We start from the raw sequence: 57671 nt of genomic DNA, 5'->3' as shown, positions 1-57671 counted from the left end.
CACTGGTCGCGCAGCTTTACCACCACCTGCTCGGCAACCATGCTACCCGCAACAGCCAGCTTATGCCCCTTGGTGTCGTAGGTGCCAATGCCCACATTCTTGGTGGTGGGGTTTATGGTGATGCCCTCGCGCGATATTACATCGGTAATGCTCGAACGCCATCCCGTAGGATCAACAGGAGTAAGCTGCGGCAGCGCTAAGTACACCTCGATATTTTGACCAGAAAAGCCCATGGAGAAGACTAATCCATCAAGCGAAGTTGTGCTGGAGAATGTTGTTGTTTTATCTATAAAATACCAACCGTCGGCAGCGGCATCTGTTTGTGCTTTGGTTACGCTAAAATTTCCTTGACATTTATATTGCCCATAGTTATACCCAGCATCGGTACCAAAACCAACCCAATCGGCATTCACTATCTTGATCCAGGCCCTAAACCTATAGGTCTTAGGGAAAACATTTCGTTCAAATGGAAATGTTACATAGCAGTTATTTGAGTTGCTGTTACCCGTAATCTTTAGTATATGCCCATCTGGACATCCACCCCATCCATCAGCTAAGCCACCGCGCGATATTCTGCCTCCCTTATTGTAGACGCCAAACCAGTAGGGAGTACTCGCGGTAGCAGCATCTACGCTTGCAGCGGCACCCGCAGGTGCAGTTGGACAATAGGGACCCTCGAATCCCTTAGTAAAAGGATGTACTGCTTCTATGGTAATATTTCCATCGACATTATACCCTGCAGGCTTGCTGCCATCGAGCAGGTAGATGTAGGAGTTGTTAATCAAATTTGGTCCCATATCCGAATTCTGGGACTTTCCCTTTTCGGCCATGCATAGCAGCAGAAGCACCGCCATGCCGCTCACAATTCTATTCATATACAGCTTTATTTAGTAAATATATTCTCAGAGTATGGGCCCTACGGATGCCCTATACGTTAGCGTATGCCATTGGGCTACCTTTTGCCCCTTGGTCGCTTGTTCTTACGCTCCAGCTCGGCAACCCGCTTGTTTAGCTGAATGGTGTACAGCGTCAGCTCCTCCACCTTCTGCAGCAGCCTGGCGTTCATTTCGCCAATGCTAACACCGTTTGCTTGCATTTCGGAGGCAGGAGCAACATCGGGCAGGTGCTTGTTGGCCTTAACAAAGGACTCCACCTCGGTAAGCGGGCGGAGGTTGTAGCCGTTCTCAAAAACAAAGTCGGCGCCATTTAAATCAACCTTAATTTCCCGTGCCCTAATGGTTCCTATAACATCAAGCTTAAATTTAGGAGAATTAGTTCCTACACCGACATTCCCATTTTGATCAATTAATAACATTAATTTACCACTTCCTGGAATGCCCTTATATACAGAAAAGTTTGTTTGGTAATGGGGCGCATAGTTTCCTGTTGAGTATAAGTCTACACCAGCAGAATGAGGGTTGATTGAATAGGTATTACCTTTGTCGCCAACTGAAAATTTGTAGGTCAAATTCATAAGCCCAACTCCCATATTTCCATTTTGGTCAATCATCAGTTTTAGTTCTCCACTTCCTGGAATCCCCTTATATATCGAAAAATTTGTTTGGTAATGAGGTGCATAATTTCCTGTTGAATATAAATTGACGCCGGCAGAATGAGGGTTGATTGAATAGATATTACCTTTGTCGCCAACTGAAAATTTGTAACTCAAATTCTGCAATCCTACACCTACATTTCCCTGATTGTAGTAGATATCACCAGGCGTTGTTCCGCTCCAATTTTGTGCATCTACTTTCAATATAGAACACAACATTATCATACAAAATAGAAGTTGTCTTTTCATTGTTCTTACTTTTTTACGATTAACAATAGAAGTGAATTGTCATTTTACAATAGTAGATTGTCGAAATTACTTATCCTTTAAAATATAGATTCCTTAAACTATGCTCAAACAGAGGAATGCGAATGAAAAGGGTAGTAACAAAAGTGATGCCCTATCTTTGTACATCCACCTGAGTTCTTGCTTTTTTCCCCTACTTAGGAACAGCCTCAAGCTTTTTAATCCTTTTATTTTGCACCTTCACAACCTGTTTTAGTTCTGTTATTGCTTTATTCTGCTCTATTACATGAAGCGTTAGCTCCTCCACCTTTTTCAGAAGGGTGGCATTCATCTTCACCAGGTCTACCCCCTGCTCCTGCAGCTCCTTTTCCGAGGGTACGTCAGGTAGATGCCCATTTTGCTTTACGTAGGTCTCCACCTTGCTGAGCGGCATAGCCGAGTAGGTGGGGTCGAAAACGTAGTCGGGCCACTGGTCGCGCAGCTTTACCACCACCTGCTCGGCAACCATGCTACCCGCAACGGCCAGCTTATGCCCCTTGGTGTCGTAGGTGCCAATGCCCACATTCTTGGTGGTAGGGTTTATGGTGATGCCCTCGCGCGAGATTACATCGGTGATGCTCGAACGCCATCCCGTAGGATCAACAGGGGTAAGCTGCGGTAGCGCTAGGTAAACCTCTATGTTTTGACCGGAAACGCCCAAAGAGAAGGCAAAGTTATCGAGCGAGGTGGTGCTGCATATTGTAAAGGTTTTATCAATAAAATACCAGCCGTCCTGTGCGGCATCCGTTACACTTTTGGTAACTGAAAAATTTCCAGTGTTCTTTTGACCATAATAATACCCAGCGTCATTCCCAAAACCGACCCAGTCGGCATTTACTATCTTAATCCAAGCCCTAAATCGTACCGTTTGGGAGAAGATATTAGTCTCAAATGGGAATATGACCATATTATTTTCATTTTTACTTCCATCCCCTGTTATTTTTAGGATATGCCCATCTGAATACGAATGCCAACCATCAGCTAAGCCCCCACGCCAAATTCGGCTTCCCTTGTTGTAGACGCCAAACCAATATGGGCTTGCTGCAGTTGCAGCATCTACGCTTGCAGCAGCACCTGCAGGGGCAGTTGGGCAGTAGGGCCCCTCAAATCCTTTTGTATAGGGATGTACCGCTTCAATTATTATGCTTCCTTCTGTTCTAAAACCAGTGGGCTTATTCCCATCTAGCATATACATGTAGGAGTTGTTAATCAGATTTGGTCCCATATCCGAATTCTGGGACTTTCCCTTTTCGGCCATGCATAGCAGCAGAAGCACCGCCATGCCGCTCACAATTCTATTCATATACATCTTTATTTAGTAAATATATTCTCAGAGTATGGGCTCCTACGGATGCCTGATACGTTAGCGTACGCCATTGGGCTACCTTTTGCCCCTTGGTCGCTTGTTCTTACGCTCCAATTCGGCAACCCGCTTGTTTAGCTGAATGGTGTATAGCGTCAGCTCCTCCACCTTCTGCAGCAGCTTGGCATTCATGGTTGCCAAATCCATGCCCTCCTTTTTAAATTCGGCTTCCGAAGGGATTCCGGGGAGGTGCCTGTTCTCCTTGGTGAAGTCCTCCACCTCCTTTAGATCCATAAGCTGGTAGGAAGGGTCGAACACGTAGTCGGGAATGGTACCCAAATCAGTAACCTTAATCTCCGAGGCCACCACCTTCCCCTTTACCGATAGGGCGGCATCGCTGCCAGCAGGGTTTGCACCAATACCAATACGCCCGTTTACCCTAAAGTCGCCATCGTAGGTGGTGCCGTTGGTGTTTACGTACGAGTCGACAATCGTTTTGTAGCTATGCAGCGGTCCATTCTGCTCCTGGTAAGCTACGCGTCCATCCGTTCCATCGTACACGACTGGTGCTGTGATAGACAAGTTTGAACTCGAATAATGGTAGGTAATTCCACCTCCCTTCATCCATACAATTAGATATCGACGACCTTGCAATGATGCATCCCTCCATCCTGCAATAAAGTTTGCAAAACTTTGCCTCATAGACACATCTACATAATTAGCTCGATGACCATTATTAGACATATGAAATTCGAACCGCGCAATCAAAGCACCCAACCAATTGCTATTTTCATGCACATTACTTCTCCCTATATTAAGTATGGTCGGTTCATTATTTTCCCAATTATCATCTAGCCATATAACGGGGTAAAACTTATCATAATCGCCACCTACGGTAAATGAGGCGCTCGGCGTTTGGGCTAATAGGGCAGGTGCAAATAGCAGATGCAACAGCAGTAGCTTAATTACTTTCATAGGTTGTATTATTTTAATTTAGACTATAGCTACTTTCTTGAGGTTGCCATAGCGGCCTTAAGGCATTCTATATCTTGGTTAATCTTATCGAGTTTCCCCTCTAAAGAGGTTATCTTTTTGTCCTTTTCAATTAAGTATAGCGTCAGCTCCTCCACCTTCTGCAGCAGCTTGGCATTCATGGTGGCCAAATCCATTCCCTCCTTTTTAAATTCGGCCTCCGAAGGAATTCCGGGGAGGTGCCTGTTCTCCTTGGTGAAGTCCTCCACCTCCTTTAGATCCATAAGCTGGTAGGAGGGGTCGAACACGTAGTCGGGAATGGTACCCAAATCCGTAACCTTAATCTCCGAGGCCACCACCTTCCCCTTTACCGATAGGGCGGCATCGCTGCCAGCAGGGTTTGCGCCAATGCCAATACGCCCGTTTACCCTAAAGTCGCCATCGTAGGTGGTGCCATTGGTGTTTACGTACGAATCGACAATTGTTTTGTAGCTATGCAGCGGTCCATTCTGCTCCTGGTAGGCTACGCGTCCATCCGTTCCATCGTAAACAACCGGAGCAGGGATTGTTGCATTAGGGCTTTGGTAGTGGTAGGTGGTTCCGCCTCCTCGTAGCCAAATAATAATTCCTCCAGAACCTTGTGTTGTTAAATCCCTCCAACCTGCAACTAAATTCTGTTGTAATGAACCGTTTCTAGTATTTCTAACATCTGCCGAAATATAGTTTGCACCATGTCCCCAACTTGTTACATGATACTCAACCCGACACATAAGAGCACCTCTCCAACTACTATTGTCATGAACATTACTTCGTCCAATTTCCAATATAGTAGCTTTATAATTGCCCCAATTCGCATCCTGCCAAACCACGGGGTAAAACTTATCGAAATCGCCACCTACGGTTAATGAGGTGCTTGGTGTTTGGGCAAATAGCGCTGGAGTAAGTAGCAGCTGTAGCAGCAGGAGCCTAATTGTTTTCATAGTATATTTATTTTCAGGTTACTTTATTGAGGTAGCCATAGCGGCCTTAAGACCTTCTATTTGCGCCTCAAGTGTATCTATCTTGCCCACCTTGATTTTTAGATCTTTTATTTCGTTGTCTTTTTGAATTAAGTACAGCGTCAGCTCCTCCACCTTCTGCAGCAGCTTGGTGTTCATGGTAGCCAAATCCATACCCTCCTTCTTAAATTCGGCCTCCGAAGGGATTCCGGGGAGGTGCCTGTTCTCCTTGGTGAAGTCCTCCACCTCCTTTAGATCCATAAGCTGGTAGGAAGGGTCGAACACGTAGTCGGGAATGGTACCCAAATCAGTAACCTTAATCTCCGAGGCCACCACCTTCCCCTTTACCGATAGGGCGGCATCGCTGCCAGCAGGGTTTGCGCCAATGCCAATACGCCCATTTACCCTAAAGTCGCCATCGTAGGTGGTGCCATTGGTGTTTACGTACGAATCGACAGCAATTTTATAGGTGTGTAATGGGCCATTAATTTCTTGGTAGGCCACGCGCCCATCTGCTCCATCATATACTACTGGCGCTGGAATTGTTGCATTTGGACTGGAGTAGTGGTAGGTGGTACCGCCGCCTCGTAACCAGATAATTACATCTCTACTACAATTCAGACCTGTTGCATCTATCCACCCAGCAACAAATTCTTGTTGACTTCTTCTTATGTTTGCGGTAATATAATTAGACAAATGCCCCCAGCGAGTTGTATGAAATTCGAACTTGCTTATTAGAGATCCTCGCCAAGTACTATTTTCATGAACATCACTCCGACCTATTTCAAGAATGGTTGGCTTATGGCTTTCCCAATTCACATCTTGCCAAACCACGGGATAAAATTTATCGAAATCGCCACCTACGGTAAATGAGGAGCTAGTTGTTTGAGCAAATAGTGCAGTAGAAAATAGCAGCTGCAGCAGCAGTAGTCTTACTATTTTTTTCATACTATCTTCTTTTGTTTTGCTTTAAATGTTTAATCTCTATCTTCATTTCTTTAATCTCCTTATCCTTTTCAATCAGGTACAGCGTCAGCTCCTCCACCTTCTGCAGCAGCTTGGTGTTCATTTCGCCAATGCTCACTCCATTGTCTTGCATTTCGGCGGCAGGGGCAACATCGGGCAGGTGCTTGTTTTCCTTTACGTATGCCTCCACCTCGGTAAGCGGGCGAAGGTTGTAGCCGTTCTCAAAGACAAAGTCGGCGCCGCTGGTGTTTACCGTAATCTCGTCGGCTCGTACCTTACCGGCAACGTCGAGCTTATAGGTTGAGTTGGCTTGGGAGGGTTTGCCGATGAGAACGTTGCCATTTGATGATATACGCATCCTCTCGGTATTATCGGTTGTGTTAAAGGTTAGGAATCCACCCAGTTGATCTCCTCCCCTATAGAAGTTGATAGAACTATTGGTTTGCCCGTAAAATTTGTGTTCTAGTGAAAATGATTTAATTCCACCCTGCCAAGTTTCTCCATCAGCAAGTTGCGAATTGTATGACTTTACACCTAGAAAGGTACCATCACCAGAATCATCTCCTTCAGGTAATCTTGCAAGAACTGATTTTAGAGTATTCAACGAATAGTCGGCAACATCTAAAAATGCTCTGGGATTACTTGTTGCAATACCTGCATATTTTTTTGTAAGAAGGCTTCCGCTGATGCTAATATCCCCATTATTGAAAAAAATGGTTTGTTTATTCCAATCCCAAGTGTTATTAGTCCATGGAGCAATATATAGCATTGTCCTGCCATCATCAGGCGTATGAAATATCCATTTATTGGAACCATCGCTAATAATATCCTGAGAATGGCCTAAATTGGAAAGGCATAGCAATGCCACTATTGTACATGTAGAAATGATTGTTCTCATGGTGTATATTTTTTACTTGTTGCTTAATGCATTTTCAATCTTTTCGACTCTTGCTTTTAAGCTATCGTAATCGCTGCATCTGCCCTCGAGTTCCTTAATTTTCTTATCCTTATCTATTAGGTACAGCGTCAGCTCCTCCACCTTCTGTAGCAGCTTGGTGTTCATCTCGCCAATGCTAACGCCGTTGTTTTGCATTTCGGCGGCAGGGGCAACATCGGGCAGGTGCTTGTTTTCCTTTACGTATGCCTCCACCTCGGTAAGCGGGCGGAGGTTGTAGCCGTTCTCAAAGACAAAGTCGGCGCCGCTGGTATTTACCGTAATCTCGTCGGCACGCACCTTGCCGGCAACGTTGAGCTTATAGGCTGGGTTGACTTGGGTGGGTTTGCCGATGAGGACGTTGCCTCCATTAATAGAAAAATTATATCCATTTTCAAGAGTTAAATTAAAAACAGATGGGTCCCATCCTAAATATGCCTGCCTTAGGCCTTGAGGGTTATTCCATTCGATATATGGCACATTACTCCATGTTGGCTTTGAACTAAGTGTAATAGCATGATTTCCGTATTCTAACTTAGCATTATCACTCTCGATAATTATTCCCTTGGTCGTATAATTAGGTGTTTTAATATGTAGCATTGAATTGGGAGAACTGGTTCCAATACCAACAAAGCCATTGGTTAAAATTGTCATTTTTACGTTGTAGTTGGTAAGAAAGAATAAGTTGTGATTACTTTCTGTTCCAACAAAACCACCACCACCATACCATGAGGTGTGATTAAAAATACCCATCTTTAAATCATTGGCAGAATTTGTAGTGAGTATTTTGGAGTGATCGCTCCCTCTTACATCCAATACCGTACCCCAACCTTGTATGTTAGATGGTGATGAAGTACCTATACCCACATCTTTAGCGGTATTCCCAATACCATTTGTCCCGTTAGGTATAAAAATCGTTTGGGCATTAATGCTGTAGGAGATACTAAATCCAAGCATTAGCAGGAATAATTTCTTCTTCATCGTAATAATTCATTTAAAGGATAATACACAATTGAGATTTTGACAACTTGATATTTCAACTCTACTTCAACTTTTTCATTACAATGTCTCGCAGCTCTTTCATCTCCTGCTCAAGTTTCGCATTTCTCTTTTCAAGTTCTATACTGTACAGCGTCAGCTCCTCCACCTTTTGCAGTAGCTTGGCGTTCATCTCGCCAACGCTCACTCCATTGTTCTGCATTTCGGCGGCAGGGGTAACATCAGGCAGGTGCTTGTTCGCTTTTACAAAGGATTCCACCTCGGTAAGCGGGCGGAGGTTGTAGCCGTTCTCAAAGACAAAGTCGGCACCGCTGGTATTTACGGTAATCTCGTCGGCGCGTACCTTACCGGCAACGTCGAGCTTATAGGTTGAGTTGGCTTGGGTGGTTTTGCCGATAAGGACGTTATTGTTTACTTCATTTATCGAACAGAACGAGTTAAGCAACCCCTCGTAAGGGGCAGTTGCTTCTGGATGTATAAAAAACAACTCGGATAGGCCAAATCTCCCTCCATCGCCAGTACCCTCGTAAAAGGTAAATCGCAATTTTGTAAAAATTCCATATAAAGACGCATAAAAGTCATAATTACCATAATCTGTATTAGAATAGTCAGCAATGGTAACCCACGCATTATTGTTGTACATCTGATATCCTTCAATTTTAAATCTTCGCGCAGGCCAGTATCTTGTTGTCCATCCTACCCATGCCCCTGCTTGTGTATGATAACCTGGCAAATTCTCAATGGTAATAACTGTAGGATTTGAAGCACTAATCCCAGTTGAAGAATAGGATGGGACAAATCGACCATCAAATAAGGTATTCAAATCAACTAAACCTGTACCACTCTGAGTTACAGAATATCGTTTGGTTGAGTTGAAAAGTAGGTTGTTTTCCAAACCTACAGGATTCCTATTGGTGCTAATAACCTGCGAATGGCAGTTGATTGCCATTACGAGCAAGACAATACTTACCAGTACGGATGTTTTATTTGTAGATAGTTTCATACCCCGATTATTTATCTTTTAAGGTTTGTATTTCAGTATTCATTTTTGTAATCTGCTGTTGCTGTTTCTCAATTATCTTCTTCTGTTCGATCAAATACAGCGTCAGCTCCTCCACCTTCTGCAGCAGTTTGGCGTTCATTTCGCCAATGCTCACGCCATTTTGCGCTACCTCTTTTTCTGTTGGTATTTCGGGCAGATGGCCGTTGGTGCTAATAAACTGCTCTACCTCCGATAAGGGCTTTAGTTGGTAGTCGGGCTTAAAGACGAAGTCGGCCCAGCCGCTCTCCACCTTTACCTCCTTGGCGCGGATGGTGCCGTTGACATCGAGTTTATTGGTTGGTGTCATTGTGTTTACACCTATGTTTCCTTGTGGCGAAACAAATAAATGGTTAGCACCAATTATTGTTCCACCAGAAAAATCATCAAGAAAGTTAAGGTGCAGCGTATTATTGGTATAATGAACAAGAGCCCTCGCAGAACCAGGATTTCCTCGATCTGCACTTGGAGCACTTAGTTTTAAATCAGAGCCAAGAAAATGTGCTACACCTCCAACTACTAAACTATATTGAGGGTTGGATACTCCTATTCCAACATTTCCTGTTTGTAGATTCACCATTAAGTAATTACTACCAAGAGACGGATTGCCAATAATCACCTTTCTCGTAGAGAGACTGCTATTCGTTTTGTTATATCCTGCAATATAAATAGCAGTAGTATCCCAGCCTCTATAGGTTCCGATTAGGTCATAGCCACGATTTAGATCTACACTTCGCAATACATTATCCCAGCCATCCTTAATGGTTATTCTCGACCCAACTAATTCCTGAGAATAAGTAGCTATAGATATAATGCATAGAGATATGGTTACGATACAAGTTTTTCTCATTTCTTATTGCTTTTATTTCTTTTTAGGTTGTTCTCTTTTTTCAGCTTGTCGACTTCCTTTTTTAAGTCAATCACATACAGCGTCAGCTCCTCCACCTTTTGCAGCAGCTTGGCGTTCATTTCGCCAAGGCTCACGCCATTCTGCTCCACCTCTTTCGTGGTGGGGATTTCTGGTAGATGGCCGTTGGTGCTAATAAACTGCTCTACCTCGGCAAGAGGCCTAAGCTGGTAGTCGGGCTTAAAGACGAAATCGGCCCAGCCGCTCTCCACCTTCACTTCCTTGGCACGGATGGTGCCGTTAACGTCAAGCTTATTGGTCGGGTTTTCGGTGCCAATACCTACATTACCATTGCTGTTCATGAAAAAATTCATATTCCCCCCAGTAAATAGTTTTATTCCACCATAGCCGGATAGTGCAAATAGGGGTGATCCAGGTAGTTTGGTATCCCAATACCATTTATAGCCATAATGAGGCATATCTTTACCATCGTAAGTAAAATGATCAGATAAGCTGCATCCAAAAGAGTTCCCAAATCCAAAGTGAACACTTCCTGTCAAAACAACTAAGTCACCGTTAGAATCCTGAACAACTACTTTGCGCCAAGCCTCCCATGGGGTATTGTACGAGGGGGCTGTTCTGTAGTATATCCCTCCATCGTTAAAGTTAAGCTGATGGAACTTGTTTCCAGAATTGTCGGGAATCCAAGGTGCAATGGTAAGCAACCCAGAATACCCTCCCTCCCCAGGAACGCCTACGGCTGCTCTTGCCTTAAATTCGAATCTTGCCTCCTGCGAGTATCCCGATGGAAGCGTGTTGGCAACTCGAGTGTCGGCGATGCTAAGCTTTGCGGCCACCTGCGCTTGTGCATAGTGCGCGATAAGTAGTATTGCCAGTAATGGAATAGTTCTTTTCATTTATTTCTGATTTTATGCTGATTTATTTTTATTACCCGGTTTCTACCGCTTGACTTTTGATGAAATTGCCTGATCAACCTTTCGCTTAAGAGCTCTGTTCTCCTTCGAGAGCTGGTCTATTTTCTTACTCTGATCAATCAGGTACAGCGTCAGCTCCTCCACCTTTTGCAGCAGCTTGGCGTTCATTTCTCCAAGGTTAACGCCATTCTGTTCCACCTCTTTCGTTGTAGGAATTTCTGGTAAATGGCCGTTGGTGGTTATAAACTGCTCTACCTCTGCTAGGGGCTTTAGCTGGTAGTCGGGCTTAAAGACGAAGTCGGCCCAGCCGCTCTCCACCTTTACCTCCTTGGCACGGATGGTGCCGTTAACGTCGAGAAGATTCTGAGGGTTAGAGGTGCCAATGCCAACGTTGCCATTATCCTTTATTCTTAACCTCTCGATAGAGTTATCTGCGTTTGAATTGGTAATTAATGAAACGGTATAGAAGGCCAAATCGCTGCCCTGAGCCAGCCAACCACAACAGTGGTTTGTTCTTTCTGCAACTATTTTGGCAGCTATTGCATTAGGAGCAACATCGCGATAGCCATAGAATTTTATGCTATAGTTTCCTCCATCGAGCCCCATTGGGTCGTTGGGTCGTCCAATAAGCAATCCTCCACCTTCTCCCGCTCCTACATTTAAGCTCCCATTTGCATCTTCGATGGCTAGCTTGCACCAAGCCTCCCATGGGGTATTGTACGAGGGGGCTGTTCTATAGTATATTCCCCCATCGTTAAAGTTTAGCTGATGAAACTTGTTTCCAGAATTGTCGGGGGTCCAAGGTGCAATGGTTAGCATCCCAGAATAGTAACCTTCTCCTGGAACTCCAACGACATTTCTTGCCTTAAACTCGAATCTTGCCTCCTGTGAGTATCCCGATGGAAGCGTGTTGGCATCTCGTGTGTCGGCGATGCTAAGCTTTGCTGCCACCTGCGCTTGTGCGCAATGCGCGATAAGTAGTATTGCCAGTATTGGAATCGCTCTTTTCATTTATTTCTGATTTTATGCTGATTTATTATTATTACCCAATTACTACCGCTTGATTCTTGATGAAATTGCCTTATCAACCTTTTGCTTAAGAGTTCTGTTCTCCTTCGAAAGCTGGTCTATTTTCTTACTCTGATCGATCAGGTACAGCGTTAGCTCCTCCACCTTCTGCAGCAGCTTGGCGTTCATGTCGGCAACATTTAGCCCCTTATCCTTTACCTCCTGCTCCGATGGCATATCGGGTAGGTGGCTATTATCGGTAATAAAGGTTTCCACCTCCGACAGCGGCTTGAGCCTATAGGCAGGCTGAAAAACGTAGTCGGGCCACGAGGTTACGTTATCCACCGTTACCTTATCGGTACGGATACCTCCGTTTACAAATAGCTTATGGGTTTTATCGCTAACCGCATTTGAGGTGTTAGACCCTATAAAAGTTCGACCACCACCTAGACCAATTCTTATATCGCCACTGGATTCAAGATTTAGGTAAAGGGTATTGTTAACGCCTGTAGGGTAGGAGTCTACAACTAGGTAGCCATGTCCAGAACCGCCTCGCAGCCTTCCTGATTGCTGACCTCCTATATACACCCATTCGTTGTAGGCATTTCCTAGTATTGCGGATGCAAGAGTTCCATCATCCAGCAGCTTGCTATCGCTTACATGCAGCGGAACTCTGGGATCGGCAGGTCCAATACCAATATTCCCGGTAAAGCGGTTAGTGCCCCGCGTAGCCAGCTCGTACCATTGCGAGCCATAGCTGGCATCTAAATTACCGGTTGCTATCTTTCTAAAGAAAAGCCTGTCGTTTTCGCTGTAGCTGGAGGCAATTTGCAGCTGGTGGTTGTTCGTACTTTCCGAATGCCTTAGCACAAGAAGGTGATTCCATTGGTGCGTGTTATCGGAAACTTTACCCAAGAATTGCCCCTGTTGCTGATACATTCCGGAAGGAATTGGCCCATTAAAACCTGTAACGTATTGCTCTACTCCATTCCCTAATTGTTGGGCATTTAGCGCTGTTGCAGAAATACAGCAAAGGAAAAGCACAAGTATCGACTTCTTTTTCATCATAATTTTTTATTGTAATTATCCTTCAAAAGTAGCATTTATATATTTCAAAAAAGCCCGAAGCAGAAGATAGCCATGCGGGATAAAGCACAGGCAAAGCGGCGGAATACTTTCGCTGAGGCGTACTAGCATAGGCCTAGCGCTACTTCATTGGGCCTTCCTTTCGCAACAATCAGGAATCCCTGCCTATTCCTTTAGCTGCAGCTCCTAGTTTATGCCGATACCAACATCCATTTTCTCACTCTATACTACTTTCCCGTAGCTTAAAATGATAAAAAAGTAGTCTGGAACATAAAAAAAGCAGCTCCATTCCTTTAGAAAGGAGCTTCAGACATCAAAAAAGTAGTTTCAAACATCAAAAGCAATGCTGGTAGTATGCCGGCGAGGGTACAAACAACCTTTTTATTGTACCAGCAACAAAAAGGTTGTTCTAAAGTACTTTTTTGTACTCTGGAGTGACAGTTTTATTGTGGGTACAACTTTTTTTATGTTTCAACCTGCGGTTTTGTAGCTGCAACCCTCGGTTTTATTGTTTGTACCTGCACTTTTAATGTTTTTACCTGCTATGCCGAGGTTTGGGGCTTCGATAAGGTTGTTGAATACTTCGGCAATATCGCTACAAACAACGATCAGAATATTTTTTGGTTCATTGAGAAGAAAAAGTTCAAGAACTTCTTCTCGAATGACATTTCCCCCTATAAGTAATCAGCCGCTTGGTTTACACCAAACGGCTGATTTTCGTTTTATGCGGTCTGAGATCACTTCTTTTGTTAGACGGCATTGCAAATGCCGCCTGGCCTTACACGATGATGAGACTTTGCTCAGCAGGGGATAGTTTTATTCAAAATCACTAATTAACATTTCCAAAAAGCCGATTTCGGATTCCTTTTCTGGGATACCTCCCAAACACCATCGAAATCCATTTCTAATCCATTCTCGGAAATATAATACAATCCCTTCTTATAGCAGTGTAAAATAGTATCAAGCATTGAGTCAAGACTATCGTAAATGCTGACATATGTATCAAAATCTGGATTCCAGGGTTGAATACAATAAATTTTTTTTGTGCCAAATTCATACGCAAGATGATCTCCGTCCCCAGAAGAGCATAATGGGAACATTTTATTTTCTATAAACTGAAACAAATTATGTTCGTATAAAAAATTGACATCTTCTATACTATTTAAATAAAAACTAGAAAAGAAATAGAAATATTTAATAGATGTTTCATCATTTACGCTTGTGCCATCATGCCATTTATACAATGAAACAATTTCATCATCTACCTTTTCAATATTTAGATGATCTTTAACTACCTTCTCCAACTTGATGATATCAATCCCTGCATTAAAGTATCCCAAAACTGGGGCTTTCATTTTTTTTAGCCCCTCTTCAATTTGTGTTAATTTCTTCTCAATCATGACTATTACAATAAAAGTAAAAGTTCTAAAAATTCCATTGCTGGTGCTACAAATATAGGGAATACATGAGGTTCTGAAACAGGGGCCATTTTTAGATGTTTTGTTAAATCCGGTATAAGTACGACATGAAATATATCACCTGCTTTCATCCCCCTATAAAAAGAACTTAATGCCCCCCCTTGTATTCTTTGCTCCTCTACTCTTACACAATTTACAAAAGCTCCATATCCCCCTTCCTTTGTAGAGGCGTAAGGAAACTCGTCTCTCGAATATAATTTAGAACTACACATTTTCTTTCCTGTTGCTCTATAACGGTTTCTTTGAGTTTCTTTACCACCACCATTATATGTCAAAATACTCCATTCAGGATGAACACTTAAGGCTAATTCTGTATTCTTGTAAATTTCTGGAGTAATGGACTCATGAACAAAATATGTTGGTATTTGTCCTTCTAGATTTCCTCCCTGCAATGAAGCAGTCCATCCTGAAATATCTGAATTTGTTACATTACCCTGCCTAGGAACAAATTCATAATGTCCAGGAGTATACCCGGTTGTAATATACTGATGGCAAGTCCAATTGTCCTGTCTTATCCATGCATGGGTGTAACTACCTTCAACCCATACTATATCAACACCATTCGGACAACTAATGGTCGATCCTCCACCTGTTTCAGTTACTTCTCCAGCGGCACCCCCTCCATCTCCTCCAAAATCATAAAAATTGCATACTTCGTCCCAAGTGTACTCCTTCCCATTTTGATCATCTATATACCTACAGCCATCTCCATATTCTCCGTTCCAAACTGGCTTTAATCCATTTAAATCAAAAAATCCAATAGGATTACCCAGTGTCATGCAATATGGCGAAGCACCATAGGATTCCTCCGCCAACGGATCCATGCTGTGCCACCTCCCCAGCTCGTAGTCGTAGTAGCGGGCTCCGTAGTCCATCAGGTTCAGCGGCTGGGCGCCTACGTACGGGTTTTGCAGCTCCTTGCCCGTGTAAAGGTAGGGGTTTTTGTCGGCATTCATCACGCCGTGCGGCATGCCGTAGGGGTAGTAGTCGGTACTCTGCACCACCTGCACCTGCCCGGCTACGTTGGTGTAGGCCACGCGGGTGTTGCCCTGGTTGTCCTTCAGCAGGTACTGGTAGGTGCCGTTGGCTGTCACCATCCCCTCGTTGTGCAGCGCGTACTTCAGCGCCACAGCACCCGAGGCAGGCTTGGCGTATACCATGCTGCCGTGGTAGTAGGTGGTTGAGCCATCGGGATTAACGGTGGCCAGCCTTGTTCCGGTGGCATCGTAGAGGTTTCGCAGCACCGATGCCCCACTAGCTACCGTGCTTATCATGTTCAGCGTGTTGTAGGTAAAGTTCATCCCCTTGCGGCCATCTGTTATCATGTTGCCGTTGTCGTCGTAGGTGTAGCTGCCCGATTTGCTGCTGGTAACCGTGGCTAGCTGGTTGCCATTGTAGCTATAGCTGTAGCGGGTAGCGGCACCTGCGGCATCGGTGCGGTTAAGGGTAAGAATGTTACCGTTAAGATCGTAGGTGATATCCTTTTCCTCCAGCGAGGTGCCGCTGCTACCTCCCACAAAGTCGGAGGCGGTAAGGCGGTTCAGCGCGTCGTAGGTGTAGCCGTAGGTTTTCTTGGGCGCGGCTGTAGTGGCGCTGGTGCGGCTCTGCCAGGTGGCGCTGCTGATGTTGCCCGCGTACTGGGCGGCAGCGGTGGCTCCTGCTTCAGGCGTCTCGTAGGCCAACTTTAAGGCGAAGAGATCGCTACCTGCAGCGCTGTTGGGATCGTTAATCTGCGCTAGCCATCCCCTGATGTTGTAGGCATAGCGCTGGCTCTGGCTGGCATTGCCAATCAGCTTCTCCCTTACGTGCCCCAAATCGTCGTAGGTGTAGCTGGCTAGCGTGGTGGTGGCACCTCCGTTGTAGCTGGCGGCAAGGCTCTTCAGCACCCCGTTATCGTAGTAGCTGTAGGTGCGGAGCATCGTGGTGGTAATGGTTCCAAAGGTTTGAGTCTCCGTCACCTCCTGTAGCTGCCCGCGCCAGCCCAGTTTGCTCGATACAGTCATCTTAGCGGAGTTTCCAAGTATGGAGCCATCGCTTACTCCCTGTATTGCCTGCCCATCGGCATCGTAGTATATGGCCTTGGTGCTCCACGATGCTGTTTGGTATGGTATGTCATCAATGGTGCGCACCTTCACCTGCGTTATCCGGCCTAGCACCCTAGAGCTGCTGTCGGCGTAGGCCTTTGTCCTATCGAAGGTGGGTGCACCCGTAGGGTAATAGTCGTACCAAATGTAGCAGAGAGGTGTTAGCGTACCATCCGTGGTTGGCTTGGGATAGCTGGTGGTGGTATAGGCTACCCCACTCTCCTTATCGAACCATGCGTATCCTCCCGATTTGTAGGCTGCATCGATGCGCGCCTGCATGCTAGCCTGATCCGTCACGCTGTTGGCAAGCAAGCCAGATTCAATGTTGCGGTTGAGCTCGTCGTAACGGTAGTAGAGCCATTGCCCCTGCTTGCGCTGGTTACCATCCTGCACCGCTACCAGCCTATCACGGCCATCGTAAGCATAGTATATAGGAGCCATGCCAGGTGCCTTCTTTTTGATTAGTCGCCCATCATTGTCGTACTCGTAGTAGAAGGCAATGGCATCTAAAGTTGTTTGCGTATAGCCAATAGTGCTAGCCGAAAAACCTTCCACACCAACAAAATCAGGCTTTAAAGACAAACTACCAGCACCCATCACTACGTATGAGTTGCTATTTACACCTGTTAGATCGGTAGCACTGGTAACTTTTATGGCAGCGTCAGACATGCTGGCACTGTTACTTTCTGCATTAAACTTTGGAGGCAAAACCCATCTGAGCATACCGTAGTCGTCGTATACATACTGCGTAGTAGCATTTATTCCATTCGGATCTGCAATCGTACAAATGGTTCTACCCTGCAAATCCACATAGTGCCGAGACTTTCGTCCATCAGCATCGGTATTCTCACTCAAATAAAGCGTAGCCTCAGGGTAGTATCCCTTAGGAATAAGCGCTCCATCATCGTCCACCTTCCACATTCGAATTTGATTTGCGCTGTTGGCTCCAACTACATACTTAGCATAATCCTTAACAGTAGGATCAGGGGCAGCGGCCTGCCCGTTAGGATTACCCAGCCTTGTCTGTGAAACGGGTCGGCTTAACGGCGAACCATCGAACGTGATTTCGCTATAAGGTGTCTGCCCTGGATATAAAGATTGATAGAAGGAAGCCTGCTCAGTAAGGACTCCGCTGCGATAGCCACCTATTGCAGCATCCATGCTGGTGCTGTAGGGGAGGTATTGACGGTACTCCCTTCCCTGTGCATCGTATACATGGGGTTGCACCATATTTCGATACCCTCTGGGGGTGGCAATAGCCCCTATGCCTATTGTCTGTTCCAACTGGCCTAAACCGTTGAGATACTCAATAGTAGCACCCTGCTTCTGGGCAGGAAGATTCTGCAACTCCTGCAGCGTTTTTACCGAGTCAAGAGGAGCCTGGCTAATACGATAGTTCTTCCCGGATGTTGGTGATATAACCTGCTGAGCATATACATTCCCGCTAAAGAGAATGATCGCTATTGTAGAAATGAATATATTTTTCATTTATTTCTATTTTATTCAAGGATTAGATCTCCTGGATCAGTTTCAATATCAGTAACCTGTGTTACTTTTATAGTTGATAATTTATCGTGGTACCGAACATAAATATATCCCACCCTTGTTAGAGGAGTGTTTGTTGGAGTGCTGTATTGGGATATGTTAAATAGAAGCATTCCATTTTCTTTCCGAATATTTCTAAACCACGAATCACTTGAGTAAAGTGACCAACCTTCATAACTCGACAAGTCAAGAGAACATGCTTGCATTTTCCCATCAAAGAACAATTCAGCTGGTGGAATTGTACCACAATCCTGAGTGATTTCAAATGTCTTTATATCGCTGCCAGAAGATACAGTTACTTGTCCTTTAAGAGCCAATCCTTTATTTGCTAAACATGTAATAATGATACCATTATTCATTTTTTTTACTATAGCCCAATTGACGTTTGTGCTAGCATTCCATGACTCATTCCCTTTTATAATTGGAATGTATTGGGAGCCTCCTCCTTCTTTGAAGTGGAGAATACAACCTCTCACTTCGAATGCTGGTGCAAACAAGTTTGAAGTAGTTCCTGTTGATACCTGACCTGCTGAATGATTAAGTATTTGCCCTTTACTATTGGTAGTATATATGATATCCCCAGCATTGTTATATCTGTAATTAGTAACATCACCCAAATTGTCGGAAGTAGATTCTAATACCCCATTAATGTTCGAATTAAAGGTTCGGTAATTAACTCTTAATTTGTTGCTAGATACCATATCTCCAATCGACGATGTTATAATATCAGCCTTAGCATCATCACCACAATCATTAAAGTTGTAACTGCTATTTGATGCTAAATAATCAAGATAACCCGTATTAATATTTGTTGCCTGAATAATAGGCATCTTATATCTGTTCCAAATCATACTTGTTAGTAAACCATCTTTCCCTATTGACTCCTTCAAGGTTCCATCAGCATTATATGTATTCTTTGAAACAACCCTAAGTCTAGAATCAAATACTATCTTACAATTACAAGAATAGGTATCCTTTGAAATAGAAACAGAGATAGGCTTATAGTCTATTATCTTTTGTTTCGGTGTGAAAATTCTCACTTCATCGCTATAACCATTTGTTCCTCCATATCTTATCATTTTAAAATAATTTGTTGCAGATGTAAGTTTTTCAATGCCGTTAACGGTCACTCGATTAATAACCTCTACAGGAATACCTACCATATTTGCGCTATTCATATTCCTCATAGCACACAAGTATTCATCAAGATATAAATTGGTATAGTTTTGAATACACCTCCCTAATGATGGTTCATCTGTAATTTCAAAAGGATAAGTAAAAGAAGTACTAAGTAGATCACCATTGCTAGTCTTCTTTTCTATGCGCTTTGGCAAACATATGCTTATACTGTCATAATAATAATTGTAAGTTGTTGAATTAATTATTGGAATCGTACTTCCGTTATAATATTCAGTGGTAACTTTTTTTGATAGCACAAACGGATAGGTCAAGTATCTATAGGCAGATCCTGTATTGCTAACAGTATGGACTTGGAGTTTGCGGAGTAATGGATTATAACTGTCCTTCATCTCCCTAAAGAAGTACAAACATCGAACTCCGCTTGAATTTGGATTGCCTAAACGTTCCCACGTATTATCCTCACTGCATACTAAGTTTTTATTGATGTCATATTTAGAGATGTTCAATACATTTCCTCGTTCAAAGAAACGCGAGTTATAAGTCTTATACCTTAATAGTTGACTATTTAAAACATAGTCAGGGGGGATGTCGGCATATCCATTGTCATGGTTGGTATATCGTATTGTCGTATAAGTCGCCCCCCCATTTTCTGCTGTTTTTATAACAACTGCTGAATATCCAATGTATTCTTCGTTGTTATTCAGAGTTAGAGGAATCGCAGGCTCACACAATTTCTCAAAAGTATTCCCCCACAAAATTCCCGCTTTGCTTTCTTCTGGTAAATATCGAGGCAAAACGTTTAAGACACCAGAAGACGGGGCTCCATCTCCTGCTTGCATGTAATTTACCTTATAGGTATATTGTTTTTCTGAATTCGGATTGGTACTGCCTATATCAAATGTTTTGATTGACTTAATTCTTAATCCGCTAGCTTTCCCTGTAAGTGCAGACACCTGTGTTCTATCCTGTTCGTTAACAAACTTCGAGTAATCGTTAATTTCATACTCGTATTCTGTCTTTCCTCCTATTGGATAAGTTATTGCTTGTAGCATGCCAGTTTGCAGATATGCCTCATTCACTACTTTCCTTGCCTCCAAATCGTTGGCATATTGTCCGTATGCCATACCGTTATTATACCCCCAATGATCTCCAACTACCTCTAGGTATCTTGGAACTGAACTTCTGCTTTTATAGGAAAGAGAATACGTCCCCAACAGAGTTTCCGCACCATCCTTAATGCTTAGGTTATCTAAAAATAGCCGTTCGTTAGGGCTATTATTGTATGCAAAATCAAAATTCTTTATAACCCTATTATTTTCTTTTACACTTATTCGATCAAGTTTCAACCATAGTATGCGTTGATATACATCTGCAGGAAATGTTTTGCCGCTCCAGTAGGGTGCCGAACTACTATTTAGGAAAGTTGTATCAATCGCAGCCCCATCAATTTTACAAGCCCTGTATAAAGAAGTGGGGTAGGTATACTCATCGCTTTTCGATTTTGAGAAGACGATTTCATCTCTATTATTATATTTTATTGAGGATAAGTATTTAGGCCGCATAAACTGTACATCATTGCTCCAAACCAATTGATCAACGCCTCCAGAATAAGCATAATCTTGCTTGCTAATTTGAGCTACAAAAGGGCCTATTTCATAATTAAACGTAAACGAATCAAAATTATCCGCTGAGGTTACATTTTTTAGTGCCCAAGAAGTAGGAATATAGCTAGGTTCACTTGCATTCCCTGCTTTAATAGATTCATATTCTTCAAAATAAAAATGATTCCCCTTTTCGTCGTATATATCAAAAGATTGTAAATCAGAAGAAAATTTAATTTTAAAATTTTCTTCTGATTGTATTACTATTCCTCCATCATTTTCATTAATATAAAAATGGCCAGAATAGCCTAAAAAATTGAAAAAGAATTCGTCAGGCTCGTCAAAATTTTCTGCAACATACTTATAGTATTCATTGCGTTCATCTGCAGCTTTTCCCGTAAGTTCTAAGCCATAACTAGCCCAATCTGAGCGCCTCATTATCTCTTCTGATTTCCAAATATTGGGGGATGTGAAACTTCCTCTCCAAAATAAGACCTCATCTGGAAATTTGTGTACCATTCTTGTAATTATTCCTCCAGCATTTAGATTCCATCCCATACCAACCCATGATGGATGCTCATCTACCTTAACCCCATCGCTGCTGTAAACAAGACTTATGGGTACACTTATATTTTTCCCCTTAAGTACATGAATTGGAATTGATACTGGACTACGTCCAGTAAACAAACTACCACCTTCTGAATCCTGCCCATAGGAGGTTATCGTAATCAATAGATTCACTGCTAGGAGCAGTAACATTTTCACTTTTTTCATCCGAAAATAATTTGTTTTAGTAGATTGGATAGAACTCGCATGGCAACTTTCATCTAAATGTTTTGTTGTGAAAAATGCTAGTTTCATATCAGATAGTTGTTTCTTTAATTTACAAATAAAGTTTGTTGAGACTACGTATAGTGACTAAAATAGTCACTATACAGTGATTCAACCATTAAGATTTGCTTCCACAAGATGTATCAGCACTTAGTTGTGTGTGTACTTTTCTGATGGGTTGTTTGAGAATAGACACAATGTTTTATTTTTAATGTTGCTTTTTTAAAATATGCAGTGACAAAAATAGTATTTTGATATTTACATACAAGCAAGATTCAAGTTTGAAGTGCAATCGGAGATAAGCCTCAAATAAAGGGTGCTCCTTATTTAAGATTAAACTCAAAGATTAAGCATTTGTATTTCAATAAAAAAACGATCGATAATTTAACAAGAAGCAAAGATACTTGTTTGAAATACTACTGAAAGCAAACACAACACAAAAGGAGACTGCTCAGTTGCTAGGCGTATCCGAAAACACTGTATCTAAGGAGCAAAAGCGCATCTCTAATAGGAGAGACTGTTCTTACATAGAGCTCTTGTCCAGAGAAAAATCGAGGAACGTCAGCAGAAAAAGGAATGCCATCATGGCCTACACCTGCGGCACAGGTATTCGTAAATAAGCACTTAGACATGAATCTAAGTCCAGAACAAATCGAAGGAGTCGCCCTAAGGAGCATGCTTCCATTGTTTCCCACGAGCGAATATAATAGCATGTAAGGATGGACAAAAAGAGGAATGGACAGGAGTTTGCCCACCATCAGTTAATCGCAAAGGTGATAAACATTAATTTTTACATCGCAAGCCCCTGCCACTTGTGAGAAAGAGGGGCAAACGAAAACTTAAATCACCTAATTCAGCAGTGCTTTCCTAAGAAAACAGATTTTGGAGGCATCACCAATCAGGATGTAGAGTAAGTCCAGAATGCGCTAAACACCACACCTATAAAACGATTAAAGTTTGATGCACCGTTAACTATATTTGGAAGAGAATTAATGAAACCCCAAATTGAACTTTAAACGTGAATCTTTCATTTTACTTATTCTTCATTACAGGAATTGACAGTACAAAATATAGGGGGAATTGCTAGATTTACACAATTCCACAGACATCCTTTTAGAAACTGTCGCCTGCGAAACTCGGTGTAATCGGAGATAAATAATGGTAGCTTGATTTTTATCTTTACTGCCAATGTCTAATTGTAGATACCCTTAAAACCGAAATTCCCATCCAAATCCCCAGTTTCCTCAAGTTCCTCACTCATATTTATTTTTTGAATGCTCATTACACACCCGATTAACGTTACCTGAACCACTCTAACCAAAGGCAAATCAGAGGGAGAATGTACATGTTTCAAAAGATAGTCGATCGTCTCTATATCTTATTAAGTATATCTACAACAATGGCGTAACCTGATTTGAGAAAACAAATAGTTGCAATTTACGAGTAAAAAAGAAGCCCCTACAACCTAGTAAATCATTCATATTTCTGACCTTCAACTTTAAACAGAAACTGTGGAGTTTTTGATTATCCGAAAATACCAACAAAGAGGAAGTCTGACTAAACAGTTCAAATGGAAATTCTAACTAAAGTATTTCAATCGAAATATAGGAAATCATCCAGTTACAAATCTTGGTTACCGTAATCACCAAGTTCACACCATCATGTAGCCATATTGAGAGGGTTGTAACATCGCAACCTAACATACAAACCTTATAGATTAAATTGAACAGTAAGGTTCTCTTGTGAATCTAGAAAACGAGTAACCTATAACAACCCCAAAAGGAATAATAACACAGAATTTGCGAATTTAAAATGGAGGCTTGCAAAAAATATGAACCGTACGTCGGCAATCTATGCATTAGGGGATCGAAACAGAAATCTACTGGTTATCTCAGAGAATAACCCCCAATCACTAAAGTCAACTTTTTACAAATACAAGAAAAAAACAACCAATGAAAGAAGTTTTATTTTGTTGCGTTTTTGTTGCACTTAAAACAAAACGATCTTGCAAATATCTAATTTACAAGATCGTTTATTGAATCAAAAGTACCTGGAGCGGGAATCGAACCCGCACGGCCGCAATGGCCACAGGATTTTAAGTCCTGCGTGTCTACCTATTCCACCATCCAGGCAACTTGAGCGGAAAACGAGACTCGAACTCGCGACCCCAACCTTGGCAAGGTTGTGCTCTACCAACTGAGCTATTTCCGCAACTATATCAATGAACAAAACTGAAGCCAAAAGTAAAGATATTAGAATCTACGTATTGTCAACTTCCGAATTGCGAGTGCAAATTTAGCCTTTTTAGGCTAATCTCCAAAGCAATCGTACCATTTTATCTAAAGCCCCGCTATTTTCTTTATGTCGTTTAGCTTGTTAAGGGCGTCTATCGGCGTTAGGTTGTTCACATCTAGCCCTTTTATCTCATCCCTTATCTTCTTCAGCACAGGATCGTCTAGTTGAAAGAAGCTGAGCTGCAACCCCTCGCGATGCGACGCTAGCATATCTACGGGCTTGTCAAGCGAGCTGTTTCGGTGCGATTTTTCGAGTTCCTTAAGAATTTCGTTAGCCCGCTCAACAACGCTACGGGGCATCCCCGCCATCTGTGCCACATGAATACCGAAGCTGTGCTCGGTTCCCCCTTTTACCAGCTTGCGTAAGAAGTGAACCTTTCCGTCCACCTCTTTTACCGAAACGTTGTAGTTCTTTATCCTGTCGAACGAAGTCTCCATCTCGTTAAGTTCGTGGTAGTGCGTTGCAAAAAGAGTTTTTGCCCGAGCATGAGGGTGCTCATGTATATACTCCACCATCGACCACGCTATTGATATACCATCGTAGGTACTTGTTCCCCGTCCAATTTCATCGAGAAGGACAAGGCTGCGAGAAGAAAGATTGTTCAAGATACTCGCCGCCTCAAGCATCTCCACCATAAAGGTCGATTCGCCCTGCGAGATATTATCAGTTGCACCTACACGCGTAAATATCTTATCAACAATCCCTATTTTAGCAGAGGCAGCAGGCACATAGCATCCAATCTGAGCCATAAGAACAATTAGAGCGGTCTGTCGAAGCAACGCACTCTTACCTGCCATATTGGGACCAGTAATAATGATGATCTGCTGATTTTTTGAATCCAGATTAACGTCATTGGCTACATACTGCTGACCTGCACTAAGCTGCTTCTCAATAACAGGATGTCGTCCTGCTTTTATATCTAGCACATCCGAATCGACTAGCAGCGGACGACAGTAGCCATTGGCAATCGCCACTTTGGCAAAACCAATTAGGCAATCGAGCCGTGCAACTAACGAGGCATTCAGCTGAATTGGAGCGACGTATTCTGCAATTGCAGATACTAAGTCGTTAAAAATTCGCTGCTCAATAACCAGCACCTTCTCTTCTGCTCCCAAAATCTTTTCCTCGTAGTGCTTTAGCTCTTCGGTAATGTAGCGCTCGGCACTAACCAACGTCTGCTTACGAATCCAATCAGCAGGAACCTTATCTTTATGCGTATTGCGTACCTCTATGTAGTACCCAAAAACGTTGTTGTAGCTAATCTTTAGCGAAGTGATGCCGGTACGCTCGATTTCGCGCTGCTGAATTTGCTGTAGGAAATCCTTTCCATGGGTCATTATTCCACGCAGCTCATCCAATTCAGGATCTACCCCGTCAGCGATTACGCTTCCCTTTCCGAGCTGGCTTCCAGCCTCGGGTCTAACCTCTCGCTCTATGCGCTGACGAATGCTCTCGCATAATGCCAACTGATCTGCCAAATCTTTTAATGCACCATTCTCGGCAAAAAGACAACTCTCCTTAATGCTTTTTATCGCCACAAGGGCGCTTTTAAGCTGCACAACCTCACGGGGAGTTACACGACCAACTGCAACTTTTGAGATTATACGCTCCAGATCTCCAACCTCATAGATATGCTGCGACAAATCCTCTCGAAAATCTTCCTTATTAATAAGGTACTCTACTACATTAAGACGAGTATTAATCGATGCGATATCCTTCAATGGCAAAGCAACCCAACGCTTAATCAAACGCCCGCCCATGGGCGATATGGTTTGGTCGATAACATTGATAAGCGTCTTTGCATTTTCGTTTACCGATGAAAAAAGCTCAAGATTACGAATGGTAAACCTATCCAGCCAAACGTACCGATCCTCTTCTAACCTAGATATTGAGCGGATATGCCCTAATTGATGATGTTGGGTAAGATCTAAATAGTAAAGGATGGCACCTGCTGCTGCGATGGCATAGGATAGTTCTTCAATTCCAAATCCCTTAAGCGAAGACGTTTGAAAGTGGCGCAGCAATCGTTCGTAGCCTATCTCATTGCCGAAAGCCCATTCATCAACCTTATAGGTATAGTATTTTGATCCAAAATGCGATTCAAACTCATGCTCAAACCCTCGCTGGTAAAGAACTTCTTTAGGCGAAAAGTTTGATAGCAACTTATCTACATAGTCGAAGCTACCCTGCGCTGCATAAAACTCTCCAGTGGACACATCAAGGAATGAAACACCTGCCATCTTTTTATCAGCATACACGCAGGCGAGAAAGTTGTTCTCCTTATGCTCAAGAACGTTGTCATTATACGAAACACCAGGCGTTACCAGCTCGGTAATTCCACGCTTAACGATCTTCTTGGTCAGTTTAGGATCTTCGAGTTGCTCGCAAATGGCAACACGCTGACCTGCCCTAACCAGCTTTGGCAGATAGTTATCTATTGCATGATGAGGAAATCCTGCCAACTCAACAAACGAGGCAGAACCATTAGCCCTTCGGGTAAGCGTAATTCCCAATATCTCGCTTGCTTTAATTGCATCCTCACCAAATGTTTCGTAGAAATCCCCCACCCTAAAAAGTAAAATAGCATCTGGGTGCTTTGATTTTACCTCGTAGTACTGCTTCATCAACGGTGTTTCTACATACCTTTTTTCCTCTGCCAACGTCGTTCTTATTATATGGTTGAACCTAATGCAGCCTCAAAAGTAGCAAAACACAAGAAATTTTCACGAGGTATCCACAAATTAGGCAATGACGCAACCAAAGAGATCAACAACCATGCAAGAGCCACCTGCCGAAGCTACAAATCAAAACCAGCACAACAATTCTACTTAAATTTATCACAAAAAAAACAGCCTAATGACACTTTTTATCATCAACACACACTTAACTTGTTAAAGTTAACAACAAAATTCAAGTAAAAATAAATTGTAAAAAAAACCACAAGAAGAAAAATAAAGAAATCCCCACCAATATTGCCACCAACAAAAGAGGGCACCACATTAAAAACAAGCACAAAAAAAACCAACAACCCCCTGAAAACAACACACATCTACACCATACACTTACATAAAAGACGCGATGTAAGCCAATTTATTTTCATCTAACGAGTAGATTTTGCAAAATTATGTTATAACTTTGTAAATAGCCGGCAACGAAATTCAACCCTAGGTTGGAATAGTTCGCTAGTAAAACAAATTATCAATTTACGAACTGCTAAAAAAACTATTATGAGGCGATTTTTGACGTTACTTGTAACGATCGTTGTCTTTGGTGTTAGCCCAACGCTAGCTCAAACAAAGCAAATCTCCGGTAAGGTTGTTGGTTCAAACGACAACCTTCCCATACCAGGAGTAAGCGTACTTGTTAAAGAAGCACCAACAGTAGGAACAGCTACCGATATCAACGGTAGTTTTACCCTAAAGAACATTCCAGGTCATGCAAAAACTCTTGTTTTTCGTATTGTGGGGTATAAAACGGTAGAAATTCCAATAACAGGAACAACCATTAATGCTACTCTTCAACCTGAGTCCAAGCAAATTGACGAAGTAATGGTTGTTGCCTATGGCACTACTTCAAGAAAATCTTTCACAGGCTCTGCTGCAAAAGTTGATGCAGAACAACTACAAAGAAAGAATCCATCTGAAATTTCTAAAGCATTAGCAGGCGAAATTGCAGGCGTGCAAGTAATCAACTCAAATGGACAACCAGGAAGCAGTGCCTCTATTCGTATTCGAGGAATCGGTTCAGCATATTCAAGTAGAGCTCCTCTATACGTAATTGATGGTATTCCATACGAAGGATCTATTTCAGGTATTGATCCATCAGATATCGCCACCACCACCGTTTTAAAAGATGCTTCGGCGACCGCACTATACGGTACAAGAGCCGCAAATGGCGTTATCCTTTTAACTACTAAAAAAGGAGAAAAAGGAAAAACGAAGATTGAGGCAGACTTTAAATATGGTATGAATATAAGGTTGATTCCTCAATATAATATCATCAAGAATCCCGAGAACTTTACAGAACTCACATGGGAAGGTCTAAGAAACAAATACCAATATAATACAGAAGATCCATTATCAGCAACCGATGCTGCAACGGCAGCTTCTGGTGCTCTATTTGATGCTGATAACGGGATTTACCCCATCTACAATATGTGGAATGCCGATGGTAAAGATCTTATTGATCCTGCGACTGGTAAGTTCAAGAATGTTTCTCGTAAGTATACTCCCGAAAAATGGGATGACTACCTCTTCAGACCTGGTAAAAAGATGGAAGGAAGTGTCAAAATTTCTGCAGGTAACGATAACTCATCACATTATACATCTTTCGGGTATCTAAAAGATGAAGGATATTATATCGGATCTGACTTCCAGAGATTTACTGCAAGATCGAATATAGATCAAACCCTTACTTCATGGATGAAGTCTACGCTTAATATGTCTTATGCATATATGGAAAAGAATAATCCTGGACAGGAAGATAACATGAATAATGGCTTCCAATTCGTCAACTTCATGCCAAGCTTATTTCCTGTTTTCCAAAGAGATGCAAAAGGCAATAAAATACCAGATACAATACTTGGTGGAGATAAGTACGATTATGGTATGTATCAAGACTATGGAAGATCGTATGCTTCTGGTATCAACCCAGCTGGAGCAATAAAACTGGATAAGAATAAAACCATATCGCATCAATTCAATGGCAACGCCAACATCGAAGCAAGATTTCTAACCAACTTCAAATTTACTGCAAATTTAGGGATGCAGTACCGAGGAGAAAAGCTCGATGCATTAACAAATCCTTACTATGGGGATGCTGCCGGAATTGGCCGTATTGAAAAAACTGCATTTTGGTATTTAGGCTTAACTGCCAACCAGATTTTATCTTGGACAAAATCTTTTGGCAGCCACAACTTAAACGCATTTGTTGCACACGAGTCAAACTATTATGACATGTCTGACATGACAGGTCAAAAATCTAAGATTGCCCGTCCTTCAAATCTTGAATGGTCCAATGCTGTCATTATGGGCAACATGGATTCTAAAACATACGGCTACTCGCTTGAAAGTTATTTTGGACAAATCAACTACGATTACGATAACAGATTCTTCATTAACGGATCGATTAGACGTGACGGAAGTTCTCGATTTGTAGACGATAATAAATGGGGAACCTTCGGCTCTATTGGTGCTGCTTGGTTGCTCACCCGTGAGAATTTCTTAAGCAATGTGAACTGGTTAAAAAGCCTTAAGTATAAAGCTAGTTGGGGTGTTTTAGGCAACCAAGAATTCAACACAACTCCATCAATAGCAGGCTACTATCCTTATGAGGATTTGTATAATATAAGTAATCTAAATGATCAGTTAGCATTCAGTTTTGCTTATAAAGGAAATAGAAATCTTACTTGGGAGAATAGCAAAACGTTCAATACCGGTTTCGAATTTGACATTGCCAATTTCTTGACAGGAGAAGTTGAATACTACCATAAAACAACAACCGACATGCTATTTATGAAGCAGGTTGCAACTTCTCTTGGCTATGCATCTTACCCTGTAAACGATGGAAAAATGGTAAACCAAGGTGTCGAGTTAACGCTTAATGCGAGTGTTGTTAAAAGTAAAGATCTAAACGTAAATGTTCGTTTTAATGCAGGTCATTACAAAAATGAGATGATAACCATGCCTATGGACGAAACGACAGGCAAGGAGAAGCCACTGGAAATTAACACATTCTACGGATGGGCAAAAAATCATTCCCTATATGACTTCTATATTCGCGAATATGCAGGAGTAGATCCTACTACAGGTCTTTCTACATGGAATTCGTACTATAACGTATTACCAGATGGTACTAAAGAGCATATTACGGATATGCAAAACTATACAAGTTCAAAGACCATAAACAAACTCGAAGTTGTTAAAACATCCAATTACGATGAAGCAACCAATAAGTTTGTCGGTAAATCTGCAATACCAGATGTATCAGGAGGGTTTGGCTTTGATGTAAACTATAAAGGCATTGAATTTAACACCACCTTTATGTATGCAATTGGAGGCTACGCTTACGATGGAGTATATGCATCTTTAATGGGCAATGGAACTCCTGGCTCTTCAAACTGGAGTAAAGATATATTGAATCGCTGGCAAAAGCCTGGAGACATTACAGATGTACCCAGACTATCTTCGGATTACGACAAAAACGTAAATGCCACATCTACAAGATTTTTAACCAAGCGTTCATATTTAAGCTTCTCAAATGCTCGAATCGCATACAGTTTACCTAAAAGCGTGCTAAGCAAACTGAACGTTAATAGACTAACCTTCTTCGTGTCAGGAGATAATCTTTTCTTACTATCAGCAAGAAAAGGATTTGTTTCGATGAGCAGTGAAAGTGGGAATTCAGATAGAAGCCAATACATTCCTCTAACTACGTTTATTGGAGGTGTTACACTTCAATTCTAATTACCAAAAAAAAGAATTTTATGAGAACAAAAATATTAAGCTTAATTGCAATATGCTTTCTAGCAGCAAGCTGCTCGGAAAGTTTCCTTGAGGAAGAGCCTACTAGTGTAATCTCACAAACACAGCTTAAGGAAAATGCCAAGTGGAATCCCAACATCATGCTTGGACAATCGCTAGGCATTTCGGCCACCTTAATCAAATATGGAACAGGTGGCACAGAGGATCATGATGATTTCGGACAAAAATCCATAGATATCGCAACGGATATCATGAGTGGTGATATGGCATTAACAGCAAAAACATATGGATGGTTTGGTAATGATGCAGATCTTCAAAATAATACACCAACAAGAATGAGAACTTATAAAGCTTGGAGGTATTATTATAGGATCATCAAAGCGGCAAATGAAATATTTGACACCTTTGGATCTGACACCCAAATACCTGAAGAAGGTTCCGAGAATCGCATTTATTTCGGTCAGGCAAAAGCAATGAGAGCCAATTCTTACTTTAATTTAGTATTGCTCTACGCAGGTAACTATGATGTATCTAAAGATAAAAAAGTTCTTCCGATATACACATCTCAGCTTACCGCCGAAACAAAGGGTCTTTCTACTGTAGATCAAGTATACGATCGTATTATCACAGATCTAAAAGATGCAATTACGGCATTAAATGGATATACAGCAACTTCAAAAGACAGAATAAATGCTGACATTGCAAAAGGAATGCTTGCTTATGCATACCTAAACAGAGGTGATAATACAAAAAAGGATTATGAAAATGCGGCATTATTATCCTCAGAAGTAATTGCCAACGGAAATTATCCCCTAATGACAAAGGATGAAATTCTCCAATCGGGATTCAATAATGTTTCAATTCCTTCTTGGATGTGGGCCATTGATCTTACCAAAGATAATACAGCAGGACTTCCTACTTTCTGGGGACAGGTTGACTACTTCACCTATAGTTATGCCTACGCCGGAGATAGAAAGGTCATCGACAAGAATCTTTTCCTAACGATTCCCAAAACCGATACCAGAAGAAGCTGGTTTCATTCCTCTGTTCTTATTCCTTGGAATAAATTCTATGACAATGCAAGAAAAGCTGGAGGAAATCGTCTTTGGGACAATGATGAGGTTTTCATGCGTGTAGAGGAAATGTATCTAATCAACGCAGAAGCAAATGCAAGATTAAATCAGCTTCCTGCTGCTGCTACAGCACTAAAGGAATTACTACTCGAAAGAGACAATACTGTTGCCGCTACCGTTGAAACAATGGACCAACCCACACTTCTTAATCAGATTTATTTTAACTGGAGACTTGAAATGTGGGGCGAAGGGAAAGGACTTCAAACGATGAAACGTTTCAAAAAATCGATGACAAGAGGAGCAAACAACGTATCATTAGCTGGTGTAACTATTAGCTATGACGATCCTCGCTTTATATTTCAAATCCCAGAAAGAGAGGTTAACAACAATCCAAATTTAAATAAGTAACCTTTTTATAAAACTGCGAAGGGCGCTATATAGCGCCCTTTCTTTTTTATACGTTTTATACGGTCATCTCAGACATTTAGAGTTTGTCTGAAAATTTAAAAAAAAGCATTAAGCATATGAAACAATGCTCCTCCCATGAAAAAACGTCAATAGCCTATAACACATGTAAAGATAACTTCGACAATAAGTACGTCAACAGCATTGAAGGAGGAAGCGCATTTACTATAAAAACCGAAGCGAAAACAGTTCTAGTTAAGAACTTAACGAACAGGTAATCGAGTTTTGCATAATGATCAAAAATAATCGCGAAAAGCTGGCAACAACGGGATTTGTTATCATCAAGACAATGGAAAGCGGAGAGTAATCACCTAACTATGTAAATACCTCCACACTACAAGACACAGGCAAAAGTTTACTTATCTTTTCAGTAAAGCCCCATACCAACATCCACTTCTACGTATTTCTTTTCCCCTCTGTAAATTTGGTTCCTTCTGATTTAGCAGCATGGCATAAGTTAGCCCTACTTCTAGGAACAAAAAGATCAAATCCTTCTAGCAAGTTCTCCTCCCCCAATGCTGTTATTTTACCATAAAATCAAACATGGCCAATAGCAGACTTGCCTTTTTACTTTTTAGCCAGAATGGCTACACCTGCTTATAAAATAGTTTGTACGAATAAAGATTAGCTATGATAAAAACAACAAGACACTTACTGATATTAAACAAAATAAAACAACCTATTTAACATTACATCACTAGATATAATTCAATTAAAGGAATCAGAACCAAATCATATTTTTCAATTTCACACCACCCCCCTTAACAACTTCAGGTTTCACCGTCAAAAAAAAGCATTAAACAAGCCCCCCCCCCTTCACAACTCCAGACTATCACAAACAAACAACACAAATCAACATTCGTAGATTACTCTTGGCTATTCCTATATTTGCGCTTGTAAATGCAAATTATTGTTATAGTTTTGCAGACGTCAAGAAATGCTATCCAACATCAAAATAGCATTGTGACAATAACAACCAATTTACGAACTGCTAAAAAAACTATTATGAGGCGATTTTTGACGTTACTTGTAACGATCGTTGTCTTTGGTGTTAGCCCAACGCTAGCACAAACAAAGCAAGTCTCAGGAAAGGTTGTAGGATCAGACGACAACCTGCCTATTCCTGGAGTAAGTGTATTAGTAAAAGAAGCGCCAACAATTGGCACAACAACTGATGCAAATGGCAACTACACACTGAAAAATGTTCCTGCAAATGGGAAAACTTTAGTGTTCCGTTTTGTAGGATTTCAGACTCTCGAAATGCCTATAACTGGTAATGTTATTAATGCACAACTTCTATCTGAAAATCAAAAGATCGAAGAAGTTGTTGTAATGGCTTATGGAACAGTAAAAAAGTCAAGTATGACTAGTTCTGCAACCGTTGTAGGTGGAAAAGAACTCTCTACAAGACCTGTTTCAAATGCAGTTAAAGCCCTTGAGGGACAAGCTGCGGGGGTACAAGTCACTCCTGGATACGGTGCTCCAGGATCTGCGCCTACCATTCGTGTGCGTGGTTTTGGATCTATTAATGCATCAAGTGATCCTCTTTATGTTGTTGATGGCATTCCATACGATGGAGGCATCGGCAACATTAACTCTGACGATATCGAGAGCCTTACTGTACTTAAAGATGCAGCAGCAACCTCTCTTTATGGTAGTAGAGCGGCCAACGGAGTTGTAATGGTAACCACTAAAAAGGGTAAAAACGAACAATTTACAGTTACTGCAAAAGCTAGTTTTGGTATCTCGCAAAGAGGTATTCCTGAGTATTCAAGAATTGGAACGATGGATTACTATCCAACTATTTGGAGCGCGGTAAAGAATGGCTACTCTTGGGGACAAGCAACCTATACTGCCTCAAACAAATGGCAACCAGGCGTTCTACCTGCATCTGGAACCGCTTCCGAGGCATATGGTGCTGGACTTGCCAATGCCAATTTAATTTCAGCATTCCTTAAGTATAATATACTCACCACCGACGGAAAAAATGCTATGGATCCGACTGCTATCATTGGGGCAGATGGGAAAATAAATCCAGATGCAAAAATTCTCTCTGGATATAATGACCTAGATTGGTTTAAAGAACTAACGAGACTAGGTAAGCGTAAAGACTACTCAGTAACTGCAAGTGGTGGTACTGCAAAATCGGATTACTACTTTTCAGTTGGTTACCTAGATGAAAACGGATATGTAGTTAATTCCGACTATGAGCGTCTTACTGCAAGGTCTTCTATCAACATGAAACCTACTTCATGGTTGAAATTAGGAACAAACATTTCGGGTACCGTAGTTAATGCCAACCAAATTACAGGTGATGCCGATAACTCATCCGCCTATAAGAACCCATTCTTCTTTGCCCGCGGCATTGGACCTCTTTATCCTGTATACCTTCACGATCCAGCAACAGGCAACCTTGTGTTAGATGAGAAAGGACAAAAGCAGTATGACTATGGCCAACTAAAATCAAGAGGATCTGGCGCAAGCGCTGGACGAAATGTACTTGCTGAACTCTTGTGGAATTCCGACAAGTACAAGACGAACGTATTAGACAGCAAAGCTTACGCCGAGGTTTACATTCCATATGGATTTAAACTATCCGTAAATGGAGGATATTACGTTCGTAACTTTAAGGATGGACAATACGACAACATAACTGTTGGTGATGGTGCTCCTGCAGGAAGGTTGAACAAGAGCTTCAATCAAATTACAAGCATAACCTTAAACCAATTGTTGACTTGGAATAAGTCTTTTAACTTGCACAATGTTGACGTTCTTGTAGGTCATGAATCATACGCCTATAAGTATAGCGAAATGGCTGGTATGAAACAGGGGCAAATTGTATCTAATATTCAAGAGTTCCCTAACTTTACAGACCTATCCGACATGTCTTCGAAGGAAGATAATGACAAGCTGGAGAGCTACCTTTCGCGTATCAACTACAACTATGCAGAAAAATACTTTATTAGCGGATCATATCGTCGTGACGGATCTTCCAGATTCGGATCAGATATTCGCTGGGGCGACTTCTTCTCGGGCAGCTTAGCTTGGAATATTACTCGCGAAGATTTCATCAAAGAATTCTCTTGGATCAACGAGCTAAAGCTTAGAGCATCATATGGTGAAACCGGTAATAACTCCATTGGCTCATACTATCCTTATCAAGATCTATACGGATTAGGCTGGAATAACGGTATGAACTCAACTGGTGGTATTTTACAAAGCACCTCGCTAGCCAACTCTGAAATCTCATGGGAAAAGAACAAGCAAAGTAATATTGCTCTTGACTTCAAGTTTCTAAATAGGGTTTCAGGATCTATCGAATGGTTCAATAGAGAATCTGACAACCTACTTTTTGATGTTCCTCAACCGCTATCATCAGGACGTACATCTAAGCCACAAAACATTGGCACAATGTACAATAGAGGTGTTGAGGTGAGCTTAAATGGAACCCTTGTTAACATGACCAATGGATTTAACTGGAACATCTCGGTTAATGCCACTACGCTAACCAACAAGATTACCAAAATGCCAGTTGAATCTCCAACTATAATCTTAGGTACAAAGCAGTTATCAAAAGGTCATAGCATTTATGACTTTTGGTTACGCCAATGGGGAGGTGTAGATTCTCGTGATGGTTCTGCTCTTTACGTTTATGACGACCAACTTGACGCTGCAGTTTTCAATGAAACAGGGAAACCATACGTATTCAGAACAATTGATGGCAAGAAGTACACAACAGATCCAAACTATGCTAAGTATGGCTACTGTGGAAGTTCAATACCAGATGTATATGGTGGTATAACCAATACATTCTCTTATAAGGGTATTAACCTAAGCATACTACTAGCTTATAGCATTGGCGGCAAGGGTTATGATGCTGCATATGCCTCATTAATGTCCTACGGAGCAGGTAGTGCGCTACATACAGACATCCTTAAAAGCTGGCAAAAACCGGGCGACATTACCGATGTACCACGTATTGATGTTACCAAAAACGCTCAGCTAAATGCAGGTTCTTCGCGCTGGCTTGTTGATGCAGACTATCTTGCTCTCAAGAACATCTCTCTAGGCTATACCTTCCCAACTAAGCTGGTTAACAAGGCTGGTCTTAAAGGATTAAGCGCCTACTTCTCGGGTGACAACCTTGGCATGCTAACTAAAAGAAAAGGATTTAACCCTCAACAAAACTTTGGTGGAACAACAAGTAACACCTACGTTATGTCGAAAGTATACACTTTTGGTGTTAATGTAACTCTCTAACAAGTAAAGACATGAAAAGAATAAAATATTTTGGAATAGTAGTTCTGTCACTCTTCCTATTCTCGTGCCAGAAAGAATTTCTCGACACAACACCAACCGCATCCGTTGATGCCAAAAACGCATTTTCGTCATTAGACAATGCGTATGCGGTTATCAATGGCATTCACCGCTACATGTATAATAGTGGCGATTATCAAGACGAAAGTGGCGAAGCTTCGATAAATCTTCGGAGAGATATGCTAGGCGAAGATTTATGTATGACTGCAGCTGGCAACGGTTGGTTTAACAGATTCTACCAATGGACCGATCATAGAAATGGACAAGCAACAGCTAATATTTACCCTTGGAGATTCTACTATCGTATCATTGCCAATGCAAATGCCGTTATCGATGGATTAAATACCAAGTTTGCCGACAAGAAAGACGATGGATTTTTTCAAGAAATTATGGCTCAAGCATTAACATACAGAGCATGGGCACACTTTAACCTAGTTCAACTATACGCAAAACGCTACGATCCTACAAAAAAAGGAAACAATAGCCAACTTGGAGTAGTGCTAAGCACAACATCTGAGGTTCTTCAAAGACCTCGTTCTACAGTTGAAGAAGTTTATGCGCAAATCAATACAGATCTTAACAATGCTATTGCCCTATTCAAATCTTCGGGATCTTCTCCTGCACAGATTTCAGATCTATCCATTTATGCTGCTGAAGCCATCAAGGCTAGAGTTGCATTGACAACAGGAGAATGGCAAACGGCAATTGATTATTCATCAGAAGCATTAAAAGCAGGTAAGCTTTTTACTGCCGCAGACTTTAAAGCAAATGGTGGATTTCCAACTATCTTCAGTTCTTACCCTGGTGCTGGTTCGGAATGGATTTGGGGTAGCCAAGTTAAGTCGGATCAAAACACTTACTTTGCAAGTTTCTTTGCTTATATGTCATGGAACTATAGTTCTACAAACATTAGAACGAATCCAAAAACCATTACTCGCGAGCTATATGATGCTATGCCAGCAACCGATGCTCGCAAGGCCATGTTCTCGCTAACCGGTTACGACATCTATGCTAAAGCACCAAACCAACTTGATTCACGCGCTCTTGTAGCTTCATATGAAACTAAAAAGTTCAGCGCAGTAGCTCCTGCTGATAGCCGTGGAGATATCGCCTATATTAGAGTTGCAGAAATGTACCTCATCAAGGCTGAAGCCGAAGCTAGAATCGGCGGAAAAGATGCTGATGCCCAGAATACATTAGCAACATTACTAACAAGCAGATACGATGCTGGTACTTACGTAAAATCGGCAAATACAGGACAAGCCCTGATTGATGAAATCCTTCTCCAACGCCGAATCGAGTTATGGGGCGAAGGTTTCCGATTTACCGATTTAAAGAGACTAGATCTTCCTTTAGCAAGAGTAATTACTGCAGTACCTGATCCTGCAAAACCATACAAGACTGGCCACATTACAGCAAATTACTCGGGACATCACGACCCAACTCTTTGTGTGGTTACTGAAGTTCCTGCTGGCGATGCCAGATGGCAGTGGTTTATCCCTAAGGATGAAATCAACGCGAATAACCTTGTTATTCAAAACGAATAGGCGCAACTAACGATGCTAACATAGCGCATTGTTGTTCGCAACGAAACATGTTAGGAGGATATTCTAAAAAGGATATCCTCCTTTTTTATATATGTTCAAATCCTAATAAGTATTCACTAAAATAGAAATGCAAAAAAAAAAAAAGACTCTATACCAATTTAGGTGGATAAGCCTACTATTTATATCTTTCCCTTACGAATAGCGCGATGATATTTTCGTTCGCCTTAGAGATAGAGAGCACATCGAGTTACACCTAATTTTGAACTTATAGAACTTAATTCAGTCGAGAATGAACTTCATTCTATATTTATATAAAAATCTTACCGTTTCCTATATAAAATGCCTCATTCCAGAAAGGAAATAGACCATTCCAGAAAGGAAATTTGAGACTGTTCATGCAACTGTGTCTGCAAAATGATAACGATAACTTTGCAGACAATGAAAGAGGAAGAAAAAGTAGCGAGCTTCAGCTACGAGGAATTTGAGAAGGAGGCCATCAAAGGCCTTTACGAGCGCAAGAGCCTAAGCGGCGAGAATGGGGTGTTCGCCCCGCTGCTCAAGCACTTTTTGGAGAAGGCCCTAGCGCTGGAGCTGGAGCAGCACCTGAAGGATTCGGAGGGCAACAAGCGCAACGGCGCTACCACCAAAACGGTTAAGAGCTCGAACGGCGAGTTTGAGCTCAGCCCCCCCAGAGACCGTAACGGATCCTTTACCCCAGAGATCGTGGCCAAGCGGCAGGTGCTGCTGGACGACGAGCTCTGCGAGAAGGTGCTCTCGCTCTACGCCAAGGGGATGAGCTACGCCGACATTCGGAAGCTGCTGATGGAGGTTTACGGGCTTTCGCTCTCGCCCGCCCAGATGAGCGAGCTCACCGATCGGCTCATCCCCGAGCTGCAGGAGTGGCAGCAGCGCCCGCTGAGCCCGCTCTACGCGATAGTCTGGTTCGACGCCATCCACTTCAAGTGCCGCGAGGGCGGTGCAGTGCAGGGCAAGGCGCTCTACAACGTCTACGCGGTCAGCCAGGAGGGCTTTCGGGAGCTGCTGGGCATCTACATTGCCGGGAGCGAGTCGGCCCGCTTCTGGCTGGAGGTGCTGCAGGATCTGCGCCTTCGGGGCGTGGAGGACATCCTGATCGCCTGCACGGATAACCTCAAGGGCTTCAGCGAGGCCATCAGCAGCACCTTTCCCGAGACGGTCATCCAGAGCTGCATCGTCCACCAGGTGCGCAGCACGCTCAAGTACGTGGTTAAAAAAGACTACAAGGCCATCACCGCCGACATGCGGGCCATCTACGGCAGCCCCACGCTGGAGGCGGGCGAGGCGGAGCTCGAGCGCTTCGCCGAGCGCTGGGGGACGAAGTACCCCACCGCCGTCAAGAGCTGGCGGGAAAACTGGTACAAGTTGAGCTCCTTCTTCGACTTCGGCAGGGAGATCCGCCGGCTCATGTACACCACCAACCCCATCGAGGGCATCCACCGGCGCATGCGGAAGGTGACCAAGACCAAGGGGTGCTTCTCCTCCGACATGGCCATCAAGAAGCTGATATACCTCGTTATTCGGGATATCAACTCGAGCCCAAAGCGGGAAGTTGCGGGGTGGAAGCTCATCTACGGGCAGCTTTGCATTAAATTTGCCGAGCGGATGGCCAAGTTTGGAGCATGAAGAACACCCGCGAAGGAAGGCCAGGCCTCCTAGCGGGGCAAGGGTATACAAGTGGCTCCGTTCCTCCGCCACCCTTGCCCCGCTAGCAGCCCTAACCTAAAAGGCAGGCGTAATTCCTGCTTCCGAAAAAATAGGGTAGACACAGTTCCGTGAATAATCCCGGAAATTTCTTCAAGTCTACCGGAATTATATGCCATTCTATAAGGTAAAGCATCAGCATAACCATCTGCTGACTCAATAACATATAATACGCTCATATCGTCTTGCATGCAGCCTCTAAATCACCATCCCCCCCTCTTCAAAAACTAGGCAAAAAGCCTCTTCCTTTCAATTACTACGAGCAAATGGAATCTTTGTGATTAAAAATTTGTGTAGATTGTAAAATCAGTAAAAAATACTTGTATACTTTTTTAAACAAAATCGACATCGGCCATGTTCTTTAAGTAATAAGTCCTAAATTTTAACTAAAAAGTTCCCTATATGGCGATACTTGAATTGGTAACCTCCCATTCCGATCTAAAGGACAAAGAAATTAGCCCTTTTACCGGAAATGTTATCCTCCAGCTAACCGGCAATAAGCTGTTTACTCTTCCCGAAGAACGTATTGCTCGCATAAAGACTTGCAAAGATGATTATGACATAAAGTACATCCTAAGCATGGAAGGTGGAAAAGCCGAGATCATAAAAAAGAATGAGGCCAAAACCACTCTAGTTACAGAGCTTAACGAGATGGCAATAGAGCTTTGCATAATGGCCAAGGGCGATCGTGAAAAGCTGGCAACAACAGGTTTTGCTCTCATCAAGTCAACAGAGAGAGGAAAAGAGCCACCTAAACCTACCAACTTTAAGGTGGAGTATGGCGTAAACGAAGGTTCGCTTGTCTTCTCGGTAAAGGCCCATACCAATGCCCGCTTCTACGTATTCCTTTTCACCCCTGTAAATTCAATTCCTTCTGATTTAACAGCATGGCCTCAGGTTAGCTCTACATCTAGCAGGAAAGAGATTGAAGGATTTAAGCATGGGCTCGACTACCTATGCCGCGCGGCCTACATGGGGCCTAAAGGAAAGATTATCTATAGCGATGCCATTTCGGTATTGGCACGATAAAAAGCAAACGGCTAAAGGTAAAGGCAGAGACTTTCGTTTCTGCCTTTTTCATATCTATAGCAATTCTATACAGAGCGACAAAACGATGGATACACCTAAGGATAACTGAAAAAATTTGCCGCCCCTAACCATAATCAGGAGTATGAGATCTATGCATGAAAATGCTCCATAAGGACACGAAAATCCGTTACTAATGACATTGCGTAAGCAGCATAGAATGTCCGAAAAGTATCCAAAAGATACCCAATTAAAGCCAGCAAGCAGCTACCTACTTCTACTGACTAATTCGGCAAGAAAACTTCAGCAAGTAATCCATTCTAGATAGATTACCATCCCACCCTATCAGCGCTGTTATTTTACTATAAAATCAAGCACACCCACTATTAAACCTACTTTTTCACTTTTTATCCGAAATTGTTTCTCCAACTTACAAACTAGCTTATACGGATAAAAATCAGCTTTAATAAAAAAGAATACCACACACTGCATTTAAATTCATTCAAACAACAATTTTAACTTTTTATTATCTACCATAACCTTTAATCACAACATCACCCAACACCTTGCAAGTATCAATAACAACCATACAAATCATACATACCCCCATTTTCTAAAGCACACTATCGAAACAAAGACACAATCAGAAGCCAACACTACCACAACGCTACCACTAGTGTAAATATTGCGAACAGCGAACGGCAAGCAAGACCATTTGTACTATTTCCCCACTTATCCTTGCAAATGCAAATTATTGTTATAGTTTTGCAAATGTCAAAAATGCCATTCTACATCAGAAAAACATTGCTGACACTACAAACAAACAAATTACAAACTGCTAAACAAACTATTATGAGGCGATTTTTAACGTTACTCGTAACGCTGCTTGTCTTTGGCGCTGGTTCAGCACTAGGCCAAGTAAAGCAAGTTTCAGGGGTTGTTACATCGGCCGATGACAAACAACCAATTCCCGGGGCGAGTGTCTTTGTAAAAGAGGCTCCAACAGTAGGCACATCTACCGATATCAACGGTAAGTATACCCTAAAAGGCATTCCAGCTAATGCCAAAACAATCGTGTTCCGTTTTGTCGGCTACTCCACTCTCGAAATGCCAATCAAAGCAGAATTGAGCCCATCATTACAATCAGAGACCCAAAAGATTGATGAGGTTGTGGTTACAGCTATGGGCATCTCCAAAGAAAAGAAAGCTCTGGCGTATGCCGTTCAAGACGTAAAGGCCGACGAACTCACCAAGGGTGCAAACACAAACTTGGCAAGCGCACTGCAAGGTAAAGTCTCAGGTGTCGAAATTTCACCTTCATCAGGTATGCCAGGAGCCTCTGCAAAAATGACAATCAGAGGATCTCGCTCTTTTACAGGCGACAACTCTCCTCTTTACATTGTTGATGGCATGCCTATTACGTCAACGTCAGACATGAGTACAGGAAACTCTGTTACTGGTACTGACTTTGCGAATCGCTCAGTAGACCTCGACCCCAATGACATCGAAAACATAAACGTACTGAAGGGGCAAGCTGCTTCTGCGCTATATGGTATGCGTGCTAGCAACGGGGTGGTACTTATTACAACTAAAAGTGGTAAGGGTGTTGCAAAAGGCAAGCCTGTAATCACCTTAAACTCAAATTTGTCATTTGATGTTATTTCGGTAATGCCCGATTTGCAAACTGAATTCGCCCAAGGTTCTGGTGGCGCTTATGACCCAACAGCATCTACCTCATATGGTCCTGCAATTTCGAAATTAGCAGATGATCCTGGCTATGGTGGTAATACCGTAAATGACTATACCTCCGAATTAGGTAAGCACGCAGGTAAGTACTATGTTCCACAACTTGCAAAAGCAGGACTAGACCCTTGGGCTACTCCACGCTCCTACAAAAACGCGGAAAAGTTCTTCAAAACAGGAGTTACCTCAAGCAACTCTGCCAATATCTCCCAGAATTTTGAAAAGGGAAACTACTCCTTTACCTTAGGGAATACCAAGTCAGAAGGTATTGTACCATCGACAGGCTTAAATAGGTATAACGCAAAGATGGCAGCAGAAGCGCAGCTTAACAGCAACTGGTCAACAGGTTTTACCGGCAACTATGTGGCATCAAAAATTACCAAACAATCTTCTGCAAACAACGGAGTTGTAGCAACCGTTTTCCCTGCACCTCCAAGCTACGACTTAGCAGGCATCCCCAGTCACATAAAGGAAGATCTTTATAAACAAAACACCTACCGCTCAACTTCAGGATTTGATGGAGCCTACTGGGCTGTTGACAACAATAGCTTTACAGAAAGATCTCAACGCTTCTTCGGAAATGCATTCTTAAAGTACTCTACGAAACTTAATACTGACAACCAAAAATTAGATATCAAGTATCAGCTAGGTGACGATTCATATACAACTGATTATTCTGACATCTGGGGATATGGACACTCAAATGCCACAGGTGAAATATACCAATATGGTTTTACTGTCAATGAGATGAACTCGTTGCTAACCGCAGCTTATAGCTGGAAGATTAGCGACAAGCTGTCATTTGATGCCCTTTTGGGTAACGAACTTGTTGATACGAAAAAGAAGTATTACAATGAGTATGGCAAGGATTTCAACTTTTCTGGATGGAATCATATGAACAATGCTTCAGTTTACAATTCATCAGAATCGTACACCAAACATAGAACGGTTGGTTTTTTTGGGAACATGTCGCTAGCATACGACAACATGTTATTCCTAAATGTAACAGGCCGTAATGATGTTGTATCCTCTATGCCTCGTAATAATCGTTCGTTCTTCTACCCATCCGTATCCTTAGGTTGGATCTTCACGGAGTTGGATGCCGTTAAAAACAACATACTAACTTATGGTAAGTTAAGGGCATCATATGCAGAAGTTGGGCAAGCTGGCGAATATGTAGAATCACACTATTCTACTCCTACCTATGGAGGTGGCTTTTCTTCTGGAACCCCACTGCTATATCCTATTGGTACTATAGTTGCCTTTACCCCTAATAAAACGGTATACGATCCAAAATTGAAGCCACAAAACACTAAATCGTATGAGATTGGTGCCGATTTGGCATTTTTAAATGGATTAGTTTCAGTAAACTACACCTTCTCACGTCAAAATGTAAAGGATCAAATATTTGATGTACCACTGGCAGGTTCTACCGGTTCTTCCCTATTGAGAACTAATGGTGGATCGATCCACACCAATGCACATGAGTTTTCAGTTTCTGTCGCCCCAATTAAAAGGAATAACTTCAAGTGGGACTTTGCATTTAACTTTACAAAGATTGACAACTATGTTGACGAACTAGCCCCTGGCGTTAACAGCATCTTCCTAGGTGGTTTCACAGAACCTCAAATTCGTGCAGGTATTGGATATAAATTCCCAGTAATTTATGGCGTAAGCTACCTACGAAATAGCGAAGGCAAGATTATTGTTGATTCAAAAGGATTACCTCAGACAGGCGAAGAAAAGGTTATTGGCACAGTTTCTCCTGATTTCCAACTCGGATTCAACAATACTTTCGAAATTTACAAATTCCGCATTTCGGCATTAATCGATTGGAAGAGTGGTGGTCAAATGTATGGTGGTACCGCAGGTATGCTTAATTTCTATGGTGTTAGCAAAAAATCAGTAGATTTTCGTAAGAAAGACTTCTTCTATTGCGAAGGAGATGCTGTAAAGGTTACGGGAACTGATGCCAATGGAAAATCAACATACGCACCTAACGATATTAAAATTTCTGGAGCAAATGCACAAACCTACTTCAGCAGGTTGAGCGACATCTCCGAATCAATGATTTACGACAATTCATTTGTCAAGTTACGTGAAATCTCTGTCAGCTATCCCGTTTGGAATAAAAGAGGTATTACCGTAAATGTAAATGCATTTGCTAGAAACATCCTACTATGGTCTGAGCTTAAAGGCCTTGATCCTGAAGCAGCACAGGGTAACACCAATATGGCAGGAGCTTTCGAACGTTTCTCGCTCCCCGGAACCTCTAGCTATGGATTTGGGATAAATATTAAATTCTAAAAAGGAAACGACAATGAAAACAATATTCAATATACCAAAAGTATTCTTGGCAGGAGCAGTCTTTGCTGCCGCGCTAGTTTCATGCTCGGAAGATACGATGGATGAAATCAACAAGGATATTAACAACACAAAAGATGCTCCAGCAAAATTTATTCTTGCTGATGTCATTACTTCAACAGCAGTAAATAATGCAGGAGGCGATATCAGCACATATGCCTCTGTTTATGTAGAGCATGAGGTGGGAGTACACAACCAGCTATTCCGTGCAGATCAGCGAACTAACGAACCAACTGCAGCATCAACATTCAACAACACTTGGGGTCAGCTTTATATTGCTTTGAAAAATGCTAAGATTGCCATAGAAAAGTGTTCAAAAGGTGGAAGCCAAGAAGGAAATGACGTAACCAAAGGAATAGCCGAAGTGTTGGCTGCTTATAATCTAGCCTTAGTTACCGATATGTTTGGTGATGTACCTTGGACTGAATCCTGCGATTGGACTAAATTCATGAACCCTAAAATTGACAAGCAGGAAAAAGTTTATGCGCAAGTAATGACGTATTTAGATGCGGCAATAGTAGATCTACAAGGAAAAGATTCTCATCTTTCAGGAGGTATGGGAGATTTCGACTTGCTCTACAACGGCAACAAAGCTAAATGGTTAAAGTTTGCCTATGGCTTAAAAGCTCGTTACACGATGCACCTAATCAAGCGTTCGGCAGATAAAAATGGAGATTTGCAAAAAGTTATTGATTATGTTGATAAATCATTCCAATCGCCAGATGATCAAGCAGCTTTCGCAATCTATGATGCATCTAACTTAAACCCAAAGTTTGACTTCTATTGGAGCCGTGAAGCGTTGGGAGCTAGCCAAAGCCTCGTAGATAAACTTGTTGAAAGAGATGACCCTCGTATGAGACGTATATTCTTCGACTACAATTCTTGGGCTCAAATTACAGGTGCTGATGATGAAAATGCTAGTATTGCACCAAATGGAACTGGAGTTGAAAAAATTGGGAAGTATAATGTATCAATGTTCTGCTATGCTCAAACCGCTCCAACACTCCTTTTAAGTTACCATGAAATACTATTTTTAAAGGCAGAAGCTCTCTGTCGTTTAAACAAAGCCTCAGATGCAGAACCAATTGTTAAAGAAGCCTTTATTGCTGGCATTGCCAATGCAGAGGTTGGAGTTAATGCTGCTTTAAATGCTCCCAACGTACTAAAGTATGGAGGATTAACTGAAACAACTCAAGCAATATCCGCTACTGAAGCCGCAGACTATTTTGACAATAAAGTACTCCCTCTATTTAATGCAAATCCATTGAAAGAGACGATGGTTCAAAAATATCTTGCCTTCTTCAATGCATCAAGTGAGTCTACAGAATGCTATAACGACGTTAGAAGGTTGATGGCATTAGGAGAAAACTTTATAAAGCTTAACAACCCTAACAAGTTCCCACTTCGTTGCCCCTATGGCGTTGACGATACTACTGCAAATCCTAATGTACAAAAAGCATATGGAGATGGTCAGTATGTTTACACAGAACCTGTTTGGTGGGCTGGTGGTACTCGCTAGTATCTCACTTAAATATACTTATCGAGGCTGCCTAAAAAAGCAGCCTCTTTTTATTTTTTACAGTAATAAATGAAAAAAAGATCGGTCAGATTAATATCTAATCTGCTAAATCCCCTACCCAAACAAGTAAAACTCCCTAGTCAACGCCAAATACTCCTTCGAGTAGGCATGACGCCCACCCTCTTCGATAACCAAATTATCCTCCATCATTTTCACCTGTACTCGAGAGAACTCTAGCAGTAGCCGCTTTATATCGGCATTAGGGGTGGCATATACATTCGTTTTTCGGGTACAGAATAGTCCCCGCGAAGCCGCAAGAGCAACAAATACGCTACCCTCCACATATGGCAGAATAACACACAGCCGACCATGCTCTTTTAGCAACCGAACCGAATTATCGATAAGGTTTTCGTGCGACAGCGCATGATCATGACGAGCCAAAGAGCGCGATTTGGTTGGCGGCTTTAGCGACTGCTTAAAGTAGGGAGGATTGGATACTATCAGATCAAAGAGTTGGGACTCCCCCACCCTAAAGTGGTTGTAGTCGGATGTCGCAACTGCAATTCTATTAGCCCAAGGGCTCTGTGTAGCATTCTCAGTAGCCTGCTCAACAGCATTGGCATCAATATCAATAGCCATAATGTGGGACTCTACGGTACGCTGAGCAAGCATCAGGGCAATCAACCCCGTACCCGTACCTACATCTAGGATAGATGCAGCGCCGCTCACATTCGCCCAAGCACCAAGCAGCACGCCATCGGTGCCCACCTTCATGGCCGTCTTCCCCTGCTCTACCTTAAACTGCTTAAACTGAAACCAACTGTTTGCCATTGATTAAAATACTGATTAAGCTGATTCTACAGATTTTCACTGTTTATTTATAATGCAATTCTTTCTGTCGTTCCAGAATTTATATGCTGAGTTCCCATTATCTAGTTATTTACAGTAAAAATAAAAATAATCCGTGTAAATCAGCCAGATCAATTCAATCCGCGCTCTATTCAGCATAGTAACCTGTAATTAAACGCTCGGATTTACCTTCAAATCAAAGTATCTTATCAGTGTAAATCATCTCCATCAGTGAAATCTATATTCTTATACTCCATTCACCCCCACAGAGAACAGCGCAAAGTCGTACTTGACCGGGTCGTTAGAGTCAAACCCTCGGAGCACCGTCGTAAGTTCCAGCACCGCCCTTAAGTCGTTTTGCTTCCGAGTTAAAATCCCCAGTTCGCGCGATACATTGCCCACGTGCAGATCTAGCGGAATAAGCAAATCCTTCGGCTGAAGGCATTGCCACAGCCCAAAATCCACCCCCTCGCCATCCGTTCGAACCATCCAGCGAAGGAACATGTTCAGCCTTTTGGCAGCCGATCCAGCATCAACGTTAGCAACATGCCTTAGCGTCGGAGAAGCAACCCCCAATACAGATTCGAAGTGCCTCCTAAGCGCACGAAGCGCATCCTGCGCCGTGCCTACCTGCTGTCCAATCAGAAACTCGTCCATGCTGCCGTAGCTCCGGTAAATGGCAGCCAGCGCACGTACAAACCCAACGGCATCCTCCTCGCCAAAGGTTCGATGCCGAAAGCCCTTCAGCACCCGTAAATCGGCTTCGGTATGGTTGATGATGAAATCAAACGGATTGCTATCCAAGCGGGCAACCAGCTCCTTCGACTTGGCAATAATCGTACTCCGCTGCCCCCAAGCAAACACCGCCGCAAAGAAACCCGCAATCTCGCGGTTCTGCTGACCCGAAAAAAGATGCGGAATCTGAACAGGATCGTCCTCAATAAAAGCAGAATGGCAGTACTTTCGGTACTGCTCATCAAGGAACGCCTTCACATCCACCAATCCGCTATCCATTTACCACCATCCCGTCGTTAAGGGTGATGATGCGGTCCGACATCTTCGCCAGCTCCAAGTCGTGCGTCACCACCACAAAGGTGTGCCCAAACTGGTCGCGAAGCTTAAAGAAGAGGCTATGCAGCTCCTGCTTGTTGTGCGAGTCGAGGTTGCCCGAAGGCTCATCGGCAAAGATCACCGACGGGTTGTTGATCAGCGACCGTGCCACGGCAACGCGCTGCTGCTCCCCTCCCGACATCTCCTGCGGACGGTGCGACAGTCGATGCGACAGCCCCAGCAGCTCCAGCAGCTCCTTTGCCTGCCGCTCCACCTCGTGGCTGCTCCTACGCGCAATATACCCGGGGATGCACACGTTCTCCAGCGCCGTAAACTCGGGCAGCAGGTGGTGCTGCTGAAAAACAAACCCAATCTTCTCGTTGCGGAATGCCGACAACGTCCGGTCGTTCATTTTGCAGATGTTCTCCCCATCAATAAGCACCTCTCCCGACGAGGGCTTCAGCAAGCTGCCCATAATCTGCAGCAGGGTAGTCTTCCCCGCCCCGCTAGCACCAACAATGCTTACCACCTGGTTCGGCTCAATATCAAGGCAAATCCCCTTAAGCACCTCCAGCTGGCCAAACTCCTTACGAATATCTTTAACTGAAATCATTGGCTTTTCATAACATGCACCGCGAAGATAGGAATAAGAAGCGGAATAGTAGCTCCCCTGTCCGTTTTTGTCCACCCCCATATGCCCGCCGATCCATTTAAAGGCCACCCCCATCACCGCAGCTTCGCCAGCTTGCACAATCGCCGGGTAGATCTGCACAATTGCTCCTGCGGTTTGCACATTCACTCCTGTGCTTTACACACCAGCACCTGCGCCTTACACATTAGCTCCGTCTCTTTGCACATTTGCTCCTGCGACTTACACAATCGCTCCTGCGGCTTACACAATCACACCTGCGACTTGCACAATCACACCTGCGACTTATACAATCACACCTGCGACTTACACATTCGCACCTGCGACTTACACATTCGCTCCTGCGACTTACACAATCACGCCTGCGCTTTACACATTCGCTCCTGTGCTTTACACACCAGCACCTGCGGCTTACACATTTGCTCCTGCGCCGAGCACAATCGTCCCTCCCCCATCACACCGCTCAACAAAAAGCGGCCACCCCAACCGAGGTGACCGCCTAAATCTATCTGACGAAAGAGTAAGTCCTACTACTTTTCTTCGCCTTCTGCGAGCTTATTCTCATCGCCCACCTTAAACAGGTCGTAGGCAATTGGAGTAGCAACCAGAACCGACGAGAAGGTACCGATACCAACACCCACAAGTAGCGCAAACGCGAAACCGCGGATAACATCCCCACCAAAGAAGAAGATGGCGAACAGTACCACAAGCACCGTACCTACCGTATTAACGGTACGCGAAAGGGTGCTGTTAATGGCCTGGTTGATGTTAACCTTAAGGCTGCGGTTAGGATGCTCCCTACGGTACTCACGGATACGGTCGAAGATGATCACCGTATCGTTAATCGAGTAGCCGATAATGGTTAGGATTGCCGCAATAAAGCTCATGTCAACGTCCATGTTAAATGGCATAATCGACGAGAACAGCGAGTAAAATCCCAGCACAAACATCGTATCGTGGAACAGCGAAGCAACGCCGCCAAGTCCCCACTGCCAACGCTTAAATCGGATGGCGATGTAGATGAAGATGGCAATCAGCGAAACGATAACCGCAATAATAGCGCCCAGTTTGATGTCATCTGCTACCGATGGACCAACCACCGAAGAGGAAATGATTCCAATTGAAGTCTTGTTTGTTGTTGCAAACTCATCGTAGGTTAGCGACGTCTTGTTTAGCTTATTCAGCGACTGGTAGAGCTTCGTGCTGATAATGCTATCCACGTTGCTTTTGTTATCATGGATAAGATACTTTGTAGTAATCTTCATCTGGTTAGCCGAACCAAACTGCTTCACCTCAGGGCTCTCGCCGAGGGCCGTGCTAAGCGCTGCACGCACATCGTTGGCATGAACATCCTGGTCAAAGCGCACCGTGTAGGTTCTACCACCAGTAAAGTCAACACCGTAGTTGAATCCCTTAATCACCCACGAAGCAGTACCAAGGGTGATAACGGTTATCGAGAAGATGTAAGCATACTTACGAACACCCACAAAGTCGAAGTTGGTGTTGGCAAGGAAGTTCTTGGTATGGTCAGTGTAGAATTTGATGTTACGACCCTTATTCAACCACCAGTCAAATACCAAATGGCTTATAAATAGTGAGGTGAACAACGAAGTCATAATACCAATGATAAGGGTAGTTGCAAAACCTTGGATAGGTCCCGAACCAAAAATGTAAAGGGCAATACCGGTAATCAGCGTAGTAAGCTGTCCATCGATAATTGAAGGGAGAGCATGCTTGAAGCCATCAGTCAATGCTAGGCGAACGCCCTTTCCAGTTCTCAATTCTTCCTTAATACGTTCGTAGATGATAACGTTCGCGTCAACCGCCATACCCATGGTAAGCACGATACCCGCAATACCAGGAAGGGTAAGAACCGCCTTGAACGATGCAAGCACCCCAAAGAGTAGGAACACGTTGGCTACAAGAGCAACGTTGGCAACCAAACCAGCACCGCTATAGAAGAAAATCATATAGCCAAGAACCAGAAGGAATGCTATAATGAATGACAGCATACCGGCATTGATAGACTCCTGACCCAACGATGGACCAACAACATCTTCCTGAACGATCTTAGCAGGAGCAGGCAGTTTACCAGAGTTAAGCACGTTTGCCAAGTCATCAGCCTCTTGAGTAGTAAAAGTACCCGAGATAGAAGAACTACCGCCTTCGATAGCCTGGTTAACGCGAGGAGCCGAGTAAACCAAACCATCAAGTACGATGGCAATTTGTCTACCTACATTATCTCCTGTTAAGCGAGCCCAAGTTTTGGCACCTTCGCTATTCATACGCATTGAAACATCAACGCTACCATGCTTGTCATCAAATTGCTTAGATGCATCAACAATTACAGAACCATCAAGAGGTGCCTTACCATCACGGCCGGTAATCCTTATTGCGTAAAGTTCAATTCTGTCGGTCTCAACCTTTTTAGGACCAGTAACAACTGGCTTAACGCTCCACATAAGGGCTAGGTCACGAGGGAAAAGAGCCTTAACAGCAGGCATTGCAAGGAATGCGTTAACCTTAGCAGTATCCGAGATACGAGCAGTTCCAACAATCGAGCCAGGCATTACATTACCCTGACCATCAATGTATGGTTGAAGAAGAGAAAATAGCGAGGTCTGCGATTTTGCTTCAGCCCCCTTACCCTTTCCAAGCTCTTTCTTTAGGGTATTTGTTTTAGCCACAGGTTCGGCAGCAGCAACCTTGGTAGAGTCGCCCTTCATTGTGGTATCTTTAACAACACCACCAGCCTTTACAATCTCAGCCACCTTTGCATTGGCAGCCATAAGAGGTTGTACCAGCTGCGTAAGCTCATAGGTTTCGAAGAACTGAAGATTGGCAGTTCCTTGAAGAAGCTTGCGTACACGCGAAGGATCCTTTACCCCTGGAAGTTCAACAAGAATACGACCGGTGTTGCCCAAACGCTGAATGTTTGGTTGAACTACACCAAAGCGGTCGATACGGTTACGAAGAACGTTGAACGAGTTCGCGATTGCACCATCAGTCTGCTTACGAAGTACATCAAGCACTTGCGCATTGGTCGACTCTGGAGTAATCTGCGACTTAAGCTCGTAAGTTCCGAAGATCTTGCTCAGCTTTTCGTTAGGAGCAACTTGCTCATAAGCCTTACCAAATAGAGTTACGAAATCGCTCTTGCTAGACTTCTGCATCTCCTTGGCTAGCTCAATAGCCTTGTTGAAAGATGCATCAGCGCTATGATTCGACAAACTCTTCAGGATTTCGGGAACCGAAACCTCAAGGGTTACGTTCATACCACCTTTAAGGTCAAGCCCTAGATTAAGCTGTCTATCCTTACACTCTTGGAAGGTGTATAGATTAAATAGGTACGCGGGTTGATTCTTCATAGAATCAAGGTAGTTGTTGAGCTTTTTGTTATCAATGGAATCAATTCCATTCTTGCCCTTAACTGTAGCGTACTCCTCTGCCTTCTTTTCCACTCTACTGGCCACAAACGTGAACGATAGCTGGTATAAGCAGGCAACGGCTAACACAATTGCGATAAAAGATATCGCGCCTCTATTCTGCATTGGTTGAAAATTTATTAATTATCTCCTTTGATTACACTCCTGTACATGCAAGGCGCAAATTTATCATTTTTTTCGAATTCCTATTAAAAAATATTGATGCTTGCAGCCTTCTCCTAAATCTAAAAGTTAAAATCCTTTGACTATAAAACATAAAAGCACAGTAAAATAGCCATGCAGACGTCGTTTTACCTCTAGTTCCACCTGCAATTTAACGATTGTACATAGGCAGGTCGTGTTGAAAACAAATATAATATGACAAAGTTTTACAAAGCTATCCAATAAAATTATACCTGATGAGATAACGAATACGTATAAAATATACCTTTGCCTCACATTAACAACTAATATCACACCGAAAATGAAAGGTTTTGTTGTAGCATTTACGCTAATTCTCTGCGCTATCGCTCCGATGGTTCAAGCGCAAGCACCTCAAGCACCATCCATCGAATTTAAGGTACTTGAGCACAACTTCGGCAAGTTGGAATATAAAGCGAACACCACTTATTCTTTCGAATTTAAGAACACCAGCAAAGTACCACTTATTCTCACAAGCGTATCGGCATCATGCGGATGCACAACCCCAGAATGGCCCAAGGAGCCCATCCTTCCTGGAAAGACAGGTGTGATAAAGGTTACCTATAATTCGCAAATTATTGGACCATTTACTAAACTTGTATACGTTTACTCCAATGCGGCAACCAACATGGTTACGCTAACCATAAAAGGAGAGATTTTACCCCCTAAATAGGGGAAACCCATATAAAAGACGGACAATATGCCAAAGTTATCTGAAAAAGCAAAAGTAATGCCTTCCTCTCCAATCAGGAAGTTAGTGCCCTTTGCCGATGCCGCAAAGAAAAGGGGTATTAAGGTTTACCACCTAAACATTGGTCAACCCGACATTCCCACTCCTCAGATTGCCCTAGATGCAATAAAAAACTTGGACGAAAAGGTAATTGAATACACACACTCTGCCGGGAACGAATCGTACCGAAAAGGATTGGCTGAATACTACCAGGATCTTGGTATAAACATATCGTCATCCGATATGATAATTACCACTGGTGGTTCCGAAGCCATTACAATTGCCTTCGGAGCTTGCCTCAATCCTGGCGAGGAGATCATTATCCCAGAACCATTTTACGCAAACTACAACTCGTTTGCAATCCAAACAGGCGTAACTGTAAAGCCAATTACCTCTTCCATTGAAACCGACTTTGGTTTACCACCCATTGCTGAGTTCGAAAAACTCATCACCCCAAATACTCGTGGAATTGTTATTTGCAACCCCAACAACCCCACAGGCTATCTCTACTCTAAAGAAGAACTCGAAACGCTTGCTTCCATCGTAAAGAAGTACGATCTATTCCTCTTTGCAGATGAAGTTTACCGTGAATTTTGCTACGACGGACACAGCCACTATTCTTGCTTAAGCCTAAAGGATATCGAGCAAAATGTGGTTCTTTTCGATTCTGTTTCGAAGCGATACAGCATGTGCGGAGTTCGTGTAGGTGCAATAATCTCACGAAACAAGGAAATTATTGCGGCATCCCTTAAGTTTGCTCAGGCTCGCCTTTGCCCGCCTGCCTTAGGTCAAATAGCCTCAGAAGCAGCTCTAAAAACCCCAAAATCGTACTTCGACGGAGTTTATAACGAGTACATCGAACGTCGCAACTTCATGGTAAAAGCACTAAATGAAATGGAAGGCGTTTACTGCCCAACCCCTAAAGGTGCATTTTACACGGTAGTTAAACTCCCAATCGACGATTCTGATAAATTTGCACAATGGCTCCTTGAATCATTCGAGCATAATGGACAAACCGTTATGGTTGCACCAGCAACTGGCTTTTACGCTACTTGTGGTTTAGGGAAAAACGAGGTACGCATTGCATACGTTCTCAAAAAGGAGGATCTAAAGAGTGCAATGGAATGCCTTGCTGAAGCCCTAAGAGTTTATACTGGAAGAACATTGTAACCTAATTTTTATCGATACAAATGAAGCCGTTCACCTTTTGGACGGCTTCATTTGTATCCAAAGACGACACTTTACCTCTCGAGTTAAGCCTTCTGCTTGTTAATTTCCTTCAATTTTCATCAGAAAGTAGATCGGCTCTACTCCGATTTAAGTTAAAAGAAGTAATTTCATCGCAAATTCGTTACGTTATCAGAAATTTGACATTCCATTGAACACTGAACTTTTTATCGCCAAACGACTAGTAAAAGAGCGCTCCTTCCAAGGATTAATTGCACAAAGGATGAGCAAAATAGCAACCATAAGCATTGCCATAAGCACTGCAGTAATGGTTCTAGCCATTTCAATTGTAATTGGCTTTAAAAAAGAGATTCGCGAAAAGGTTACCGGATTCAGCGCCCCAATTAAAATCACCAAGTTATCGCTCAACAACTCGCTTGACACTCCCCCTCTCAATAAAGGTTGGGTTCCCATTAGTAATTTGCGTAAAATATCGAACATTAAGTCGATACATCCATACACCATTAAAGCAGGTATCGTCAAAACCAACGAAGAAATTCAGGGAGTCATCCTCAAAGGTGTAGATAGCACCTACGACTGGTCCTTCTTTGCCTCTAATTTAGTGGAGGGACGACTTCCAAACTACAAAACCAACAGCACCTCAAACGAAGTGCTCATTTCAAAGATCAATGCAGCAAAACTGAAGCTAAAGGTTGGCGACAAACTCAGAACTTATTTTGTACAGAAGCCCTTTCGAATGCGCCCGTTTCAAATCGTAGGAATTTACGACTCCAAATTCCAAGAATTTGACAGCAAATTTGTAATCAGCGACCTTCGTCACTCCCAAAAGTTAAACCAATGGAGCAGTGATCAATATGCCGGATTCGAAATACTTTTATTTGACTTTAATAAGTTAAAGGAAACTTCGCAACAGGTTGTCGATATAGCTGGGTATCGAATGCTTAAAGATGGCTCGCGCCTTCGCATTGAGAACATCAAGGAAAGCATGAGTAACATATTCGACTGGCTTAGTCTTCAAGATACAAACGCGTTAGTGGTTCTTACTTTAATGGTATTTGTCGCTGCAATAAATATGATTACAGGTATACTAATACTCCTTCTCGACAGAATCCGAATGATAGGAATACTCAAAGCACTAGGAATGGCTCCAAAATCATTACGCAGAGTATTCATCTACTTATCCTCATCTATTGTCATAAAAGGATTACTTTGGGGCAATGTGATAGGGCTATCTCTCAGCGTCATCCAAAAACATACAGGATTAGTAAGACTTGAAGAATCTACCTACTACCTATCTTGTGTTCCAATAAGCATCAGCATTCCAAGCATCTTACTACTAAACGTGGCAACATTTCTTCTTCTTGCTCTATTTATGCTCATTCCATTATTGATAATCAACAAAATATCGCCGTCTGAAATTATTAGATACGAATAAAATGAGACTTATCCAACTTAAGAAGATACTTGAAAAATACAATCAGGATGATTTAGAAGGAGGAAATGCCCATATTCTGGCTTTTCCTAAGTTTCGTCTGGAACTTTTCAGAACTACCAAACCAACAGAAAAAACAAAAAAGAGTGCAGTTCTTATCCTTTTCTATGAGAAAAACGAGGAAGTCTACTTCTGCCTAATTAAGAGACCTACATACGAAGGGCATCATAGCGGTCAGGTTGCATTCCCAGGTGGTAAGTTTGAAGTAAAAGATGAAAGTTTACGCAATACCGCGCTTAGGGAAGCAAACGAAGAGGTTGGAATAGACATTGGTAGGGTTGACATTGTAAACGAGCTAACCACCATCTTTATTCCAGTAAGCGATTTTACGGTAAAACCCTATATTGCGACAACCTCACTAGTACCAATCTTTCATCCAGAATCACACGAAGTTGATTACATAATAGAAGCAAAGTTATCTGATCTGATGAATAGTCAGTTAGTTGAGGTCGAGATAAACTTATCAAAAGAGAAATCATCTGCTCCTGCCTACATCATTAACAATGAAAATATATGGGGAGGAACTGCAATGATTCTAACAGAGTTGAAACTTCTACTCGAAAGTAATCACCTAGTTTAGAGTAAGGGCTTTATAGTTTGTGTACCGTTCGAGCACTTCTACCACAAAACGAGTTGTTTCGTTATTATTATGGAGGTTCAAGTTAATATCCCTACGCCTAAAAACGTTTGAATTTCGCTTTACCCTAACAAACAGCGAAACATCATCCCACTGGTAAGGATTACGCCCATATCGAGAAGCCAACCCCATTGCCTTTAATACATGGCTCATTCCCCCATTATAAGCCGCTAAAACAAACTTATTGCGTTCCTCAATAGCAATCGGATACCTCGAAAAAGCCTTTGACAACTTTGCAAGAAGCTTCGTTCCAATGTAAATATTTGTTTTTGAAGAATGAGATGCTCCAAAACCAAATGAGTTTGCAATTACAGGCATAACCTGCATCAAACCTTTAGCCCCTTTACCGGACTGAACGTGTGGTTCGAACTTCGATTCTTGGTAAATAAGTGCTGAAACTAAAAGCCAGTCCCACCCAATCGTTTTACTATATCGTTTAACTTCCTGATCGTAATTCGAAAGAAGAGGTTCTCCCTGCATGCTCACCCCGTCAGCCAAAGCTCTATTCACCTTATAATTTTGATAAAAAGAAGAATAAAAAGTTGGGTGTAAGGCTGTATTACGCTTAGCAGCAATCCATCGGTTCAGATCATCTAAAAAACAGCAATTTTTCGCTACGTACCACGAACTGCTAATTGATTCCTGCAAGTAGCCAACAGAAACATCAGGATATTTTATTCTAGTAGCCTCTGCAACTGAAGACTGAACAATTGCATAAGCATTCCCATCATTAAGCAAATGCTCGACCAAAAGTCCCATATTTATACCATCAAAGAGCACGATTTTGGGAAACTTACGCCTCAAAATATAAAACTCATCATCGTCGAATGCATTATTTGGAACATATATCTTATCATTCGCTCCCATTACCCTCTTGTTGAATGAAATAGTTGCATAACGCAACTTCCAGTGAGGCACTGTTTTTTGCAAATTGCTGTTAGAAATACTGGAATTTTCAACAGCTAGAATATCAGCCTTACCAGAACCTAGATATTTAGTGGCATAATTAATCGAAGTAAAGGGGATTATTTTCAGCAACATTCCTTTACTTAATGCATAACTCCGCAACATTTCAAAGTGATAACCTGTTGGAAGTCCACCTTTTAAAAAATAACCTGGCGTATTTACCTCAAGAATTGCGGTTAAATACCTTTTTACAGTTTTTTGTTTACGACTTCTCAAAGAACCATTTGTAACTACTTCATGCCTACAAGAGAGCAATAAAGCAAAGAAAATAGCAATAGAAGCACATAATCTTACACCCTTCATACCTATT

The 57671-nt window shown here is 42.5% G+C and carries 34 protein-coding genes and 2 tRNA genes (1 of these 36 only partly in view); 12 read left to right on the top strand and 24 right to left on the bottom strand.

Translation table 11 applies throughout. The features are described 5' to 3' along the window. From ACHZA1_RS11635 to mutS, 19 genes are all read right to left on the bottom strand, one after another. A protein-coding gene (locus ACHZA1_RS11635) for a hypothetical protein (protein WP_320052050.1) crosses the window boundary here: on the bottom strand, positions 1-875 show its 5' portion. 229 nt of this gene lie to the left of the window's left edge; only the first 875 of its 1104 coding nucleotides appear in the window; it begins with the start codon at positions 873-875; its stop codon lies off the left edge, out of view. Between the two features lie 77 nt (positions 876-952). Beyond that, positions 953-1801: a hypothetical protein gene (locus tag ACHZA1_RS11630; RefSeq protein WP_320052049.1), complete on the bottom strand. Its 849-nt coding sequence runs from the start codon at positions 1799-1801 to the stop codon at positions 953-955. A gap of 190 nt (positions 1802-1991) precedes the next feature. After that, positions 1992-3140: a hypothetical protein gene (locus ACHZA1_RS11625; RefSeq protein ID WP_320052048.1), complete on the bottom strand. Its 1149-nt coding sequence runs from the start codon at positions 3138-3140 to the stop codon at positions 1992-1994. Positions 3141-3218: 78 nt separating this feature from the next. Further along, entirely contained in the window at positions 3219-3842 is a 624-nt protein-coding gene (locus ACHZA1_RS11620; protein ID WP_320052047.1) for a hypothetical protein, read from the bottom strand. A gap of 302 nt (positions 3843-4144) precedes the next feature. Next, complete coding sequence (locus ACHZA1_RS11615; protein WP_320052046.1) at positions 4145-5092, bottom strand: hypothetical protein; 948 nt, start codon at positions 5090-5092, stop codon at positions 4145-4147. A gap of 18 nt (positions 5093-5110) precedes the next feature. Then, a complete protein-coding gene (locus ACHZA1_RS11610) occupies positions 5111-6058 on the bottom strand; it encodes a hypothetical protein (RefSeq protein ID WP_320052045.1) in 948 nt (315 codons plus the stop codon). Between the two features lies 1 nt (position 6059). Next, entirely contained in the window at positions 6060-6974 is a 915-nt protein-coding gene (locus tag ACHZA1_RS11605) for a hypothetical protein (RefSeq protein WP_320052044.1), read from the bottom strand. A gap of 12 nt (positions 6975-6986) precedes the next feature. Beyond that, a complete protein-coding gene (locus tag ACHZA1_RS11600; protein ID WP_320052043.1) occupies positions 6987-7991 on the bottom strand; it encodes a hypothetical protein in 1005 nt (334 codons plus the stop codon). 61 nt (positions 7992-8052) lie between these two features. After that, the gene (locus ACHZA1_RS11595) at positions 8053-9012 is read right to left on the bottom strand and encodes a hypothetical protein (RefSeq protein ID WP_320052042.1); all 960 of its coding nucleotides are present in this window, start codon (positions 9010-9012) and stop codon (positions 8053-8055) included. Between the two features lie 7 nt (positions 9013-9019). Further along, positions 9020-9898, bottom strand: a complete 879-nt coding sequence (locus ACHZA1_RS11590; protein ID WP_320052041.1) for a hypothetical protein — start codon at positions 9896-9898, stop codon at positions 9020-9022. Further along, positions 9895-10812, bottom strand: a complete 918-nt coding sequence (locus tag ACHZA1_RS11585; protein ID WP_320052040.1) for a hypothetical protein — start codon at positions 10810-10812, stop codon at positions 9895-9897. The genes ACHZA1_RS11590 and ACHZA1_RS11585 overlap by 4 nt, the downstream gene beginning before the upstream one ends. A gap of 42 nt (positions 10813-10854) precedes the next feature. Further along, entirely contained in the window at positions 10855-11841 is a 987-nt protein-coding gene (locus tag ACHZA1_RS11580) for a hypothetical protein (protein WP_320052039.1), read from the bottom strand. 42 nt (positions 11842-11883) lie between these two features. Next, on the bottom strand, positions 11884-12906 hold the full coding sequence (locus ACHZA1_RS11575; RefSeq protein WP_320052038.1) for a hypothetical protein: 1023 nt from the start codon (positions 12904-12906) through the stop codon (positions 11884-11886). A gap of 851 nt (positions 12907-13757) precedes the next feature. Then, the gene (locus ACHZA1_RS11570; protein ID WP_320052037.1) at positions 13758-14324 is read right to left on the bottom strand and encodes an SMI1/KNR4 family protein; all 567 of its coding nucleotides are present in this window, start codon (positions 14322-14324) and stop codon (positions 13758-13760) included. Between the two features lie 5 nt (positions 14325-14329). Continuing rightward, a complete protein-coding gene (locus ACHZA1_RS11565; RefSeq protein ID WP_320052036.1) occupies positions 14330-17974 on the bottom strand; it encodes a DUF6443 domain-containing protein in 3645 nt (1214 codons plus the stop codon). Positions 17975-17985: 11 nt separating this feature from the next. Continuing rightward, positions 17986-21633 carry a BACON domain-containing protein gene (locus tag ACHZA1_RS11560; RefSeq protein WP_320052035.1) on the bottom strand — a complete coding sequence of 1216 codons (3648 nt, stop codon included), beginning with the start codon at positions 21631-21633 and terminating at the stop codon, positions 17986-17988. Positions 21634-23650: 2017 nt separating this feature from the next. Further along, positions 23651-23735: transfer RNA gene (locus ACHZA1_RS11555), tRNA-Leu, on the bottom strand. A gap of 6 nt (positions 23736-23741) precedes the next feature. Next, positions 23742-23814 (bottom strand) — tRNA-Gly (locus ACHZA1_RS11550). Between the two features lie 128 nt (positions 23815-23942). Beyond that, positions 23943-26522, bottom strand: a complete 2580-nt coding sequence (mutS, locus tag ACHZA1_RS11545; RefSeq protein ID WP_320054912.1) for a DNA mismatch repair protein MutS — start codon at positions 26520-26522, stop codon at positions 23943-23945. 603 nt (positions 26523-27125) lie between these two features. Between mutS and ACHZA1_RS11540 the strand changes: the two genes are divergently transcribed. From ACHZA1_RS11540 to ACHZA1_RS11505, 8 genes are all read left to right on the top strand, one after another. Then, the gene (locus ACHZA1_RS11540; protein ID WP_320052034.1) at positions 27126-30362 is read left to right on the top strand and encodes a SusC/RagA family TonB-linked outer membrane protein; all 3237 of its coding nucleotides are present in this window, start codon (positions 27126-27128) and stop codon (positions 30360-30362) included. A gap of 20 nt (positions 30363-30382) precedes the next feature. After that, a complete protein-coding gene (locus ACHZA1_RS11535; protein WP_320052033.1) occupies positions 30383-31861 on the top strand; it encodes a RagB/SusD family nutrient uptake outer membrane protein in 1479 nt (492 codons plus the stop codon). A gap of 1062 nt (positions 31862-32923) precedes the next feature. After that, positions 32924-36178, top strand: coding sequence for a TonB-dependent receptor (locus ACHZA1_RS11530; protein ID WP_321426961.1), 3255 nt, complete (start codon positions 32924-32926; stop codon positions 36176-36178). Between the two features lie 11 nt (positions 36179-36189). Further along, positions 36190-37782, top strand: coding sequence for a RagB/SusD family nutrient uptake outer membrane protein (locus ACHZA1_RS11525; RefSeq protein WP_320052031.1), 1593 nt, complete (start codon positions 36190-36192; stop codon positions 37780-37782). A 438-nt stretch (positions 37783-38220) separates the two neighbouring features. Beyond that, positions 38221-39444 carry an IS256 family transposase gene (locus ACHZA1_RS11520; RefSeq protein ID WP_320052030.1) on the top strand — a complete coding sequence of 408 codons (1224 nt, stop codon included), beginning with the start codon at positions 38221-38223 and terminating at the stop codon, positions 39442-39444. 480 nt (positions 39445-39924) lie between these two features. Further along, positions 39925-40551 (top strand): hypothetical protein, encoded by a 627-nt coding sequence (locus tag ACHZA1_RS11515; RefSeq protein WP_320052029.1) that lies wholly within the window; start codon positions 39925-39927, stop codon positions 40549-40551. Between the two features lie 849 nt (positions 40552-41400). Then, positions 41401-44598 (top strand): SusC/RagA family TonB-linked outer membrane protein, encoded by a 3198-nt coding sequence (locus tag ACHZA1_RS11510; protein ID WP_320054911.1) that lies wholly within the window; start codon positions 41401-41403, stop codon positions 44596-44598. A 13-nt stretch (positions 44599-44611) separates the two neighbouring features. Beyond that, positions 44612-46174: a SusD/RagB family nutrient-binding outer membrane lipoprotein gene (locus tag ACHZA1_RS11505; protein WP_320052028.1), complete on the top strand. Its 1563-nt coding sequence runs from the start codon at positions 44612-44614 to the stop codon at positions 46172-46174. Positions 46175-46288: 114 nt separating this feature from the next. On the opposite strand, the gene ACHZA1_RS11500 is transcribed toward ACHZA1_RS11505, so the two are convergent. From ACHZA1_RS11500 to secDF, 4 genes are all read right to left on the bottom strand, one after another. Then, positions 46289-47005: a methyltransferase gene (locus ACHZA1_RS11500; RefSeq protein ID WP_320052027.1), complete on the bottom strand. Its 717-nt coding sequence runs from the start codon at positions 47003-47005 to the stop codon at positions 46289-46291. Positions 47006-47269: 264 nt separating this feature from the next. Then, positions 47270-48037 carry a TIGR02757 family protein gene (locus ACHZA1_RS11495; RefSeq protein ID WP_320052026.1) on the bottom strand — a complete coding sequence of 256 codons (768 nt, stop codon included), beginning with the start codon at positions 48035-48037 and terminating at the stop codon, positions 47270-47272. Then, a complete protein-coding gene (locus tag ACHZA1_RS11490; RefSeq protein WP_320054910.1) occupies positions 48030-48686 on the bottom strand; it encodes an ABC transporter ATP-binding protein in 657 nt (218 codons plus the stop codon). The genes ACHZA1_RS11495 and ACHZA1_RS11490 overlap by 8 nt, the downstream gene beginning before the upstream one ends. A gap of 566 nt (positions 48687-49252) precedes the next feature. Next, positions 49253-52273, bottom strand: coding sequence for a protein translocase subunit SecDF (secDF, locus tag ACHZA1_RS11485; protein WP_320052025.1), 3021 nt, complete (start codon positions 52271-52273; stop codon positions 49253-49255). Positions 52274-52631: 358 nt separating this feature from the next. On the opposite strand from secDF, the gene ACHZA1_RS11480 reads away from it, so the two are divergent. The 4 genes from ACHZA1_RS11480 (at position 52632) to ACHZA1_RS11465 (ending at position 56338) form a co-directional block, all read left to right on the top strand. Continuing rightward, positions 52632-53021, top strand: coding sequence for a DUF1573 domain-containing protein (locus tag ACHZA1_RS11480; RefSeq protein WP_320052024.1), 390 nt, complete (start codon positions 52632-52634; stop codon positions 53019-53021). Between the two features lie 27 nt (positions 53022-53048). Continuing rightward, entirely contained in the window at positions 53049-54248 is a 1200-nt protein-coding gene (locus tag ACHZA1_RS11475; protein ID WP_320052023.1) for a pyridoxal phosphate-dependent aminotransferase, read from the top strand. Between the two features lie 208 nt (positions 54249-54456). After that, a complete protein-coding gene (locus tag ACHZA1_RS11470) occupies positions 54457-55701 on the top strand; it encodes an ABC transporter permease (RefSeq protein WP_320052022.1) in 1245 nt (414 codons plus the stop codon). A 1-nt stretch (position 55702) separates the two neighbouring features. Next, positions 55703-56338 (top strand): CoA pyrophosphatase, encoded by a 636-nt coding sequence (locus ACHZA1_RS11465; protein WP_320052021.1) that lies wholly within the window; start codon positions 55703-55705, stop codon positions 56336-56338. Here the strand turns inward: ACHZA1_RS11465 and ACHZA1_RS11460 are convergent. Next, the gene (locus ACHZA1_RS11460) at positions 56330-57664 is read right to left on the bottom strand and encodes a transglycosylase SLT domain-containing protein (RefSeq protein ID WP_320052020.1); all 1335 of its coding nucleotides are present in this window, start codon (positions 57662-57664) and stop codon (positions 56330-56332) included. The genes ACHZA1_RS11465 and ACHZA1_RS11460 overlap by 9 nt on opposite strands. Positions 57665-57671 lie beyond the last annotated feature (7 nt).

It is taken from the genome of uncultured Acetobacteroides sp. (assembly GCF_963667355.2).
Lineage (GTDB): Bacteria > Bacteroidota > Bacteroidia > Bacteroidales > ZOR0009 > Acetobacteroides.
The sequence above is the reverse complement of the archived record's forward strand: the minus strand, read 5'-3'. Positions and strand labels throughout refer to the sequence as shown.

Coding starts and splice junctions, on each gene's coding strand:
- ACHZA1_RS11630 (WP_320052049.1), bottom strand. CDS start 1,801: ATGAAAAGACAACTTCTATTTTGTATGATAATGTTGTGTTCTATATTG.
- ACHZA1_RS11625 (WP_320052048.1), bottom strand. CDS start 3,140: ATGAATAGAATTGTGAGCGGCATGGCGGTGCTTCTGCTGCTATGCATG.
- ACHZA1_RS11620 (WP_320052047.1), bottom strand. CDS start 3,842: ATGAGGCAAAGTTTTGCAAACTTTATTGCAGGATGGAGGGATGCATCA.
- ACHZA1_RS11615 (WP_320052046.1), bottom strand. CDS start 5,092: ATGAAAACAATTAGGCTCCTGCTGCTACAGCTGCTACTTACTCCAGCG.
- ACHZA1_RS11610 (WP_320052045.1), bottom strand. CDS start 6,058: ATGAAAAAAATAGTAAGACTACTGCTGCTGCAGCTGCTATTTTCTACT.
- ACHZA1_RS11605 (WP_320052044.1), bottom strand. CDS start 6,974: ATGAGAACAATCATTTCTACATGTACAATAGTGGCATTGCTATGCCTT.
- ACHZA1_RS11600 (WP_320052043.1), bottom strand. CDS start 7,991: ATGAAGAAGAAATTATTCCTGCTAATGCTTGGATTTAGTATCTCCTAC.
- ACHZA1_RS11595 (WP_320052042.1), bottom strand. CDS start 9,012: ATGAAACTATCTACAAATAAAACATCCGTACTGGTAAGTATTGTCTTG.
- ACHZA1_RS11590 (WP_320052041.1), bottom strand. CDS start 9,898: ATGAGAAAAACTTGTATCGTAACCATATCTCTATGCATTATATCTATA.
- ACHZA1_RS11585 (WP_320052040.1), bottom strand. CDS start 10,812: ATGAAAAGAACTATTCCATTACTGGCAATACTACTTATCGCGCACTAT.
- ACHZA1_RS11580 (WP_320052039.1), bottom strand. CDS start 11,841: ATGAAAAGAGCGATTCCAATACTGGCAATACTACTTATCGCGCATTGC.
- ACHZA1_RS11575 (WP_320052038.1), bottom strand. CDS start 12,906: ATGATGAAAAAGAAGTCGATACTTGTGCTTTTCCTTTGCTGTATTTCT.
- ACHZA1_RS11570 (WP_320052037.1), bottom strand. CDS start 14,324: ATGATTGAGAAGAAATTAACACAAATTGAAGAGGGGCTAAAAAAAATG.
- ACHZA1_RS11565 (WP_320052036.1), bottom strand. CDS start 17,974: ATGAAAAATATATTCATTTCTACAATAGCGATCATTCTCTTTAGCGGG.
- ACHZA1_RS11560 (WP_320052035.1), bottom strand. CDS start 21,633: ATGAAACTAGCATTTTTCACAACAAAACATTTAGATGAAAGTTGCCAT.
- mutS (WP_320054912.1), bottom strand. CDS start 26,522: ATGAAGCAGTACTACGAGGTAAAATCAAAGCACCCAGATGCTATTTTA.
- ACHZA1_RS11540 (WP_320052034.1), top strand. CDS start 27,126: ATGAGGCGATTTTTGACGTTACTTGTAACGATCGTTGTCTTTGGTGTT.
- ACHZA1_RS11535 (WP_320052033.1), top strand. CDS start 30,383: ATGAGAACAAAAATATTAAGCTTAATTGCAATATGCTTTCTAGCAGCA.
- ACHZA1_RS11530 (WP_321426961.1), top strand. CDS start 32,924: ATGAGGCGATTTTTGACGTTACTTGTAACGATCGTTGTCTTTGGTGTT.
- ACHZA1_RS11525 (WP_320052031.1), top strand. CDS start 36,190: ATGAAAAGAATAAAATATTTTGGAATAGTAGTTCTGTCACTCTTCCTA.
- ACHZA1_RS11520 (WP_320052030.1), top strand. CDS start 38,221: ATGAAAGAGGAAGAAAAAGTAGCGAGCTTCAGCTACGAGGAATTTGAG.
- ACHZA1_RS11515 (WP_320052029.1), top strand. CDS start 39,925: ATGGCGATACTTGAATTGGTAACCTCCCATTCCGATCTAAAGGACAAA.
- ACHZA1_RS11510 (WP_320054911.1), top strand. CDS start 41,401: ATGAGGCGATTTTTAACGTTACTCGTAACGCTGCTTGTCTTTGGCGCT.
- ACHZA1_RS11505 (WP_320052028.1), top strand. CDS start 44,612: ATGAAAACAATATTCAATATACCAAAAGTATTCTTGGCAGGAGCAGTC.
- ACHZA1_RS11500 (WP_320052027.1), bottom strand. CDS start 47,005: ATGGCAAACAGTTGGTTTCAGTTTAAGCAGTTTAAGGTAGAGCAGGGG.
- ACHZA1_RS11495 (WP_320052026.1), bottom strand. CDS start 48,037: ATGGATAGCGGATTGGTGGATGTGAAGGCGTTCCTTGATGAGCAGTAC.
- ACHZA1_RS11490 (WP_320054910.1), bottom strand. CDS start 48,686: ATGATTTCAGTTAAAGATATTCGTAAGGAGTTTGGCCAGCTGGAGGTG.
- secDF (WP_320052025.1), bottom strand. CDS start 52,273: ATGCAGAATAGAGGCGCGATATCTTTTATCGCAATTGTGTTAGCCGTT.
- ACHZA1_RS11480 (WP_320052024.1), top strand. CDS start 52,632: ATGAAAGGTTTTGTTGTAGCATTTACGCTAATTCTCTGCGCTATCGCT.
- ACHZA1_RS11475 (WP_320052023.1), top strand. CDS start 53,049: ATGCCAAAGTTATCTGAAAAAGCAAAAGTAATGCCTTCCTCTCCAATC.
- ACHZA1_RS11465 (WP_320052021.1), top strand. CDS start 55,703: ATGAGACTTATCCAACTTAAGAAGATACTTGAAAAATACAATCAGGAT.
- ACHZA1_RS11460 (WP_320052020.1), bottom strand. CDS start 57,664: ATGAAGGGTGTAAGATTATGTGCTTCTATTGCTATTTTCTTTGCTTTA.